The sequence below is a fragment of the Phycisphaerae bacterium genome (assembly GCA_024102815.1).
Lineage (GTDB): Bacteria > Planctomycetota > Phycisphaerae > UBA1845 > UBA1845 > JAGFJJ01.
In genome coordinates this window covers 173,015-230,685 of sequence record JAGFJJ010000014.1, presented here as the reverse complement: position 1 = coordinate 230,685, position 57,671 = coordinate 173,015, and the positions used below count along the sequence as shown (strand labels likewise).

39 protein-coding genes and 2 tRNA genes (2 of these 41 running past the window's edge) are annotated in these 57,671 nt (G+C 62.7%); 20 read left to right on the top strand and 21 right to left on the bottom strand.

Annotation, left to right across the window (positions count from 1 at the left end):
* Positions 1 to 975, bottom strand: partial view of a hypothetical protein gene (locus J5J06_05025; GenBank protein MCO6436430.1) — the 5' portion only. The gene continues 597 nt to the left of window position 1, outside the view; the window shows 975 of its 1,572 coding nt (coding positions 1-975); it begins with the start codon at positions 973 to 975; its stop codon lies beyond the left edge, outside the window.
* Positions 976 to 1,206: 231 nt separating this feature from the next.
* On the opposite strand from J5J06_05025, the gene J5J06_05020 reads away from it, so the two are divergent.
* From J5J06_05020 to J5J06_04990, 7 genes are all read left to right on the top strand, one after another.
* The gene (locus J5J06_05020; protein MCO6436429.1) at positions 1,207 to 1,911 is read left to right on the top strand and encodes an ABC transporter ATP-binding protein; all 705 of its coding nucleotides are present in this window, start codon (positions 1,207 to 1,209) and stop codon (positions 1,909 to 1,911) included.
* Positions 1,912 to 1,935: 24 nt separating this feature from the next.
* Positions 1,936 to 3,108, top strand: a complete 1,173-nt coding sequence (locus tag J5J06_05015; GenBank protein MCO6436428.1) for an ABC transporter permease — start codon at positions 1,936 to 1,938, stop codon at positions 3,106 to 3,108.
* A gap of 175 nt (positions 3,109 to 3,283) precedes the next feature.
* Positions 3,284 to 4,465: an ABC transporter permease gene (locus tag J5J06_05010; protein ID MCO6436427.1), complete on the top strand. Its 1,182-nt coding sequence runs from the start codon at positions 3,284 to 3,286 to the stop codon at positions 4,463 to 4,465.
* A 69-nt stretch (positions 4,466 to 4,534) separates the two neighbouring features.
* Entirely contained in the window at positions 4,535 to 5,707 is a 1,173-nt protein-coding gene (locus tag J5J06_05005; protein MCO6436426.1) for an ABC transporter permease, read from the top strand.
* A gap of 9 nt (positions 5,708 to 5,716) precedes the next feature.
* Positions 5,717 to 6,889: an FtsX-like permease family protein gene (locus J5J06_05000; GenBank protein MCO6436425.1), complete on the top strand. Its 1,173-nt coding sequence runs from the start codon at positions 5,717 to 5,719 to the stop codon at positions 6,887 to 6,889.
* Between the two features lie 21 nt (positions 6,890 to 6,910).
* A complete protein-coding gene (locus J5J06_04995) occupies positions 6,911 to 8,131 on the top strand; it encodes an efflux RND transporter periplasmic adaptor subunit (protein ID MCO6436424.1) in 1,221 nt (406 codons plus the stop codon).
* Between the two features lie 246 nt (positions 8,132 to 8,377).
* Positions 8,378 to 10,237, top strand: a complete 1,860-nt coding sequence (locus tag J5J06_04990; protein ID MCO6436423.1) for a glycosyltransferase family 39 protein — start codon at positions 8,378 to 8,380, stop codon at positions 10,235 to 10,237.
* On the opposite strand, the gene J5J06_04985 is transcribed toward J5J06_04990, so the two are convergent.
* Positions 10,234 to 10,914, bottom strand: a complete 681-nt coding sequence (locus tag J5J06_04985) for a phosphatase PAP2 family protein (protein ID MCO6436422.1) — start codon at positions 10,912 to 10,914, stop codon at positions 10,234 to 10,236. The genes J5J06_04990 and J5J06_04985 overlap by 4 nt on opposite strands.
* Before the next feature lie 531 nt (positions 10,915 to 11,445).
* On the opposite strand from J5J06_04985, the gene J5J06_04980 reads away from it, so the two are divergent.
* Positions 11,446 to 16,944: a hypothetical protein gene (locus J5J06_04980; GenBank protein MCO6436421.1), complete on the top strand. Its 5,499-nt coding sequence runs from the start codon at positions 11,446 to 11,448 to the stop codon at positions 16,942 to 16,944.
* Between the two features lie 167 nt (positions 16,945 to 17,111).
* Here J5J06_04980 and otsB read toward each other — a convergent pair whose 3' ends face one another.
* The 3 genes from otsB to J5J06_04965 form a co-directional block, all read right to left on the bottom strand.
* Positions 17,112 to 18,692, bottom strand: coding sequence for a trehalose-phosphatase (gene otsB / locus J5J06_04975; protein ID MCO6436420.1), 1,581 nt, complete (start codon positions 18,690 to 18,692; stop codon positions 17,112 to 17,114).
* A gap of 140 nt (positions 18,693 to 18,832) precedes the next feature.
* On the bottom strand, positions 18,833 to 20,296 hold the full coding sequence (locus J5J06_04970) for a DASS family sodium-coupled anion symporter (GenBank protein MCO6436419.1): 1,464 nt from the start codon (positions 20,294 to 20,296) through the stop codon (positions 18,833 to 18,835).
* A 268-nt stretch (positions 20,297 to 20,564) separates the two neighbouring features.
* On the bottom strand, positions 20,565 to 21,164 hold the full coding sequence (locus J5J06_04965; GenBank protein ID MCO6436418.1) for a CIA30 family protein: 600 nt from the start codon (positions 21,162 to 21,164) through the stop codon (positions 20,565 to 20,567).
* Positions 21,165 to 21,585: 421 nt separating this feature from the next.
* Here J5J06_04965 and cysK point away from each other — a divergent pair, with 421 nt between their 5' ends.
* A complete protein-coding gene (gene cysK, locus J5J06_04960; GenBank protein MCO6436417.1) occupies positions 21,586 to 22,473 on the top strand; it encodes a cysteine synthase A in 888 nt (295 codons plus the stop codon).
* Here the strand turns inward: cysK and J5J06_04955 are convergent.
* Complete coding sequence (locus J5J06_04955; protein ID MCO6436416.1) at positions 22,449 to 23,357, bottom strand: hypothetical protein; 909 nt, start codon at positions 23,355 to 23,357, stop codon at positions 22,449 to 22,451. The genes cysK and J5J06_04955 overlap by 25 nt on opposite strands.
* A gap of 717 nt (positions 23,358 to 24,074) precedes the next feature.
* On the opposite strand from J5J06_04955, the gene J5J06_04950 reads away from it, so the two are divergent.
* Both J5J06_04950 and J5J06_04945 read left to right on the top strand, forming a co-directional pair.
* Complete coding sequence (locus J5J06_04950; protein MCO6436415.1) at positions 24,075 to 26,753, top strand: glucosidase; 2,679 nt, start codon at positions 24,075 to 24,077, stop codon at positions 26,751 to 26,753.
* Between the two features lie 67 nt (positions 26,754 to 26,820).
* The gene (locus J5J06_04945; protein MCO6436414.1) at positions 26,821 to 27,693 is read left to right on the top strand and encodes an SDR family oxidoreductase; all 873 of its coding nucleotides are present in this window, start codon (positions 26,821 to 26,823) and stop codon (positions 27,691 to 27,693) included.
* Between the two features lie 226 nt (positions 27,694 to 27,919).
* Here J5J06_04945 and J5J06_04940 read toward each other — a convergent pair.
* Positions 27,920 to 27,995: transfer RNA gene (locus J5J06_04940), tRNA-Pro, on the bottom strand.
* Positions 27,996 to 28,455: 460 nt separating this feature from the next.
* Here J5J06_04940 and J5J06_04935 point away from each other — a divergent pair.
* On the top strand, positions 28,456 to 30,198 hold the full coding sequence (locus tag J5J06_04935) for a response regulator (protein ID MCO6436413.1): 1,743 nt from the start codon (positions 28,456 to 28,458) through the stop codon (positions 30,196 to 30,198).
* Between the two features lie 30 nt (positions 30,199 to 30,228).
* Here J5J06_04935 and nfi read toward each other — a convergent pair whose 3' ends face one another.
* Complete coding sequence (gene nfi / locus J5J06_04930; GenBank protein ID MCO6436412.1) at positions 30,229 to 30,918, bottom strand: deoxyribonuclease V; 690 nt, start codon at positions 30,916 to 30,918, stop codon at positions 30,229 to 30,231.
* 154 nt (positions 30,919 to 31,072) lie between these two features.
* Entirely contained in the window at positions 31,073 to 32,221 is a 1,149-nt protein-coding gene (locus J5J06_04925; protein ID MCO6436411.1) for a trypsin-like peptidase domain-containing protein, read from the bottom strand.
* Positions 32,222 to 32,461: 240 nt separating this feature from the next.
* On the opposite strand from J5J06_04925, the gene J5J06_04920 reads away from it, so the two are divergent.
* Entirely contained in the window at positions 32,462 to 34,402 is a 1,941-nt protein-coding gene (locus J5J06_04920) for a DNA strand exchange inhibitor protein (protein MCO6436410.1), read from the top strand.
* A gap of 161 nt (positions 34,403 to 34,563) precedes the next feature.
* On the opposite strand, the gene J5J06_04915 is transcribed toward J5J06_04920, so the two are convergent.
* Positions 34,564 to 37,566 (bottom strand): hypothetical protein, encoded by a 3,003-nt coding sequence (locus J5J06_04915; GenBank protein MCO6436409.1) that lies wholly within the window; start codon positions 37,564 to 37,566, stop codon positions 34,564 to 34,566.
* A gap of 275 nt (positions 37,567 to 37,841) precedes the next feature.
* Between J5J06_04915 and J5J06_04910 the strand changes: the two genes are divergently transcribed.
* A tRNA-Met gene (locus J5J06_04910) sits at positions 37,842 to 37,915 on the top strand.
* Between the two features lie 64 nt (positions 37,916 to 37,979).
* Here J5J06_04910 and hypB read toward each other — a convergent pair.
* The 5 genes from hypB to J5J06_04885 all read right to left on the bottom strand — a co-directional run bounded on the left by hypB (position 37,980) and on the right by J5J06_04885 (position 41,575).
* The gene (gene hypB / locus J5J06_04905) at positions 37,980 to 38,657 is read right to left on the bottom strand and encodes a hydrogenase nickel incorporation protein HypB (GenBank protein MCO6436408.1); all 678 of its coding nucleotides are present in this window, start codon (positions 38,655 to 38,657) and stop codon (positions 37,980 to 37,982) included.
* Positions 38,650 to 39,003 (bottom strand): hydrogenase maturation nickel metallochaperone HypA, encoded by a 354-nt coding sequence (locus J5J06_04900; GenBank protein ID MCO6436407.1) that lies wholly within the window; start codon positions 39,001 to 39,003, stop codon positions 38,650 to 38,652. Before J5J06_04900 ends, hypB begins: the two co-directional genes overlap by 8 nt.
* A gap of 161 nt (positions 39,004 to 39,164) precedes the next feature.
* Positions 39,165 to 40,184 carry a hydrogenase expression/formation protein HypE gene (gene hypE, locus J5J06_04895; protein MCO6436406.1) on the bottom strand — a complete coding sequence of 340 codons (1,020 nt, stop codon included), beginning with the start codon at positions 40,182 to 40,184 and terminating at the stop codon, positions 39,165 to 39,167.
* Positions 40,185 to 40,226: 42 nt separating this feature from the next.
* A complete protein-coding gene (gene hypD / locus J5J06_04890; protein MCO6436405.1) occupies positions 40,227 to 41,330 on the bottom strand; it encodes a hydrogenase formation protein HypD in 1,104 nt (367 codons plus the stop codon).
* The gene (locus tag J5J06_04885) at positions 41,327 to 41,575 is read right to left on the bottom strand and encodes a HypC/HybG/HupF family hydrogenase formation chaperone (GenBank protein MCO6436404.1); all 249 of its coding nucleotides are present in this window, start codon (positions 41,573 to 41,575) and stop codon (positions 41,327 to 41,329) included. Before J5J06_04885 ends, hypD begins: the two co-directional genes overlap by 4 nt.
* A gap of 291 nt (positions 41,576 to 41,866) precedes the next feature.
* Here J5J06_04885 and J5J06_04880 point away from each other — a divergent pair, with 291 nt between their 5' ends.
* From J5J06_04880 to J5J06_04870, 3 genes are all read left to right on the top strand, one after another.
* Positions 41,867 to 42,322, top strand: coding sequence for a hypothetical protein (locus tag J5J06_04880; protein ID MCO6436403.1), 456 nt, complete (start codon positions 41,867 to 41,869; stop codon positions 42,320 to 42,322).
* Between the two features lie 101 nt (positions 42,323 to 42,423).
* A complete protein-coding gene (locus J5J06_04875; protein MCO6436402.1) occupies positions 42,424 to 43,200 on the top strand; it encodes a hypothetical protein in 777 nt (258 codons plus the stop codon).
* A 2-nt stretch (positions 43,201 to 43,202) separates the two neighbouring features.
* Positions 43,203 to 44,213 (top strand): DUF1028 domain-containing protein, encoded by a 1,011-nt coding sequence (locus tag J5J06_04870; protein ID MCO6436401.1) that lies wholly within the window; start codon positions 43,203 to 43,205, stop codon positions 44,211 to 44,213.
* 170 nt (positions 44,214 to 44,383) lie between these two features.
* On the opposite strand, the gene J5J06_04865 is transcribed toward J5J06_04870, so the two are convergent.
* Together J5J06_04865 and J5J06_04860 are read right to left on the bottom strand one after the other, a co-directional pair.
* On the bottom strand, positions 44,384 to 45,622 hold the full coding sequence (locus tag J5J06_04865) for an arginine deiminase (protein MCO6436400.1): 1,239 nt from the start codon (positions 45,620 to 45,622) through the stop codon (positions 44,384 to 44,386).
* A gap of 95 nt (positions 45,623 to 45,717) precedes the next feature.
* Positions 45,718 to 46,932, bottom strand: coding sequence for a hypothetical protein (locus tag J5J06_04860; protein ID MCO6436399.1), 1,215 nt, complete (start codon positions 46,930 to 46,932; stop codon positions 45,718 to 45,720).
* 560 nt (positions 46,933 to 47,492) lie between these two features.
* Between J5J06_04860 and J5J06_04855 the strand changes: the two genes are divergently transcribed.
* Complete coding sequence (locus J5J06_04855; GenBank protein ID MCO6436398.1) at positions 47,493 to 49,724, top strand: calcium-binding protein; 2,232 nt, start codon at positions 47,493 to 47,495, stop codon at positions 49,722 to 49,724.
* Positions 49,725 to 49,771: 47 nt separating this feature from the next.
* Here J5J06_04855 and J5J06_04850 read toward each other — a convergent pair whose 3' ends face one another.
* The 3 genes from J5J06_04850 to der all read right to left on the bottom strand — a co-directional run bounded on the left by J5J06_04850 (position 49,772) and on the right by der (position 53,605).
* Entirely contained in the window at positions 49,772 to 51,433 is a 1,662-nt protein-coding gene (locus J5J06_04850; protein ID MCO6436397.1) for a hypothetical protein, read from the bottom strand.
* 266 nt (positions 51,434 to 51,699) lie between these two features.
* Positions 51,700 to 52,227, bottom strand: coding sequence for a hypothetical protein (locus J5J06_04845; protein MCO6436396.1), 528 nt, complete (start codon positions 52,225 to 52,227; stop codon positions 51,700 to 51,702).
* Positions 52,217 to 53,605 carry a ribosome biogenesis GTPase Der gene (der, locus tag J5J06_04840; protein MCO6436395.1) on the bottom strand — a complete coding sequence of 463 codons (1,389 nt, stop codon included), beginning with the start codon at positions 53,603 to 53,605 and terminating at the stop codon, positions 52,217 to 52,219. Before der ends, J5J06_04845 begins: the two co-directional genes overlap by 11 nt.
* Positions 53,606 to 53,782: 177 nt before the next feature.
* Between der and J5J06_04835 the strand changes: the two genes are divergently transcribed.
* On the top strand, positions 53,783 to 55,138 hold the full coding sequence (locus J5J06_04835) for a tryptophanase (GenBank protein MCO6436394.1): 1,356 nt from the start codon (positions 53,783 to 53,785) through the stop codon (positions 55,136 to 55,138).
* Between the two features lie 35 nt (positions 55,139 to 55,173).
* Complete coding sequence (gene amrA / locus J5J06_04830) at positions 55,174 to 55,770, top strand: AmmeMemoRadiSam system protein A (GenBank protein MCO6436393.1); 597 nt, start codon at positions 55,174 to 55,176, stop codon at positions 55,768 to 55,770.
* 50 nt (positions 55,771 to 55,820) lie between these two features.
* Here amrA and J5J06_04825 read toward each other — a convergent pair whose 3' ends face one another.
* Positions 55,821 to 57,671, bottom strand: partial view of a protein kinase gene (locus tag J5J06_04825; protein ID MCO6436392.1) — the 3' portion only. 876 nt of this gene lie beyond the right edge of the window; only the last 1,851 of its 2,727 coding nucleotides appear in the window; its start codon lies off the right edge, out of view — the gene reads right to left on this strand; its stop codon occupies positions 55,821 to 55,823.

Below are 57,671 nucleotides of genomic sequence, written 5' to 3'. Positions count from 1 at the left end.
CACGGCTTCTCCGGGCAGGCCCGACCGCGGTGTCTGCGGCGGCGGGGCGAGGAATCGCAGAAAATCGACCCAGCGGTCGAGCATCTCGAGGCCCTCGTCATCCGGTCGATCCTCGGGGTCGGGGGCAGGGTCGCAGCCGGCCAAGTTGGAAGCTTGGCCGTTGGGAGGCGACTCGGCAGGGAAGTAGCGATTGGTGATCCCGACCTCGTTCAGGGCGGCGTGGGCGGAGAAGGACGTGAGCGTCGCGAACTGGCATTTCCATCCGAAACGACCGACCCGCGCAGCGCTGTCGGGACCGTCCTCGTAGGGGCGCGAACGGTTCACGCGCCCGCTTACGTCTGACGATGAATCCTTAGATTGCGCTTCGATCGCTGCGTCGGGAATGGCTTCCACCAGACCGCCGCCGAGGATGGGCGTGGTCAGATGTCGCGCGACGACGTTTGCTTCTTCGGGCACGCGCTCAACGCAGTCGGCGTCTTCGTGCTCGGCTTGAAGTATCGGGCCGCCGAGCTCGAGGAGCGGGTCGAAGGCGTCGCCTTCGGCGCGGCCGAACAGCGTGACGGTGAGCGTTCCCGAGCCGCCGACGGGATTGCTGTGGCAGGCGCCGCACCCGAAGAGGTTGTAGGTCGGTCCGAGCCCTTCCTCCGGCCGGAAGGAGCGATTGAAGAGGGCACGGCCCTTGCTGAAGCGCGCGCGCTGGTCAGGGGAAATTCCGCTCAGCGGTTCACCCAGCCGAGGCTGTACATCGGGTAACGCGCGTCCGGATGGGGAGGGCGGCTCACTTCGTGAACCAGGTGCGCCGTTGATCGGTGCGTCGTCCGGGCGCGCCGTGACCTCCGCCGCGGGGGTCTTCCGGTCGGACCGGCTGCAACCGAGGGGGATCGGCGCTAACCAGGTTGTCGCCAGGATGATAAGCCACGCACGTCGCACTGAGTCCCTGAACTCGAACACGCTGCCGATGCTACCCTGAAGCACGCGATGGCGCGCTGGGTCGTCCTCCGATCGCCGTTGTAAGATTCTACATCCGCCGGACTGTAATATCAGGCTTGCGGTTCTATAAATAAACGAAATCGCCAGACTGCGTGTCGTGGCGGTTCCTTTCCGGGGGGTGTCCGAACCGGAATCATCTTCGCCGATTGCGAATTCGGCGTCTCGAACGTACGCTGTCCGGCTTTACCCTGCGTCCTTCCTGAACGGAGCATCGGCATGAATGCGGCCGACATCGAGCTGCGAAAGGTGTCCAAGGTCTACTACAAGGACCGAATCGAGGTTCCGGTTCTGGACGGGCTGGATCTGGATATCGCGGCGGGGGAGTTCGTCGCCCTGATGGGTCCCAGCGGATCGGGGAAATCGACGTTGCTGCACCTCGTGGGCGGTCTGGATTCACCGAATTCGGGCACGGTCCGGGTCGGCGACGACCATCTGGAGCGCATGAGCGAACGGCAGCGCACGGCGTGGCGCAGTCGGCACGTGGGATTTATCTTTCAGATGTACCACCTGGTGCCGGTGCTGACGGCGGCGCAGAACATTGAACTGCCGCTGCTGCTGTTTCGCATGTCCGGCAGCGAGCGCCGCAATCGGGTCAAGACGGCACTGGATGTGGTCGGCCTGAGCGATCGCATGGATCACCGCCCGAATCAGCTCTCGGGCGGGCAGGAACAGCGCGTGGCCATCGCCCGAGCGATTGTAACCGACCCCGATCTGATCATTGCGGACGAGCCGACGGGCGATCTCGATGCGCAGACCTCCGAGGAGATTCTCAACCTGCTGAAGCTGCTCAACGAGGAATTCGGCAAGACGGTGTTCATGGTCACGCACGATCCGCGGGCGGCGGGGTACGCGCGGAGGCAACTCCTGCTGGACAAGGGGCAACTGATTCCCGGAGATGCGATGGCCGCCTCGGTCCATTGATCGCGGAATCGATCGGAATCGGTCATGACCAAGACCTACGTGCTCATGCAGAATCTCCGGCGCAATCCGGTGCGCTCGCTGCTAACCGCCGGGGCGTTCGCCCTGCCCATGGCCGTGTTCGTGCTGGCGCTCTCATTCGTGGTCGCCCTGGTACGGATGGGGGTGGAAAACGAAAAGCAACTGCGCCTGGCGGTTCATCACAAGGTCACGTTGACCAACTATCTACCGGAGGGCATGCGGCGCAAGATCGAGGCGCTGGACCCGAACCGGGAGCGGCTGCGGGCGGTGTGCGGCATGCGCTGGTTCGGGGGGCGCGTTCCGGACACGCAGAACACGCTTACCTCGCTGGCGGCCGATGTGGATACGTTTCCCGTTGTCTACAGCGACGTCGGAATGACGGATGCGGAGATCGAAGCGTGGGAGCGGGACCGCCGCGCGGCGATCGTGGGGGCGGGTGTCGCGGAGAAATACGGCTGGAAAATCGGGGATCGCGTCGTGCTGGAAAGCACGGTGCCCCCGTATCTGTCTCTGGAATTCAAGATCATCAAGGCAACGAAACTGGCGGGCCGCGAGAATTTCTTCTACCTGCGACGCGATTACCTGACGGAATCCCTGGAAGACGCGGGAATGAAGGAGGGGAGTCGCTGCAATGTATTCTGGGTCAAGTGCAATTCGGCCCGGGCGTTGCGATCGCTGCAAGCGGATATCGACGCACTCTTTGCCAACAGTCCGGACGAGACCAAGTCGGAGGACGAGAATGCGTTTGTCGCCAATTTCACGCAGGCGGCAGGGGACATTCCCGGGCTGATGCAGGCGATGGCCATCGTGGTGGTTTTCATCATCGCGCTGGTGGCCAGCAACACGATGATGATGAGCTTCCGGGAGCGGACGCGGGAACTGGCCGTTTTCAAGGCCATCGGATTTCAGTCGTCGCGGGTCTTTTTCATCGTGCTGTCGGAAAGCCTGATGCTGGCGATCATCGGGGCGCTGATGGGGATTATTCCGGTGATCGTCGGGCTGGCCCTGTTCCCGATGCGCGAGCTGGGATTCGGGCCGTTCACCTCCGTCGAAGTTTCGCCCACGGCCGTGATCGGGGCGCTGGTCATCGCCGTGGTCGTGGGGCTCTTTTCGGGCCTCTGGCCGGCGTATCAGGCGATGCGGTTGAGGACGGTGGATGCGCTGCGGAAGGTGGCGTAGGGAGCAGGCAACAGGAAGAAGAAAGCCACGGAGCCACGGAGCCACGAAGCGACGAAGGGGAAGAAGAGGGCAATGGGCAGTAGGCAATAGGCAATAGGCAATAGGCAATAGGAAGAAGAGAACCACGGGGCGACGGAGCCACGAAGCGACGAAAGGGAAGAGAGGAAGAAGTAGATTGGCGCTGCCGCTGAATTATCACTGGCGAAGTCTGTTCGTGCGGCGGGCGACGAGCATGCTCACCGTGCTGGTGATCGCAGCGGTTGTCGGCGTGTTTTCCTGGATGCTGGGGTTCGCCGAGGCACTGCGAAGCTCGTTGTCCGTGGCGGCCGATGAGGACAAGATCATCGTGCTCAAGCGCGGCTCGACCGCGGAGAGCAACAGCGCGATTCCGGTCGACGAATTCAACAAGCTTACGCAGGTTTCGGGAATCGCGGCCGGTGAGGGCATCGAGCGGTTGATCAGCCCGGAAATGGTCGTACAGGTGTCGCTTCCGCGGCTTCGTGACGGCGGCGAGACCAGCGCCAACGTCTGTGTTCGGGGAGTCACGGCCGAAGCGCTGAAAGTTCATGATAACGTCAGGCTGCTCGGACCGTTCTTTTCGGAGGGCGCACAGGAGGTCATCGTGGGCAGGGCGGCTGCGGAGCAGTTTGCCGGGCTGGATGTGGGGGAGGAAATCAGCCTGGGTTACGGGAACAACCGCGTGTACAAGGTTGTCGGGCACTTCTCGGCGGACGGCGGTCCTTTGGAGAGCGAGATCTGGGGATATCTTCCGTCGCTGCTGAACGCCTACAACCGGACGATGTATTCGAGCGCGAGCTTGTGCGTGGCGGAGGGGACCGATCCGCGAACCGTCTTGGAGCAGATCGAAGGACCGGCCATTCAACTCACGGCGCGAACGGAGAAGGACTACTGGCAGGAGCAATCGCAGCTTATTCGGGTTTACCTGCTGCTGGCCAACGTGCTCGTGGCCATCATGAGCCTGGCGGCGATGCTCTCCATCGCCAACACGATGTTCTCGATGGTTGCAGGGCGCACCGCGGAAATCGCCATGTTGCGGACGATCGGTTTCCGGCGGAATCAGATTCTCACGGGATTCATGGTTGAGGCAACGCTCCTTTCGCTGTTGGGTGGGGCGATGGGCTGCCTGGGCGCGGCCGCGTGGCTTCAATTCGTGGGGAACACCAAGGATATGTTCGGGGCGCAGACGTTCACGATCCTGGCGTTCGAGATCCATCTGACGCCCATGATCATCCTGCTGGCGTTACTGTGCGTGAGCCTCGTGGGGGCCCTGGGGGCGCTGCTGCCGGCGCTGCGTGCGGCACGGCTGGACGTGGTGACGGCGCTGCGCGAGGGGTAGGACGGGCAATAGGCATGTCGACGGATGTTCTTCGGGTGAACGAGTCCGGTCGACAGTGCGGGTAGGCGCATGCTTCGCTGGGTATACCTTCTTCGCAATCTGACGCGCAATCCCCTGCGATCCCTGTTGACCTGCCTCGCGGTGGCGATGCCGATCATCATCTACGTTCTTTCCATGGCCGTGATCGACGGCATCGACCGGTTTCTCGACAATTCCGTGAAGCAACTCCGCCTGGTGGTGATTCACAAGGCTTCGTATGTCAATCCGCTTCCGGCCGGGTACCGGCGCAAGATCGAGTCGCTTGATCCGGATGGAACGCGCATACTTTCCGTCTGCGGGATCAACTTCCTCGGCGGTCGCGTGGGGGACGACCCCAGTCCACTCTCGACGCTGGCGGCCGATGACGACACGTTCGCTCAGACGTTTCCGGAATACGAGCTGACCCCGGACGAGCTTGCGGCCTGGGAGAGGGATCGCCAGGCGATCCTGATCGGCTCGGCCGTGGCGGAGCAGTACGACTGGAAGGTCGGTGATCGCATCACGATCACACCAACGCTTCCGCCGTTCGTCCCCATGGAGTTTCACATCATCGCGACCACCGCCCGGGCCAATGATCCGGTCACCAACTTTACGCGCATGGACTACTACCGTGCGAAGCTCGAGGAGGAGTACAACATCGAAAATGCGGAGACGAGCTTCTTTTTCGTGAAGTGCGCCACGCCGGCGGACCTGGAGCATTTTCGGTTGGCGATCGATGAGCTTTTCGCCAACTCACCGGATCCGACGAAGACGCAGGATGAGAAGTCGTTCATGAACGAGTTTATCACCCAGCAGTTCGATCTGCGTACGAACCTTTCGATCCTCGCGGCGGTGACCGTGTTCGTGGCGATCATGGCGGCGGCCAATACCATGAGCATGAACTTTCGGGACCGCACGACGGAACTGGCGACGCTCAAGGCCATGGGCTTCAGCGGGCGGCTCGTCTTCGGACTGGTTCAGACCGAGAGCCTTGCGTTGTGCGCGCTGGGCGGGCTGATGGGCGTACTGATCCCCTACGTGGCTTTCACGCATACGCCGCTGAGCAGCTACAAGGTGCCCATCATTCAGAAGCTGACCATCGAACCGGTTGTGTGCGCAAACGGACTGCTGATTTCGCTGGGAATCGGGCTGCTCGCCGCGGTGTGGCCGTCGATCCTGGCCCTGCGATTGAACGTGATCCAGGCCTTTCGCAATCTGGAGTGACTGATCCGCATGGCCCTGCCGCTGAGCTACAACTGGCGGAATCTGCTGGTGAGGAAGCTGAGCACGACGCTGACGTTCGTGGTCGTCGCGGTGATCGTGTTCGTGCTGGCGGTCCTTCTTTCCTTTGCGGCGGGCATTCAGGCATCGTTGGCGATCACGGGTTCGAATCGCAACGTGCTCGTCCTTGCCAAGGGTGCGACTTCGGAGAGCACGAGCATCATTCTCCCGGCCGAGGCGGCGCGGCTGCCCCAGACGCCCGGCGTCGCCCGAGCGGGCGACGGAAGGCTTATGCTCAGCGAAGAGATCAACGTCCAGACGCTGGTCCCCAGACGCGATCCCGGCGATCCGCCGGCCGCGGTGGCGGTGCGCGGCGTAGATGCGATTGCTTTCGACGTGCATTCCGCCGTGACAATTGTGGAGGGTCGTTCGTTTGAGTCGGGGGCTCTGGAGGTCATCGTGGGCGTGGCTGCAGAACGCCGCTTCGCTGATTTGAACATCGGCGACGATGTTACCCTGGGTCGGAATTCCAACCGGCAATTTCGGATCGTGGGCTTGTTCACGGCCGGGGGGTCGGCGCTGGAGAGCGAGATCTGGGCTCCGCGGACCATCGTGGCCGACGTCTATGACCGCCGGATCATCTCGAGTGCGCTCATGCGCATCGCGCCGGAGTCGTCGGTGGAGGCGGCGATCGAGTACGTCCGCGGGCCGACCGTCGAACTCGCGGCCAAGACGGAGACGGATTACTACGAGGATCTGACCAAAAAGACGCAGGAGATTGTCACGTTGACCGTCGCCCTGGTAACGCTGATGGCCGTGGGTGCGGTCTTCGCCGTCGCCAACACGATGTATGCTGCGGTGGATCGCCGCCGGCGGGAGATCGCCATGTTGCGGACACTGGGGTTCGATCGCTGGTCGGTGGTCATTTCGTTCCTGCTGGAATCGGTGATGATCTGTGTGCCGGCGGCGGCGGCGGGCCTGCTGGGGAGCCTGGCCTTCTCCGGGAGGCGGCAGGACTTCCTTTCCGAGTACACCTGGACCGTCCTGGCGTATGAACTGAAGGTGACGCCGGAAATTGTGGCCTCGGCATTGATCCTGGCCGTTATCGTCGCGGTTGCCGGGGCGGCGGCTCCGGCGCTGAGGGCGTCGCGGACGAATGTCCTCGAGGCCCTGCGAAAAGCCTGATCCGCGACTACAATAGAAGTAATGAGCACGCCGGCAGACGTACGCAATCGCCTCGAGACGCTGCGCATTCCGCGCGAGCAGCGGCCGGAATCGACCAGGACGGCTTCGCGCGGGCGGGGAAAGCTCTGGCTGGGCCTGTTCCTGGCCGTGGCGATCGTGGCGGCTGCAGGATTTGGTTATGCCAACCGCGAAAAGCTGGTGAAGCTGACGGCATCCGCACCCGCGGAAGAGTCACTTCGTTTTCTTACCGTTTCGGCGGCGGCGGATGATGCTCCGCCGCCCGTCCTCACCGCCACGGGGAAGATCGTATCGGACCACCTCGTGCAGGTCGCTACCAAAGTCTCGGGGCAGATCACCGCGCTGTACTTCGAGCAGGGCGACCACATGAAGCAGGGGCAGCTTCTGGCGAAGGTGGAGGAGGATCTTTACCGGGCCAATCGTGACGAGGCCTCGGCGTTCCTGGCGAGAGCGAAGGCGGAACTGGCCTATGAGGAGGTCAATTTCGCGCGCGTCCAGCGATTGGCCGAGACGAACGACACGAACCCGATCGAACAGGCCGAGGCGCGGAAAGGGATCGACGCGGCGCGGGCGTCGGTGGGCGCGGCGGAGGCGGCACTGGCAGCGGCCCAGAAATCGCTCGACGATTGCCGGGTCCTGGCGCCGATCGACGGTGTCATTCTCGAGCGGGCGGTCGAGGTGGGTGATTTCGTGGCAGCGGAGGGCGGTCGCGGGGCCAATGCCAACGCCCAGTTCGCCGTCATCGCCGATATGGACAAGCTGCGCGTCGAGGTGGACGTCAGCGAGCTGGACATCGCCCGTCTTCGAGCCGACATGCCCTGCACGGTCATTCCTGATGCCTACAAGGACCGCAAGTACGACGGATTCATCATGTGGATCGACCCGGGCGCGAACTACTCCAAGGCCACTGTGCAGGTCAAGGTGCGGATTCTGAATCCCGATGCCTACCTGCGGGTGGAGGGTTCGGCGCAGGTGATTTTCCTGAGCGAGCGTCCCTCGGCGACGGCGGAGCGGGTGAAGCCGAGCATCTGGATTCCCAAGTCGGCCTGCAAGGTCCATAACGACGGGGCGAGCGGAACGGTTTTCGTGGAAGGGGAGAAGCAGCTTATCTCGACGGCCGTGACCCTGGGGCGAAGCGCGGGTTCGCAGATCGAAGTGCTGTCCGGGTTGGAGCCCGGCCAGCGTATCGTGGCGGACGACGTGGAGAAGCTGGCGGGTCCATGAGCCGTCGGCGCGGTGTGCACACGGCTATTCGGCTTCTACGAGTCCAATCTGGTGACCGCCACCTGACGGGCGAGCGTTCTTGAGATTTGACGGCTTCGTGGATTCTGCGCTAAGGGGCTCCGTCGGCGCCCATGGGAGAACGTGACGGCGCTCACGCCGTGTGGATTGGGATGTTGACCGGCCGCCGATTCTGACAGTGCCGTGGGACGAGACCCCCGAAGACTTCCGCGAGCATTTCGACCGCCGGTGCGCTGGTACGCGAGCACGGGTGGCGGAGTCGTGCTCTTCCTGTTGTGTCTGCTTTTCGATGCGCCCGGCGTTTTCCAGTTGCCGCCGATCGATCGCGATGAGTCGCGTTTCGCTCAGGCGTCGCGCGGGATCGCCGAAGCGGGGGACTGGGAGGGCGTCCTTGTTCCGGTATTCGACGATCGTCCAAGGCTGAACAAGCCGCCACTGATCTACTGGTTTCAGGCGATTTCGCATCGGGCGATGGAATCGGTGATGCCGTCCGGTTCCGTGGAATCGAATCCACGGAAGGCGCCATGGTGTGACGAGACGCGCAAGGAAACGCTGCCCAAGGCGGGGATCGCGGGTTTTCGATTGCCCTCGGTGGTATCGGCGGCGCTGGCGGCGCTGATCACGTGGCGTATCGGTGTCTCCATGTTCGGGCCGCCGGTGGGGTGGCTGGCGGGCCTGCTGCTGGGAAGCTGCCTGCTGGTGTGCGTCGACGCCCGGCAGGCGCGGGCGGATCAGCTTCTCCTGATGTTCACGGTGCTCGCGCAGTTTCTCCTGTGGCGCATCTGGCAGCGTTCGCGGGGCCCGGCCCATTTCCGCCGTTCGCTCGATGTCGTCGCTTTCTGGTGCGTGGTGGGCTTGGGCATCATGACAAAGGGACCGGTTACGCCCGCCGTATCGGGGCTGACGGTCTTCTCCCTGTGCCTGCTGGGGCGCGACTGGCAGTTGCTCCGCACGCTCCGCCCGCTCCTGGGATTAGGCATCCTCGCTGCGATCGTTCTTCCGTGGCCAATCGCCGTTTCGAGTGTCGTCGGCTGGGAGCGTATGAGCCATGTCATCATGGACGAAGTTCTGGGCCGGAGCATCTCATCGAAGGAGGGGCACTCGGCACCACCGGGCTACCACCTGCTGCTGCTGCCCGTGCTCTTCTGGCCGGGATCACTGGCCCTTCTGCCGGGACTGATGCGCGGCTTTGCCCGGGGTCTTCGATGGGCTCCGGCGGCAAAAGGCGAGTCGAGCGATCGTGGAAATTCCGTGCTTTCGCGTTTCGCCGCACGATTTCCCCATGTCCATCACGAGGCGGAGGCCTTTTGTATTGCCTGGATCGTGCCCACCTGGGTTCTTTTCGAACTGGTGGCGACGAAGCTGCCCCATTACGTCCTGCCGACGTATCCGGCCATCGCCTTGCTGTGCGCCCGGGCGTTATTCGATTGTCGCGGGCGCTGGCGGGAGATCCGCTCAAGCTGGGGTGGAAGAACAGCGCTCTGGGGCTGGTTCGTCCTGACGGTCGTGCTGACGCTGGGTATCCCCACGTTTCTTGGTTTTTGGGCCTGGCCGACAACCGGGCTTGCGGCCCGTTCATGGACGATCCTTGCGCCGGCCGCCGGACTGGTGTTGATGGTGCTGCTGTTCCACAGGCTTCGTGAAGGTCGCGTGCGTCGCGCCGCGGCCCCAGCGCTTGCTTCGTGTCTGTTGCTTTCGGCAACGACATTTGCGGTTCTTCTGCCTCGGATGCCATTTGTCTGGCTCAGCTCCCAGGCGGTGCGGGCGTACTGCGCGCACGATGGCGGGACGGGTCGACCCTTCGGAGCTGTCGGATACGCCGAGGACAGTCTGGTCTTTCTGACGCATGGGTTCGTGGATCGCCTTTCCTGGGGAGCGGTGCCGAAGTGGTGCGAAGAGCATCGCGGCGGTCTGCTTTTGATTTCCGAGCTTCCTGCGGGCTTCGTTCAGCGGCCCGATGATTGCCTTTCGGAATTCACCCCGATCTGGCAGGCCGAGGGCGTCCAATATGCGAAAGGTCGATGGGTCGGGATTGAGCTCTTGGGCCGAACACCTCCGGCGGAATCGAGTCCGAACAACCCTGATTAGGCATTCTTGCCGGGGGCTTCCGAGGCCTGGGCGTTGGCGCGGCTTGCTGTCTCTGAAGCGTTCTCCTGGGGATCCGTGAACAGAACGGGGAAACCGTCCGGCTCCACTCGAAGGGCGACGTGCATGGTGATCAGCGCCAGCGCGATGCCGGCGACGATATCGCTCGGGAAGTGCCGCTCGAAGGCTGCCCGCGAGAGGCACACCATGGCAGCGAGGGGGGCCAGAAGCCATACGGATCCCGGCAGGTAACGTTGAATAATCAGCGTCATCAGCGTTGCGGCGAAGGCATGTCCGGAAGGAAAGGAATCGAACTCGAGCGATGGGCTGGAGAGCGGGGCGAAGGCCAACGGACCCAGGTCCAGACCCGGCCGGGCTCGCCCGATCAGGAACTTCAATCCGTGGAGGACGACGGCCGACCCCGCCAACGTCAAGACGTAGCAGCGCAGCATGCGGATTCGCCGTGTATCCAGCAGAAGCAGGGCGGCGACCGCGACATAGAGCCACCAGTCAAAGAAGGAATTCACAGCCCAGATCAAGTGACGGATGCCGTGGAAGCGGTGTATCTGCGCATGCAACCAGTCCGTCAGCGACTGGTCGACCGCGAACAATGCTGCAGCGAGCAGAAGCAGGCCGAGAATGAGCGGCCAGCGGAAAGCGTTGTGAGTATTCTCGTTCATTACCAGTTGAACGATCCTCGCATTTCGAGAGTTCCCCCGGGGCTGGTGCATTTTGCCGCAGGTCCGACCGGGCGGCATCGTGCGAGATTCTGCACGAGGATAAGGATTGAGCAAGTAGGCCGGCTCGAACACGTCGGATTCCGCAGGGATACTCGCGATCAACGCTGCGCGAGTCGTCATGCAGTCGAATAGGTTCGTGCTTCCCGACAAACGAGGGTTGCGAGCCGCATAAATTGCTACTGAGCGCGCAAATCGTCACTGTAATTCACTTAAAAAACTATATACAAGAAATGAAGGACTTGTAGAATGGGCTCATTGGGCACGCGGAGCCGGTCGACCGGCTCCGCGGCAGGGACAAGTCTGAGACGTCTCGGCAATGAGTGTCATGCTACTGGCACCATCAATCCGCCGAGTCCGGCACCCGGTTTCACTGAGCCGTGCAGAGCGGTGCGCCTCCCCGGCCCCGCGACGGCGGCAGGGTGGTGATTCCGACGGCCATTTCTCGGGAAGCAAGTCTGTGGAGGTGCAGCGATGAGCAAGGGTGAGGGCAGGTTTCTGTGCATCGTGACAGCGGCAGCACTGCTGGCTGCGGCCGCAGCGGCTGGGGGTGAACCCTATTTCTATCTTGGCGGCGAGGACTGGGCTGACGCCATGTCCTCGGGGCAGGTCGTTCCGATGGATTCCGTGTCCTGGGACGACTACATGGCGCAGTGGCAGGCGTTCGGTCAGGGAGATCCGTACCCGGATAACGTGTTCTACCCGCCGTTACTGTACGTCTGGCCGGGTGGAACGAATCCGGATTATCCACCCTATCCCGGGCTGGTGATGATGTGGTCATCCCCCGGGCTGAATTGCTGCCACTGCTGGAACGACAATCCTCCCGATTCGACGTGCGACCAAGGCGATTTCGGTTTGGCCGAATGCATGATGATGGGCGTGGGGTGGGACCATTGCGAGTGGCACCCGAACGCCTACTGCAACGGCATTACCTGCATTGACGGGGCGCCGATCGACTCCCTCTCCAGCGCCTGGCGCTATGACTACGGCACGGGTCCGCTGGCCCAGGGACCGGTCGATCTGTCCAACGCCATCGTGACCGTGTCGGTGACCGCGCCGCAGTTCGACATGATGGGCAACCAAATCAACGCGGTATCGTTCGGCGTACAGGATGTGAACGGATTGATCCGGTCGTGGCAGTGGAGCGTGGGAGCGGCGCCCGCGCCGATTCAATGGTGGGTTCCCACGACGATCACGATCGATCTCACCCAAGTGGGCGTGACCGCGGCGACGCCCACGGCATCGGGCTACGCTTCGGCGGCCGGATTCAATATTCAGCAATCGCAGTTCTTCGTGGTGGATGAGAATGCCGCCTGGGTCGGTGGGCCCACGCCCATTCCGCCGCCGGGAGGTCCGCCGGGCGCGGCCTGGAATTACTGGCACAATCTCAGCGTGGCCCCGAAGCCGTCAAGCGGGACGTCGGGTCAACACGGACCGGTCAGTTTCTCGGTTAACGGAATGAATACGGGCGTCCCGGCGTTCGACGGACCGCCGGTGCCCGGAACCCCATATTTCAATCCACCCTGGGGACCGGCGCCGCCGCCGGGGACGGGGCCGTACGGGACGGTTCGCCTTCCGCCGACGCCTCAACCGCCGGGAATCGCGACGGTGCGAATCGGCGACGTGAACGACTATTTCCTGGCACCGCAATCGCCGGAAGCGGAGATCTTCCAGTCGGAGCCGGACCGTATTCCTGCGGCCGGTCCTTCGGGCACGAACAATCAGATTCTCCGCGCCGATGCCATGGGATTGGTGCATGGCCTGTCGAACATCAACGCCTACTCGTTCGGCGAGGATTGGTTCAACGGTGACGAGCAGCCGATTCCGGGCGGGTTCAGCGAGGTATACGCTGAACTGTGGGAAGGACGTTCGGGAGCGCCCGGATTCCTGGAGCCCGTGGTTGCATCGGGTGGGTTACCCATCACGTTCTATTTCAGTGTCGATCCCTTTGCGGTCGGGCTGCAGGCGACCGCCCTCCGGAACGAGGCTACGTTGGCGGGGTTCCTGACGCTGCCCGCCGGTCCGGCGGGGTCGGCCGATCCGACGATAGGGCCCCAGGCATGGAGCAGCGACGGGGAAGCCGCGGGAGACGTGTTCTTTGCGTCGCCGTTTACGGCGCCGGCCGTGAACTTCCTCGATCATGATGATGCACTGATGGCGCTCCTGGCCCCGCGGCCGCTGCCGCCTCCACCGGAGTTCGAGGACGATCTCGACGCCATGGAACACGTGGGGACGAATACGTTGATCGGAGGGATTCCGGCGCAATCCGGGAATACGCACGATCGCGTGAGGGAGCTCCTACCACCGGATCTGGCCGATCCGAACACGACGAATCATGAGCCGATCAACGGGAATCCCATCATCTTCTCCGTCGATCGCGGAACGACCGGCGCGCTCGGGAGCGCCGTTGCGGCCCAGGTGAACAGCCCGGTCGAAGGGGCCTCGGGCGACCTGTTCGTGGCCGTAACCATGCCTCCGGGCACACCGTTCGCGGGCATGAAGACGAACATGCTCCTGATCGACGAGGGGCTGCTTGGACTGATGCCGCACGACGATCTCGACGCGGTGATCGTCCGGCTGCTGATTCCCGTGGAGGACCTCGAGTTTCGCATCACGGACGCGGCGATCAACTTCGATCCGGAGTCACCGACCGGCAGCAGCATGGGCTACGGCTTTACACTTCCATTGCTCGGTCCAGGAGACGCGATCGTCGGCTTCTCCGTGGATGCCGGATCGATCGGTCTTCTGTTTACGGCGGTGGACTTCGAGTGCCGCGTGGATGGACTGGGACTGGCAGGCGCCGGATTCCAGGGCAGCGGCGTGATGGAGCAGGCCGGCGATATCTTCTACACGGACATGTTCCCGCCGCCGGGGCAAATGCAGGTAGACCAAGGAACGGGGCTGCTGCTGGGCCAGAACTATCTTTGGTTCGAGGAGCGGATGCTGGGATTGGATCGAGGCAACTGGTCGTTCATTCCACCGGGTCCCTCGGGCAATCTGGCCGATGTGCCTGACGAGCTGAATGCGCTGGATTCGGAAGCAGAGGAAGAACCGGTTTGTGAGCCCGACCCCACCGGACAGGCCTGCATGCCCGTTCCGTGCCCGAATCCGCAGGACGTCTGCGTTCCCGTCCTGATGAATGAAACGGCGCCCGGTGTGTTCGTGGTCATCCAGTGCGAGTGCCGTGACCCCAATCTCTGTCACATCGAGCCTGACCCGACGGGAGGCCCTCCAGCTTGCGTAGGTAGCTGCCCGCTTCCGGAAATCTGCACGCAGGTGGTCAACGGTACGCAATTGTCCTGCCAATGTGTCGGGGCAACCGGGGCGTGCTGCCTGCCGGATGGCACTTGCATCGACACGACTTCCGTCGATTGCGCCAACCAAAACGGTACCTACATGGGCGATGGGACGACCTGCGGCCCGCAGGGGTCCTGCTGCTATGACTCCGACGGCGACGGCGTCGCGGAGACTTGCACCACAACGTACCTGATCTGCTGCGAGCAGATGCTCGGTGGGACTTTCACGACGGGCGGTGATTGCGCGCCGGACGGTGCATGCTGTTACGTGGATCCGACCGGTCTGCCCGGTCTGGATTGCGCTTTGATGGCCGAGGACTGCTGCTTGGCCATGACCGGCGCTTCATTCCACGTCGGTGAAACATGTGATCCGATCGGGGCGTGCTGCTGGGACAGCAACGGTGATTCGCTGCCGGAGGTTTGCGACGCACTGCCGGAAAGCTGTTGCTCCGACCTCGGCGGAGTATTCCACGCCGCGGATACCTGTACCGCACCGCAGGCATGCTGCCTGTCGGGCGGTGCGTGCGTCATGCTTGATCCCGTCTGCTGCGCGGAGATCGGCGGGACACCGCAGGGCCTGGGTTCGACTTGTGCAAATGCCGTTTGCCAGGCTTGCTGCCTGCCGGACGCCCGGTGCGTCGAGACGGGTCATAACGACTGCGTTGCCCGGGGTGGCGACCCGCAGGGCCCGGGAACGCCCAACTGCCAAGGGGTGATCTGCAGTGCCATCAAGTGGTCTCAGCCGCCGACGTTCAACCCGACCTCGCCAACTCCGGAATGCTTCTGGGGATGGGACGAAGTCTCGCTGTTCGGATTCGGACCGGTTGTTGCGGACGACTGGCTGTGTCTCGACGGTCGGCCCGTGACGGACATCCACTGGTGGGGCTCGTACAGTGGATGGTCGGATATCATGCCGCCTCCGCAAGCTCCGATGATGTTTCACATCGCCATCTGGACAGACGTTTCGGTCCATGACCCGGGCAATCAGTTCCCTTACAGCCATCCGGGCATGGTGATCCAAGAGTGGTATGTCGATCGTCAGCTGCTCAACGAGCAGCCGGTGGCGTGCGATTTCCACCCCGATTTCATGCAAGGTCCGGACGGATGCTACCGCTACGACTTCGAGATTCCCGAGGCGGATTGGTTTGTCCAGGAGAACGCCTGCACGGTGTACTGGCTGAGTATTGCGGCCATGTACGACACGCCGCCGATGGATTTCCCCTGGGGTTGGAAGACACGGCAACCGCGGTGGAACGACGACGCGGTCCGAATCTTCGACCCAACGGTGCCCGGTCCCGGCGCAACGTTTGTATTCGGCGAGCCGATTACGGATCTGCAAGGGCGGTCGTGGGATACGTCCTTTGTTCTGACATCCAACCGGTCGTCCGGGAACAAGTGGGAACAGCCACCGAACCCGGCATGGCCGGGATACCATGCCCACGAAGCCCCGCCGGCACCGCCGAATACCCTGGCGGATGACTGGCGATGCGAGGGCGGGGTGGTTACCGATCTGCACTGGTGGGGCAACTACGAGCTCAATGCGCTGGGGCAAGAGCTTCGTGGCGGCGGAATTCGAGCGTTCGCCCTGACGATCTTCTCGGACATTCCGGCCCACCTGAATCCGCCATTCAACTTCAGTATGCCCGGCATACCGCTGTGGACGGCCGAAGTGCAGGTAGCGGAGGTGCCGACATGCCTGATCAATCCGGAAGGCGCGCCGATCTACCTCTACGAGTACGACCTGCCGGCGGCTGAACCATTCCTGCAGGAGCAGGGTAGCGTCTACTGGTTGAGCGTGATCGCCTTGGCCAACGACCCGGCTGATCCCGCAATCTGGAGATGGCAAGAGGCGGCGAGAGGGCTGCCGTACCGCTATGACTCGGCCGTAAGCATGACGACCGTCGCGCCGGGGTGGTCGCCGCTGAACGGGGACCTCGCGCTTCGGGTCACGTCGACGGCGGGCGGGCCGCTTCTGCCTCCGCTGCCCGCGACGGGTTATCCGCACGCGACGTTGAAGAACAGGTACATCTCATTCCGTCCTGACCCCGGCAATACCGGCACTATGCACGGCTACCGTGTGACCCACGTGCCTACAGGAACCGCCTGGTTCATCACGCCGCCTGCGACATCCCCGCCATCGGTCGTGGGGAAGGGGCTGACGAGGCTTTGCTCGAACGGGACGCCGCCGCTGTATGATTTCGGCATTGAGCCCGTGATTCACGTGACGGGTTGCCTGATCGCGCCGGCGGAGAGCTACGAAGTTCGAGCGACGACGGACGGCGTGAATTTCACGTCCGCGATCACCGTGTCGACGGTGCCCATTCCGCTCAACGGACGTTGGTGGTGCGACGCGGTGGGTTCGTACTCGGCGGCCGGCGACGGGACGACAACGCCCCCGACGCCGCCGATGTCATGGACGCCCCCGAACACGGTCATGAACGGCTTTGACATCAGCGCCGCGTTCCAGGCCGCATCGTCCAATCCGGCAGCGCCGCATGCGAGCTGGGTGGATGTCAACCCGGAGGTCTGCGATTTCGTGGTGATCGGCCCTGATGTGCTGCGATTCGTGAATGCGTTCTCGACCGGCTCGGGCAAGGAGTTCTATCCGTATAACGTGCCGAACCCGCCGGGTCCGCAGGGTCAGGGTGCGTGCCCGGTTCCGACGCCGTGGCCGTAACGCGGGTCCGGTCAAGACAGGTCGGGAAAGCGGCAGGATGGGGAAAGAAGTCGTCGAAGCGCGGGGCGGACGGTCGGATCCGTCCCGCGCATCGGCCCGGGAGGGAAAAGGGGACTGCTGGATCTGTGGGGCGGATGGTCGGGATCGCCCCGCACTTCCAATTTCTCTCAACCGTGCGAGGAATCGGATTCCCGGAACTTCCGGAGCAGCGTTTCCAGAAACGCAGCGACTTCGTCACAGTTGCGCAGGTAGAAGAGCGCAAGGGTGTCTTCGTCGGGCGATCCGACCCGTATTCCGACACCCCTGCCCTGGCGACGAAGCGCGCGGAAAGCATCTTCATCGGTGACGTCGTCGCCAATGTAGAAAACGACGTTGGCGCGATCCGAGACATTCATGGCCTTGATCAGCCAGAGAATCGCATGGCCTTTGTCCCATTCGACGTCGGGCTGGAGCTCGAAGATTTTTTTGCCGGAACGCTTTCGAAGGTGCTGCGCACGGCTGACAATCTGGTCGACTGAAGTCTCGATCTGACGGATGTCATTCTCGCTGGATACCTCGCGGAAGTGGACGGCAATGGCGAACTTCTTGCGTTCGACACGCGCGCCGTCTATGGCTGAAACAACTTCCCTGAGGTTTCTCTCCGCCTCGTCAAGTGCCGGCAGGGCGGACACGGCCTCTTCCTGTTGCATTTGGAGCCCGTTGGGGCCGCGGATGTCAAAGCCGTGGCTGCCTGCATAGCAGAGCTGGGGAAGCCGGACCAGAGACTGCACGTCCTGGCGGTCGCGCCCGCTGACGATCGCGACATTGGCGTGCTGCGCCCATTGGACCAGGATCGAGCGCATGTTCTCGCCGAGCGTGGCGTCTTCGGGGCGGCGGACGATCGGCGTGAGCGTGCCGTCGTAATCAAGGAACATGGCCGGTTTTCGTTGCCCGATGCACTCGACAATCCATGTGGCGTGGTCAGAGGCCGACGAGGGCCGCAGAAGACAATTCTCGCCCGGAGGGCAAAAGGGCGTCATTCGAATCTCGCGAAGGTCGCTGACGATGCAGTGCGCACCCGCGCTTCGCAGATCTTCCTCCGCGCCCTTTTCCCTGGCAACGCCGACCACCATGCCGAAATTGCCCGACCGGCCGGCTTGAACGCCCGATATGGCGTCCTCGAGAACGATGGTGTCGGCAGGATCGGCGTCGAGTTCCCTGGCGGCCTCGACGAGCATGTCCGGCGCAGGCTTGCCGCGAAGGTTCCGTCGTTTCAGGTCTTCGCCATCGACGCGCGCATCAAACTTGTCGATCAAGTTCGCCGCTTCCAGAACCAGGCGGCAATTACGGCTGGATGAAAACACGGCAACCTTGACGCCGTTGGCTTTCCAGTAGTCGATCTGTTCGACGGCGTCCTCGAACACGTCAACACCCGTCTCCTTGATCACTTCCTGGAAGATGTGATTCTTGCGGTTGCCCAGTCCGCAGATCGAATTCGTGCCGGTTGAATCTTGCGGGTTGCCCCAAGGCAGCTCGATGCCCCTCGCCTCGAGGAAGCTTTGCACGCCGTCATAACGGGGCTTGCCGTCGACGTAACGGCGGTAGTCGCTATCCATGTCAAAAGGAGGCTGCCGCGACTCGCCGTCCCCGCGTTTCGCGAGAAACTCGTCGAACATTCGTTTCCAGGCACGGGCGTGGACGCTGGCCGTGCGCGTAATTACGCCGTCCATGTCCAGGATTGCGGCTTTCCAGGGACGTCGGAAATCCATCGTTGCCTCGCCAGGTTTACGGGACAAGCTTCGCGGTTCGGATACAGTCTTTTAGTGCGCGACAGGGACGAGGACAAGGTCCTGCGCTAAACGAATGATGGTCGCTGAGGCCCGGACGAGTGCTGGGCGACGTAAGATGTCTATTTCGTCAGGACGCAGACGATTGCGACAAGGATCGCACATCCCACGAGGTTCATGAGAAAGCCGGATCGCACCATCTGGATGACGCGAAAGTAACCGGTTCCGAAAACCAGCGCATTGGGCGGCGTGGCGACCGGCAGCATGAAGGCCAACGACGAGGCCATGGCTGCCGCGAGGCAGAGCAGCGTTGGATCGAGCTCGAGTCGCGGCGCCAGGACGATGAGAATGGGGCACATCATGGTTGCCACGGCCGTGTTGCTCGTGATCTCGGTTAGAAAGTCGATCATCAGAATGATGGCGACGAGGCTCGTGAGGGGCCCGGCCCAACCCATGGAGTCGACGAGGGCGCCGGCCAGCCATTTGGTCAGGCCCGTCGCGAACATGGCGTTGGAGAGCGCGATTCCGCCTCCGAAGAGCAGCAGCGTTCCCCAATCAACATATCTGCTGTCCGGCCATTCGAGCACGGATCGCCACGTATTCGTCTCAATCGGGATGATGAAGAGCAACATGGCGCAGGCCAGACCGATTTCGTAAACGCCGATATGTTCGAGAACGCCGGGGACTTTGCCGCCGAACAGACTCGGCCACGCCGGCTGGCTGGTCCACAAGAGGACGACCAGGAGGAAAACGAGTCCGACGGCCAATTCCTCCCGGGACCAGGGTCCGAGCGAATTCTTCTGCTCGCGAAGTTCGTCACGGGCGGCCTGGGAGATCTCCGCTTGGGGGCGGAAAAGGATCAAGAGGACCAGCCATGCGGCAACCAATCCAATAGCAGCCACAGGCATGCCGATCTTCATCCACTGAAGGAAATCGACAGTCGCGATCTTCCGGGCGCTCAAGATACCCACGGCGATTCCGTTCGGCGGGGAGCCGATGAGCGTGCCGATGCCTCCGATGGATGCGGACCAGGCGATGCCGAGCATCAGTGCGCACCCCAATTTTGATTGACCGGGTCGCTCTCCGAGCGTGTGCAGGATTCCGATGCCGATGGGCAGCATCATGGCGGCCGTTGCCGTGTTGGAGATCCACATGGACAGAAACGCCGTCGTGGCCATCACGGTCAGGAGCAACGACGCCGGGTTGCGCGCGGCATGCTTCATGCCAAGGAAGTTCAAGGTAATCCGCCGGTCCACGCCCGACTTTCGCATTCCCGCGGCCAGAAGGAACCCCGAAAGAAACAGGAAGATGACGGGATTGGCGTAGCCCGCGAATGCCACCCTGCTCGTGAAGACGTGGGGCCGACCGTTCTCGATGCCAACGACACCCATGGTGGGGAGGAGTAACCCTGGAAGCAGGGCCGTTACGGGGATCGGCACGGCCTCAGTCACCCACCAGGTGATCATCAGCAGGCAAAGCGCCAATGTTGAACGTGCACCGTGTACGACGTGGAGCACGTTCTCGTGATCGGGAGGAAGCTGCAGGGATTCGGCTGCTTGAGCCTGGAGCCCGGCAAGGTTTGGCATTGAAAGAGCGAGCGCAAAGAGGACAGGCCCGAGGAGGAGTCCAACTCGTTGAATGTTCGACCGCCACGGGAGGGCAGCGGCAGGCTCCAGGCGGACCATGGGCGGCTGCGTAGACAAGCTCAATCAGCCGGTGGAGTGAGATCGACGCCGGTGGCACCGATCGACCTTCAAGGCGTTTAACAATCGCCGACACGGCGTTTAGAGCACGAACAAAGCCACAGGTCAAGGCCGGGCGGACCGCCGAGCCCGTTTCCTCCGCCCGTGCAATTCAATCGCCTTGTCGGGATGCAGCCTTGATCCAGTCGATTTCAAGAAGGAACGGTCCGGCTTGTTTGTCGGATATGATGAATCCGACGGCGCGAATATCCGCCGTGTTCATGGGTGGTGCGCCGGGAATTCGCCGGCCGAACGAGCGGGCCTGAAAGGAATGGAAGGGCACGCGAATTTCGCGCCATTCCCCGGCATCGGCTTTGAGGTTGAAGTAGTAGGCGCCTGCCGCGATGGGATAATCAGTTGAGACGCTCAGGGCGTAGCGCTTTCCGTCGCTACGGATACGCAGGACGAATTCGTCATAGGACGAGAGATCGAGCGAGCTCGTGCCCGTGCGAATCGACGCGAATCCGCCGTTGTTCGCCAGAGAGACTTCCCCGTTGAATTGCAGCGTGCCGGATTCCGTGACGCGGCAGGTGCTGGTGGACACCCCGCCCATGACGGTGTCATTGACCGGCACCCATTTCCGGGCCGCGTCCGGAACATCAAACGCAAACAATAAGCGCTCACTCATCGTCACCTGCCCTTGGGCCGGGCCCCGATGATCAACGGCTCCCGGCGTGACTACAAGCAACCAGACTGCCAATGCGGTGCTCATCGTCATCCGCTCCATCCCGTACGTCCGAATGGCCCATCCGATTTGTGGGGTTGGATACCGGTGAGATTATTGTGGCTTCCGGGTCGCTTGACCACCGAGATTTCCGTCAAGCTGTACAAACTTTTTCCGTGGCGGGTTCCCGGGGGGGGCGGACCCAGAAGGCAGCGAACGGAAATCGCCCGTGCGGGCCCCGATAGCGGCTCTTCTGGGACCGTCGCCCCTGCGTGACTTCCGATTAATTCAGGGCATAAAGTTGATACTCCCAAAAGGGGGGCGGCCCAAGAAGCCTTGTAATGGGTCGCCTCGGTTTCGAAAATGTTGGACTACGTGACCGTCATTCGGGCCTCGCGACCCGGAGATTGGACTTCGCGGATACTTGCCCGGACCAGTCGCGCGGTGCGGAGGAGGGGAGGGGGAATCGATGCTTACCGAAAACGTACTCGACCTGATTGGCAACACGCCGATCATCAAGCTCCACGGAGAGCCGATCTTCGCCAAGGCCGAGTTCCTCAACCCCGGGGGGAGTATCAAGGACCGCATCGCCGTCAGCATGCTGGAGGGAGCTTTGCGTGACGGTCGCCTCAACGGGGAGTCCATCATCGTAGAACCGACGTCCGGCAACACCGGCATCGGCGTGGCTCTTGTCGGACGAATGAAAGGGTACACCGTCAGGATCGTCATGCCCGAGGGAATGAGTGTCGAACGCAAAAAGCTCATCAAAGCGACGGGTGCCGAGTTGATCCTGACACCGGACAAGGATGGGATTCCCGGCTCCGTCCAATTGGTGCGTGAAATGGCCGCCGGCGATCCGCGGATCTTCGTGCCGCAGCAGTTCGAGAACCCCGACAATCCCCGCGTGCATTATGAACAGACGGCGCCGGAGCTTTGGCGTCAGCTTCAGGGCCAGGTGGACTGCTTCGTCGCCGGCGTGGGGAGCGGTGGTACGCTGCAAGGCGTCGGGAAATTCCTCAAGGAGCACAACCCGAAGATCAGGCTGGTCGCGGTCGAGCCCAAGAATGTCTCGGCGCTGCTCGGTCACGAACCGGGATTGCACCAGATTCAGGGGATCGGTGACGGTTTCGTTCCGGCTATCCTCGATGTATCGATGATCGATGACGTCATCGAGGTTACCGACGAAGACGCCATCAAGACGACCAGGGAACTCGGTCAACAGCACGGGCTATTGGTGGGGATCTCGTCGGGTGCCAACGTGTGGGCCGCACGTCAGTTGACCGCGACCATCAGCGGCAACATCGCAACCGTCTTGCCCGATCGAGCCGAACGTTACTTCAGTACGGCACTCCTGTAACGCACGCAGGGCGGAGGTTCGTGCAGCCCTAGAACCTGGGCTCGGGCGGGAACAGCGCATCGCGCAGCGCCATGAGTTCTTCGCACGTATCGATGTCCGGCGAGACCGGTGTGAGAATGATCGGATTCAGGCCGGGATCGCGCCGCTGCGGCGGATTGCTGGGCGTATCCAGAATCGCGAGCGATGCGCCGATCACGAGCTGCTCCGAGTCGTCGACGACATTGCCCCACAGACTGCCGTCGGAGTAGAGCGTCAACTCGTTCGCGAAGATCTCGCCGGGCAATGTAGATTTCCCCACGAATCAATCCGAACAATATGACGACAACCGTTACGCCCGGCTTCCCGTCGTTGTCGTCGTCGCTGATGAGGGGATCGTCGCGGTCCATCGAGAGCGGCACGCTCGGATCGCCGTCGATGCCGTTGAGTGTCGGCGTCGCGGGGCGCCAGATCTTCCATGCGCCATTCTCCCGGTACACGTCGACGATTGCACCAGGCGGCTGAATGGCCTGCGTGGCAGCATCGGAGAAAATCGTGTCGAAGGGCTGATTGGCGATATATTCGGCGTGGCAGAAGCTGTCGTAGGCGACAAGCTCTCCGTCTTCGATGACCAGGTCCGTGAATCCGTACGAAACAACAAAACTGGATAGCGGACCGTTGGCGGTCTCACCCTCGTAGGCGACGATGTCGTAGTGGGCGTAGTGTCCTGCCATGGTGGCCATCGCCTCCGCCTTGTTTGCAGGGGCTTGCCAGTCGGGATCGTTCGTGGGCGTTTCGTACAGGGGACTGGGCGGCCAAGGCAGGGTGCCCGAGCATCCCACGAGCAGTAGAGAGCCTGCGAGCATTGCAGGGAGTGTCCAACCGCGAAGTTCCTTCGTCAGGGTCATCTGTAATTCCCGTGGTGGAGAGCGCCATCCCGATGCCCGGGATTATAGCTCATCAGCGCGCCCGGGGGGAATGGCGGAGGCATGTCCGGGGACGGCCGAGGAAAGCCCTGCAACGCTGCTGGGCGAGTCCGCCGGGCGCCGCTGGGCGGGAGACGACAGCCCTCACCCGCTGAGCGAATCCAGCAGAATCGAAAGTATACGGTTGCGCACGGCTATCAGTCCGGGCGCCGCTCGAAGCAGAATCCCGATGAAGAGGTCGAGTTTCCCGGGAGGGAGCCGATTGCCTTTGCTTTGTCGTTGACCGAGCCGGATGCGGTGATCGATGAAGTTTGCCGGAAGATAAGAATCAGTCAGCCGACGCTCTGACAGTGGGAGACGAAGCACACCAAGACGGCGCGGTCGAGCGGCCATACCGCGCCAACCGTGCTTTGGTCGGCGATGTCGGGACGCATGTTCAAACGAGGTCCGCGATTCGGTATCAAACATGAAACTGCCGCTGTCCGATTCCGAAACACAGAATTCTCGACGGCCGGCACAGACCCGGCCGGCATCGTCTCCGGACGTCCTCCTTTCGCAGCATAACTGCCAAATGGACGGCCCGAACAGACGGCCATCGGCTTGACTTTCGCCTTTCAGGAGTGGACGGTGCGCGGCATCAGGCGTCCATGTCATAACATTACGTACCGGCGGTGACCGGTTTTTCAAAGGACTGACCCTATGGCGAAGGGCCGTGCGGCCGAACCAACGCAGAAGCGGGATACAGCCGAGCTTGATCGCCTGCGAGGGAGCGATGCAGAGGCGTGGCGGCGCTGGGGTCCGTACCTGAGCGAACGCCAATGGGGAACTGTACGAGAGGATTACAGCGCGAATGGCACGGTGTGGGATTACTTCCCGCACGACCACGCGCGGAGCCGCGCGTATCGCTGGGGTGAGGATGGCCTGGCCGGTTTCAGCGACGCGCAGCAGTATCTTTGCATCGGGCTTGCGCTCTGGAACGGGCACGATCCCATTCTGAAGGAGCGGTTGTTTGGGTTGACGAATCGGGAAGGAAACCACGGCGAAGATGTCAAGGAACAGTATTATTACCTTGACGCCACGCCGACCCATTCGTATCTGCGCATGCTTTATAAGTATCCGCACCGTGCTTTCCCCTATGCCGATCTGGTCGGCGAGAACCACAGACGAGGGAGGAGCGGTCCCGAGTACGAGCTGGTTGACACGGGCATCTTCTCTGAAGATCGGTACTTTGACGTCTTCGTCGAGTACGCCATGGCCGCACCGGACGAGCTGCTCATGCGCGTGAGCGTGCACAATCGTGGTCCCGATGATGCACACGTTGAGGTGCTTCCGCAGCTCTGGTTTCGCAACACGTGGTCCTGGAACGGCGAGGCCGATCCGCCAAGATTGCAGGCGTCGGGCAGTCAGGCAGTAGAACTGAATCACCCAGTCCTGGGGCAATACCACGCCAATTTCGACCAAGCCGACGAACTCCTATTCTGCGAGAACGATACAAACCCGCGCTTGTTTGGACTCAATGGCGACGGGCACTGGAAGGATGCGTTTCATGAGTATGTCGTCAAAGGGCGCGCCGACGCGGTGAATCCCCGGCGCGAAGGCACCAAGGTGGCAGGGCGGTTCCGTGTTCGCGTGCCGGCCGGGGAATCGCGGGAGGTTCGCGTAAGGCTCATCGCCGGGGATGAACCTGCCGGCTTCGCGGATTTCGACCGCATACTTGCTGTGCGCAAACGTGAGGCCGACGCGTTTTACGAGGGACTTCAGGCGGGCATCGCGGACGAAGACGCCAGGCGCGTTCAGCGTCAGGCTTTCGCAGGAATGATCTGGAGCAAGCAGACATTCCGATACGACGTGACGGAATGGCTGAATGGTGATTCGAAGCAGCCGGCTCCTCCGCTTCAGCGCCGCGAGGGTCGCAACGCGGACTGGCGGCACCTGAACAACGCCGAAGTTATCTCCATGCCGGACAAGTGGGAGTATCCCTGGTATGCAGCCTGGGACCTCGCGTTCCACTGTATTCCCCTGGCCATGATGGATGCGGCATTCGCAAAGCAGCAGCTCGACCTGCTGACCCGCGAATGGTACATGCACCCTAACGGACAACTGCCGGCCTACGAATGGGCCTTCGACGACGTGAACCCGCCGGTGCACGCTTGGGCGACGTGGCGCGTTTTCCAGATCGATCGAAAGCAGCACCGTACTTCCGGTGAACCGGCGTACGCGGGAGACCTCGCATTTCTTGAGCGTGTATTTCACAAACTGCTTCTTAACTTCACCTGGTGGGTGAATCGCAAGGATGTGACCGGACGGAACGTGTTTCAGGGCGGTTTCCTCGGATTGGACAACATCGGCGTGTTCGACCGAAGCCGTCCGCTCCCCACGGGAGGCTATCTCAACCAGTCCGATGGTACGGCCTGGATGGCCATGTACAGCTTGAACCTGCTGCGCATGTCCCTGGAGCTGGCGCGTCACAATCGCGTATACGAGGATATCGCCACCAAGTTCTTCGAGCATTTCCTGTATATTGCCGATGCGATGCTCGGCATCTGCAACGGCGGCCGCGGCCTCTGGGATTCCGAAGACGAATTCTATTACGATGAGTTGGACCTGCCCGACGGTCAGCGGTTCCCGGTGAAAATCCGCTCGATGGTCGGGCTGATCCCGCTCTTTGCCGTCGAGACGATCGAGCCGGAGATGCTCGAACAGCTACCGGAGTTCGCCAGGCGACTCGAATGGGTGTTGGAGCACCGACCGGAGCTGGCGAGCCTGGTGTCGCGCTGGCAGGAGCCCGGCCGCGGCGAACGACGGCTGCTTTCGCTGTTGCGGGGCAGCCGCATGAAGCGCCTCCTGAGACGCATGTTGGATGAGAGTGAGTTTCTCTCCGACTACGGCGTGCGGGCCCTCAGCAAGCATCACCTGGAGCATCCTTACACCTTCTGGTCGAACGGCAATCCGCTGGAGGTTCGCTATCAACCGGCCGAGTCGGATTCCGGCCTGTTCGGCGGGAACTCGAACTGGCGCGGACCGATCTGGTTTCCGGTCAACTACCTCATCATCGAATCGTTGCAGAAATTCCACCATTACTACGGCAACGACTTCAAGGTTGAATGTCCCACGGGCTCCGGAAAGTTCGGCACTTTGTTGGATGTCGCGGATGAGCTCAGCCGACGGCTGACGCGCATCTTCCTTCGCGATGAACACGGTCGCCGCGCGGTCTTCGGCGAGCAAGGCAAGTTGCAAGATGATCCGCATTTCCGCGATCACGTTTTGTTCTACGAATATTTCCATGGAGACAACGGCCGTGGCGTGGGAGCGTCGCATCAGACCGGTTGGACGGGCCTGGTCGCGAAGCTGCTGCAACCACGGGCTGCCGATGTGTAATGACACTCAGCGTCGGGAAAAAAAGGAAGGTTGCCTGATGAGTAGCAAAGCTGGCATGAGCAGCGCGATGATACGCGATCTGAAGACGAGCGAGTTGCCGGTTATCGAGATGCCGCGTTGCGAGGTGCGTCCTCTGCTGCGCGGCCAGACAGCGATTGTCACCGGGGCCAGTTCCGGGATCGGGCGCGGGATCGCGAAGGCGTTGTGCGCCGCCGGTGCAAACGTGGTGATCAACTACATAGGGAGCAAGGATGCTGCCGAGGAAGCTGTCCATGAAGCGACGCATTGCGGCTGCGATCACCGAGGTAACGCCATCGCCCGCCTGGCGGACGTTTCGGACGAGGCGGCTGTCGAAGCGATGTTCGATCACACCCTGAAGGAATTCGGACGCGTCGACATTCTCATCAACAATGCCGGACTTCAGCAGGACGCCGCGTTCGAGGAGATGACCCTCGCCCAATGGCGGAAGGTGATCGATGTCAACCTCACGGGACAGTTCCTGTGCGCGCGGCGCGCGGTAAAGGAATTCAAGCGGCGCGGGATAACACGGGACGTGTCGTGCTCCGCCGGCAAGATCATCTGCATCAGCAGCGTCCACGAAATGATTCCCTGGGCGGGACACGTTAACTACGCCGCCAGCAAAGGCGGCGTGATGCTGATGATGAAGAGCATTGCGCAGGAAGTCGCTCCCTGGCGGATTCGCGTCAATAGCATCTGTCCGGGCGCAATCCGCACGCCCATCAATCGATCGGCATGGGAAACGCCCGAAGCCTACGACGAACTCATGAAGCTGATTCCCTACAAGCGAATTGGAGAGCCGGAGGACATCGCGCGTTTCGCCGTGTGGCTCGCGTCGGACGAAGCCGACTACATCACCGGGGCCAGCCTGTTCGTGGATGGCGGGATGACGCTTTACCCAGGCTTCGAGGCGGGCGGGTAACGAAATCCCCTGGACGGGAAACCCCAATTGGGGTCTGAAATCTGGATCCGCAACATCCCATTCGTCACCCGAGGTCATACGGCGGGCCGGACGTACGCGATGGAGCGAATTTCAGTGCGGGCCAACACGCTTTTGGTCGCGTGAGGGTTACGAAGAGCCCTGAAGGCCCTCCCATGCTACGTGCGGGTGAATTCGTAAGGTGATTTCAGGAAGGCTCTTACGTTATTCGGGGCGACAGGATTCGAACCTGCGACCTCTTGACCCCCAGTCAAGCGCGCTAAACCGGACTGCGCCACGCCCCGCTTTCGATCATGACGACCTCATCCTAACCCCAAAGGCGGGCCCTCGCAATCCTATTCGTGAGTGAGCTGGCCCGGTTCGCGAGGGCGGCCGTGGGTCCGGGGGCCCTGGTCATCCATCGGATCGATCGTTGTGACCGACTTCAGATGCGTCCAACCGCCGGCCCACGCACGCAGCCCTTGGGATGACGCCGCGGCCCCGGCAGCGGTTGTTACTTTCCGGACTTCGGGAAATCCCTCACCCAGCGTCTTCCTCGCCGGCGTGTCCTCATGGGTTCGCATTGTTGCAAGGAAACTCGTTTCTCCGAACTTCGCCCGACCAATCCAAGCTGACCTTGAACACGTACATTCGAAATTGGATTCGTTGCTTTCCGGACCGCGTGAGGTCTTGGCGCCATTTAGTGAAACATCGCGTTCGTCGATAAAGCCCATGGAAGCATTCTGACTTTGGGCTTGATCATCAATGCGCCCAGACCAGCCGTTGACCATTCTCCTGGCCGAAGACGACGGAACGACCCGCCGGATCATCACCCAGTACCTGACGCATAGCCATTACGAGGTTCACTCGGCGAAAAACGGGTTGGACGCCCTGAAGATCATTCGGGAAGTCGGGCCGCCGCTGGTGCTCACCGACTGGATGATGCCCGAGATGGACGGCATCGAATTCTGCCGCAGGATTCGATCCGAAGAGGGCGTCGGCTTCACCTACGTGATATTCCTCACGGCCCTAAACGATCGTGCGAAACTCGTCGAGGCCTTCGAGGCCGGCGCCGACGATTACATCAGCAAGCCCATCGACGAGAGGGAACTCCTGGCGCGGATCGAGGCCGCGGAGCGGATCATCCGTCTCGAATGGGATTTCCAGCGGCAATGTGGTCAGCTCCACAAGTACAACGCCCAGATCGCCGTGTTGAACTCACAACTGGTTCGTACCAATCGCCAACTGAGCGACGCGCGGGAGCAGGCTCGCGCGGGGCAGGAAGCGGCTGAGTTCGCGAACCGAATGAAAACCGAGTTCCTCGCCAGTATCAGTCACGGGATCCGCACGCCGATGATGTCGATTCTCGGGTATGGCGAGGCCTTGCTGGGCGACGAGCTCAGTCCGTCCGAGCGAAGGCGCGCCCTGACGGCGGTTCGACGCAATGGCGAGCATCTCATGCAGATTGTGGATGATCTGCTTGACATTGCCCTGATCGAAGCCGGCAAGCTGCGACTCCAGCTAACCTCCGCCCGATTGAAGGACACCGTCGAAGAGATCGTTACGTTACTTACTCCCCGGGCATCGGCGGGGCGACTGCAACTTGACGTGCAGTATTCCGACGGCCTGCCCGAGACTTTCCTGACGGACGTGACCCGCCTCCGGCAGATTCTTCTCAACCTGATTCAGAACGCCATCAAGTTCACGATGACCGGGGGTGTTACGGTTCGCGTGGGCACAGAGCCGGCTGGGGATTCTCGAATACTTGTTCTCGAAGTCATCGACACCGGAATCGGAATTCCGCAAGATCAGCTTGCCCAGATATGCGAGGCCTTGGCCCGGACGGATGCCCCGTTTGTTCGACGCCGCGGCGGAGTCGGGTTGGGCCTCCGGATCAGTAAGCGCCTGGTGGAGCTTCTCGGGGGCGAGATCGCCGTCCAAAGCAAGAAGGGTGTCGGTACGACATTTCGAGTCTCACTGCCGTTGCAGGAGTCGCCACGAGCGGAAGCGCCGGCGCCTTCGACTGCAAGCAACGCGGCACGGTCCAAGCCGCGGTTCGTCAATCAAGATGACCGTCCCTGTCGCGTTCTGGTGGTGGACGACAGCCCCGATAACGCCGCGCTGGTTACACACTTGCTTCGTCGAGCCGGGGCGGATGTCGCGGTTGCGGAGAACGGCCGCGAATCGGTGACCGAAGCCCTCACGGCTGTCCAATGCGGACGGCCTTACGACGTCGTCCTGATGGACATGCAGATGCCGGTGATGGACGGCTACGAAGCCACCCGCGAACTTCGTCGCCGCGGATACGCCGGGCCGATCGTCGCGCTTACTGCCCATGCCATGGCGGAAGACCGTCAACACTGTCTCGAGGCCGGATGCGACGAATACCTGGCGAAGCCCGTCAGCCGCGGCGATCTGCTTGCTGCTGTGCAGGGGATGCTGTCGCGCCGTGCCGGGCGTTTCTCGCATCCCGACGTCGCTCCGCAGTTTGATCCTTCAATTCCGTGAGGCTGCGGCCTCCGGTCGTACGCTTTCCGTTCATACCCTCATGGCGATGGCCTTGCGGTGCAGACCGACGAGTCTGTCCGCCAGCCGGGTCGGTTCGGGCAATCGCATTCCCAGTCCGCATGACTGCACCACGTCCAGGGCGCAGCGCAAGTCGATGCGGTGCCCCACGCTGACGAACAGCGGTCGAACGCCGGTCCGGGTGCGCAGGACGGCACCGATCGTCTTTCCGTTTTCTTTCAACTCAGTCCAGGACCCGCGCTCCGGGCCCGGCTCCGCGAAGGTGCCGGCAAGTCGACTCTTGGCACATCCCACCGTGGGGTGATCGAGGACGACGCCGAGATGGCTCGCCAGACCGAAGCGCCGAGGATGGGCGAGACCCTGACCGTCGGCGATGAATACGTCCGGAGTCAAGCGCAGGCGTCGAATGACGACGAGCAATGCCGGTACTTCGCGGAACGAAAGCAGGCCGGGAACGTACGGAAAACTCACGGGCCGGGTGGCGACGTGACGCTCGATCACGCAGCGCTCCTGAAGATCCCATAGAACGACGCCGGCGACGCAGCTGCGACCATCCGTCGAAAACGCGAGGTCCGTTCCGGCCACGAACCGCCACGAGCGCAAACGTGACGCGCAATCGACACGCGAAGCAAATCGCCTTTGAATCTTCACGGCCTGGCGCGGCGTCACCGACCAGCGATGGGGCGAGCGGGCGATTTTCACACCCGAGGGATGTAACGGCTGGCGGAGAATCCCGCAACAGCCCGTCGCCGGCAGAGGGGGGCCGACGGACCTCGCCGCGATGTGCCGCGGGCGCTCAGGTTTCCGAACTGCCTGGGGAGCAGTATCGCACCACGGCTGTACCTGAATCGGAGTGCTAGCGCTTCGTCGCGCTGGCCAGCAGTGCGTTGCGGTCGCCCAGCGTGACCTGGACGGTCCGCTTCACATTGCGACGCAGGTAGGTGACCCGCACTTCGGTGCCGACGGGCGAGAAGCTGACCATGCGCACGAGGTGGTCGGCATTTTCCACCGGATCGCCGTCCACCTCCGTGACCACATCGCCAATCCGCAAGCCGGCCGCGTCAGCGGGGCCATCGGGCACGACGCCGGTGATTTCGGCGCCGGCGTACACGTGCTCGGGTGAGACGTCCGGGGAGATGACCTTGGCTTCCGTGGAACGGATTTCCACGCCAAGGTAACCGTACCGCATTTTTTCGCCGTTTTTCAGCGTGTGCAGAACATGGCGAATGTCGTCGTCGATCGGGATGGCGAAGCCTACGCCCTCGCTGACGCCGGAGCTGGTTTCAATCGCCACGATGACCCCGATCATTTCACCGTCAATGTTGAACAACGGGCCGCCGCTGTTGCCGGGGTTAATGGCCGAGCAGGATTCGATGAGGTTGCCATAGTACCGCGATTGCGAATCGCCCACGAGGCGGCGGGTCATGTCCCGGCCCAGTTGGCTGACGGTTCCGAACGACACGGACATCCGCCCATTTTCGTTGGCCAGTCCGAACGGATTTCCAACGGCGAAGGTCCACTGCCCGATCTTCACCTCGTCGAGGTCCCCGAGGCGCACCGGCGTCAGCCCTTCCGCGTCGATCTTCAAAACCGCCAGATCGCTTCGGGAATCGCCCTGCACGACACGACCTTCATATTGCAGTCCATTGTCGAGTATGACCGAAATGGTGTTGGATTCGTCGAGCACGTGCTGGTTCGTCCCGATGTAACCATCGGCGGAGAGCACGAATCCGCTCCCCTGGCTCACGGGAATCCGTACGCGCCGGCCGTTCACTTCGTCCGGATCCGGCACGAAGTAGGTCCGAATCGCCACCACGCTGGGGCGTACGTCCTTGGCGAGCTCGACAAATGAATCTTCAAGAACCTTGAGATCGGCGAGCTGATAGCGGGCGGGCAAACCCGGAGGATCCCCGGATGCCGGGACCGCCGTCCCAAAGCCCGCCCCGACCATGACCAACGCAACGATGAAGGCCCGTCGCATAAGGGTCCATGAACTATTCCGCATGTCCTCGGCTCCTCTTTCGCCCTCGCCCAGAAACTGCGTGCCCGAGTCGATCCATTATAGGCATCTTTCCGTGGAGTCCATGTATAAAGCTGCGTCGAATGCGGACGTAGGCCCCGACCCCCGGCACGCCCGATTACTGATGACTTGAAGTGTCAGGCGTCAGGTTGGTTCAATCGCATCATTCGCCGGCGATGACATTCCGGCATGCTTGGTATAATCAGGTGACCGGAGCGGGACGGAATGCGTCTCGTCGCCGCATCCGGCCGGCGGGGAGCGGTGAACGAAGATACGCTGGCCAAACTCGAATTCGCCCGCGTCCGCGAGTTGCTCGCGGAGCACTGCGGCACGTCGTTGGGCAAGCGCCTGGCCCGCTCGCTGACGCCCACGACCAACGACGCGCTCATCCAGGAGTGGTTCACACAAGTACGTGAACTGCGCGACCTGCTGCCGGACATCGGTTTCCCCCCCATGGGTGGCGTCCACGACGTCCGGGCGGAAGTTCGCGCCTCGGCATTTCCCACTCCGCTGGAAGCCGACGCCCTTGCCCGCATCGCCGAGACGCTGGCGGCAACGGCGCCCCTGAGTCGCTGGTTCGAATCGATCCGTGATCGAGCCGAAACGCTCGGCAAACTCGGCGAGCGAATCCACGACTTGAGCCCCATCGCCGAGGCCATCGGTGATGCCATTGACGGGCGCGGCCAGGTGCGAGACTACGCCAGCCCTCGACTCGCCTCGATCCGCGCCACGATTCACGACATCCGCGAGCGCATCAAGCATGTATTCGATCGCATTCTCCGGCAGTCCAGCATCACCCGCATGCTGCAATATTCCGGGGCGACGTTCCACGACGACCGCATGGTGTTGCCACTCAAGGCGGAGCATCGCGGGCGCGTCCGCGGAATCGTGCACCGCAGCTCCGACTCCGGCTCAACGCTCTTCGTGGAGCCCGAGGAGTCCGTCGAGCTGAACAATTCCATCATTCGCCTGCGCGACGAAGAGAGTAAGGAAATCACCCGTATCCTGCGTCTGCTCACCCAGCGCGTTCAGCTCAATGCCGAGGCCATTCTCACGACCCTGCGCACCTTGGCGGTACTCGACCTCCTGGCGGGCAAGTGCCGCTACGCTCGGAAATACCAGTGTGTCTGCCCCCGAATCGACGAGGCCGGTGTGCTCGACCTGCACGAGGCCCGGCACCCGCTGCTGCTCGACCTGTTCGAGCACGAGGCGTCATCCGGAGCTCCCGCGCGGGACGTTGTTCCTCTCGACCTTCGACTGGGCGACGACTTCGACGTGCTGGTCATTACGGGTCCCAACACCGGCGGCAAGACCGTCGCCCTCAAGACGGTCGGACTGATTGCCGCGATGGCCCAGTGCGGCATTCCCATTCCGTCGGGAGAAGGCTCCCGCCTGCCCGTCTACCGTGACGTTCACATCGACGTGGGCGACGAGCAGAGCTTGCAGCAGTCCCTGAGCACCTTCAGCTCGCATCTCTCGAATATCCTCAAAATCCTCGGCCGCAGCGACGAGCGGACGCTCGTGCTCATCGACGAACTCGGCGCGGGAACCGACCCCGATGAAGGTGCCGCGATGGGCCGTGCCATCCTTGACGAGCTTCTCAAGCTCAATGCCAAGACGATTGTCACCACGCATCTCTCGACACTTAAAGCCGTGGCGTTTACCACACCCCGCGTGGACAACGCCGCGGTCGAGTTCGATACGGAAACACTTCGACCCACGTATCGGCTCCGCATCGGCGAGCCGGGTAACAGCAACGCGCTCATTATTGCCCGGCGGCTGGGGATGCCCGGCCGCTTGATCCACGACGCGCGACGCTACCTGGACCATTCGACGCGGGCGCTCAACAAGGCCATCGCCGGAACGCTGGAATCAAAGCGCGAAGCGGAACGGGCGCGCAAAGCGGCACGCGAGGCGGAGCTCGACGCGCAGCGGCAACGGGAGGAGTTCGAGCGTCGGTCGAGGGAAATGCACGCGTCGCGCGAAGCCTTCGAGGGATGGACGCGCTGGCTCCGGGAGCTCGAACCGGGCGATGAGGTGTTCCTGCGATCCTTGAAGCGCGAGGGCAAACTTGTCCGCGTGCAGCTCCACCGTCAGACGGCGCTGGTCTCGGCCGGTGCGCTGGAGTTTGAAGTCAATCTGGATGAGCTGGATCGGCCGCAATAGGTGTAACCGGCCGCGGTAAACGCCATGGCGATTGATGGGGTTCGCCGCGCGGACGATTTGAACGAGCGCCGTCTCAACGAAGGCCGCAATCCAGAACTTGCATCGAATTGGTGTCCCTGGGCTTCGGCCTGCGCCGGAGTGACCGGCTGTCCGCCAGCCCACTACTGCGGTCCGGTGAGGTACTCCTCCACCGTTTCAAAGTCGACAAGATCGATCGCGCCGTCGCTTCCCTCATCAAAAATCCGGGCGCACTCGCCGGCAGCCGGAGCAAATCCCACCCAGTCCGATTCGCCGGTGTAGCAGTTCTGGAAACCGGCGACATCCGCCAGATCACGGTCGCCGTCGCCGTCCGCATCCCCGATCAGGCACCCGTCGCGGCAGGGCTGGGGAACACACTGTGGAATTCCCTGGGCCGCCAAACAGTCGTCAACCGGTATGTCGTTGAGGCAAACGTCTCCAAGGTTCGGAAAACAGCATCGTTGGCGGTCGGGGCACAAGCACGTGTCTGCCGGCGTTGTCGCCGGACACAGGTCGTAGCAATCCCACACGCCGTCCCCGTCGGTGTCCGGATTATTGTCACACGGGTCGATGATCCCGTTGTTGTCGCAGTCCGGCTGGCACTCGTCCGGAACCCAGTTCAGGTCGCAATCGTCACTCGTACCCACCGCCACGTCGCAGGCGTCGCGAATGGTGTTGCCGTTGCAGTCGAGGAAGGGTTCGCAATCGTCGGGAATGGCATTGCCGTCGCAGTCGGGATCGCATTCGTCCGGGACGGAGTTTCCATTGCAATCATTCCCGGAGAGCTCGCACTCGTCGGGAATCTCCGTCCCGTTGCAATCCTGGCTGCTGCCCAGGGCAAGGTCGCATTCGTCGAGTCGCAGGTTCAGGTTGCAGTCGCGGCCGATCAGCTCGCAAATGTCCGGAACGCCGTTCACGTCACAGTCGATGGAAGGGTCATTCGCGATGTCAATATCGTCGGGAATGCCGTTTTCATTGCAGTCCTGTTGGCACTCATCGGGGATGCCGTCCGGTGGGTTGTCCGTGCTGGTTCCAAGGGCGATGTCGCAGATATCGGGGACTCTGTTGTTGTTGCAGTCCGCATGCGTTCCGTCGCGCAAATCGCATACGTCGTTGACCCCGTTGCCGTCGCAATCGGTTTCGCAGTCATCCGGAACGAAATTCCCGTCGCAGTCATCCGCGCCGCCGCACGGCGCCGAACATCCGGGGTTGGCACAGCTTACTTCGCAGCGATCCTCGATCGTGTTGGTGTTACAGTCCACGAAATAGGACAGCGGTCCCAGTGTCTCGGCCGAGAGCTCCATCGGTGTGCCCGAGAGAAACAGTCCGATGGTCGCCGTCGCCGGCGCGGGGGGGGCGTTGCATTCGAACGTGAACGAATTCACGTTGCCCCAACGCAGGGCGTTGGCGTTGATGTTGGCCGCGGCCGTATCCGTGAACCACTCGACTTCGCTGCTGCCGACGTTGCTGGTCCAGTCCGTCGTGTCATACGGCTCGCCGCTGTGAAACACGGCGTCGTGGAAGGTCATGTTGCTCACCACGGCGTAGTCAGGCAGGGGTACGGCAAAACGCCGCGCCGCCCGGTCGGAGTTGAGATTCTGCAAGGCGTAAATGTAGCGCCATTGCCCGGGCGCGATCAGTACCGACTTGGCCGCGAGAATGAACAGGCCTTCGTTCGGAACCTCCACGTCTGTCTCGACCACGGTCGGATCGACGTCCTGCCAGGCGCGGACCGCCGGCTGCTGTCGTTGCGTCTGCCCGGTGGGGGAGACGAAGTATTTCCCGGCATTTTCAAGGACGAGTACTTCCCGGTAGGAAGCGTTGTTGAATTGATTTCCGGCCGCGGCGTCATCCGCCGCAATGTAATGTCCTTGCACGAAATACCGCGCCCCGGGATTGAGGCTGGGATTGAGGTCGGCCGCATGCACCTGGATACGCCGATCGACCAGCGACTGCGGCGGCTGGGTCTGCCAACCCGACCAGGGATACGTGAATTGCCCTGTGAAAGCGCTCACGCCCGACCGCGGGCTCATATTGCTTTGCACGCCGTTCATGTTGGCGCTGTACGGATCGGAGCAGCCGATGCCCAGTTGTGTTCCGTCGGTGGGATCATTGCACGGCCCGCAAAGGCTCCACGACACCGCGTAGAACCCGTGCTTTACCCAGCTCATCCCGATTTCCTCGAACTCGTTGTCGCGCAGGCGGTACATGTTCTGCACAATGACAGGGTGCTGGTTCGTTTGTGCGATCCAGTTCGCCCGCTCGTCACCGAGATTGCAGGCGTGCGTCCCGACGGCGTACGCGTGGATGTCGCCGACGTTGCCGTAGTATTGCACGGTCTGAAGGTCGGCCACGATGATGTCCGGTCCGACGCTACCCGCCAGAGGGCGACCTTCCGTGTCGGTGCCACCGCATGAGCCGCCCAGTGTGAACGCCGGCGCTTCATTGACCCGTTCGACATCGAGAATCAGGCGCATCGACCCAGCCGGACATCCGGCGTACGCCGGTTCGCCAAGCCGTGCCGCCCAGTCATCCGCAATGCGCATGCGTCCGGAGATGGTCAGAATCTTGTTGGCTTCGTTGAGCTGAGTGGTAACGCCATTCAGCTCGAATGCGCGAAGGTCGAATTTGCTTTCGTCCAGGGTACTCATCACCGTGAGCCGCCCCTGCCGGTCGATCCCCAATCCCAGGTTGCCGAGGACCTCCCGTCGACCGTCGCGCAAGAGCAACAACCCGCCATGGGAGAGCGTCTGCCCGACGATGGGTTGCAGATCGTCGCCGTGACGGGTCAGCCGCCAAGCGCCTTCCGACAAAACGGGGAACGTAAATGTCCCCTTTTCCGAGTCGCTGGCGATCGCGCCGTTGGCCGCGAAACGAAGCGCGGGCTCAGATTGGCCGACGTTATCGAAATCCAACTGAAGCGTTCCGCCGGTTACCCGGACGGTGATGGATTCCTGAGATACGGAGGGGCTCTTGGCGGTGCGAGGGGCGGAGGACCGCTCCTCGGCCGCGCTGACCGGCGCGGGCGTCGATGACGCCGATGAGAGATCGGCGGGCGGCTGGGACTGAACCGAAACTCGCAACAGGATGGCCAGGAGGGGGACCAAGGCCAGCCCGGCCCCGCCCAGGATGATTCGGCGCAACATGGATTTTCCCCCCGAGGCGGACGCCTGCTCGTTTGGCCTCGCCCGCCGTGTGCTTCCCCCCGAATGGATGGACCGGTCGCGCCGCACAATAGGCTATCGGCACCGGCGGAGCATGCGGCAAGGCCTGCGTCCGGACACCCCTGATTGTATTGCTCGGATAGGTCCGGGAAAACCTCGATCCGGACCGATGGTTGCATATCGCTTGCAGGGCCTATAATAGGACCCCCAAGCGCCGCAACGGGACATGTCCGTCCGCCGTTACGGCGTTGGAATTCGGCGGCGTAGCTCAGATGGTTAGAGCGTGGGATTCATAACCCCAAGGTCCCCGGTTCGACCCCGGGCGCCGCTAAATATATTCCCAGAAGAGACTTACGCGGTTCGCGGGTCCTTTGGGCCGCGCGAGCCGTTCCAGTTCACCTTGGCTGCCGCAGCGACCCAACTCGCAGTGGATCAGCCAGCCCCACCAGCCAATCTGCAAACGAGCCTGCCGACGCCGGATCTTTACGCGTCACGCGGTCAATCGTCGCACCTTCGTTGAGAATCTTGATTTCTCGCGTCGCTCGTTCCAGGTCAAAGTCCGTTGCGCCGAGCAGGTCGGTCTTGGAGATCACCACGCGGTCGGCCACCTGGAACAGGTGAGGATACTTCGCCGGCTTGTCGTCACCTTCCGTTACGCTCAACACGGAAACGCGGGCTTGCTCCCCGAGATCGAAGTTGGCGGGGCAAACGGGGTTCCCCACATTCTCGATGAGCACCACATCCAGCTCGCCGAGCGGCAGCCGTCTCAATCCTTGCTCGACGAGTGTGGCGGTCAGATGACACCCGCCCTCCGTCAGGATCTGCACGACGGGCACGCCGCAGGCCGCGATGCGCTCCGCGTCGCGTGTTGTCGCGATGTCTCCTTCGATGACGCCGGCGCGAACCTGCCGACGAAGCAACGGCAGAACACACTCCAGCAGCGCCGTCTTCCCGCAGCCGTCACCGCCCATGATGTTCACGGCGACAGTGCCGTGCTCGGCGAGCAGCGCCCGGTTGTTCTCCGCGGCCCGATCATTGAGCGCGAACACGCTCTTGCGCACAACCTCAATCATCCGGCACCTCGAGTTCGATCGCACACAGCTCCAGCTCGTCTCCGCCGCTCAGCGCCACGTCGCTGCTTCCGCAGGCAGGGCACTCAAACGCCCAGGTATCCAGGCGGCGCGTTTCGCCGCAACTCCGGCAGGACAGATTCATCCCCACGGTTTCCACCTCCAGTGCGGCATCCGAGGCCGGCGTCCCTTCCCGCGCGATCTCGAAGGCGTCCCGGAGCATGTCCGGTATCACCTGTCGGGCCACCCCAACGCGGCAGCGCAGTTTCACGATTCGTGTCGACCCGCGGGACTCCGCCTCACCTCGGGCGGCCTCGAGCAGCGCTACGGCAATGGACAGTTCATGCATGATGCTGCGCCCAATTATCCCGACGGTAGGGCATGCGGTACGCGTGTCGCATGACATACGGCTCGCATACCTTCACCATTTAGACGCGAGTCGCCAAGCACCACCCTCGCTTGCACGGCAGGCTCTGCGCTCCTCGGACGATTCCTCGAAGCCCGACCCACTCAGCAGATGCGCGGCAACTCTTCGCCGTACGGTCGTTGTACCACGCGCCGTCCCCCGCCCGCCGTAATCAGCTCGACCAGTGCCGGCTGCGTGTCTGCGAGCCTTCCTATGCGCGCCGCGTCCTTCCCATGAGCGTGCCCGCGCAGCAATTTAAGGCAGCGTTCCGCATCCTCTGCGGCAACCACGATCACGACTTTCCCTTCGTTCGCCACGGATAGCAGGTCGAAACCCAGCATTTCCGCGGCCGCCAGCGTCGCCGGTCTGCGCGGCAGCAAGTGTTCCTCGATCTCCACACTCAGCCCAGACTGCTCCGTAATATCTACGAGTACCCCCGCAAGCCCGCCCCGTGTGGCATCGCGCATGAAGCGGATTTTCACGCCGGCGTCGAGCAGCACGGCGATCATCCCATTCAGCGGCGCCGCATCGGAAACGACGGGCGTTTCAAACTCCAGATCGTTGCGCGCCGACATCACCGCGATGCCGTGGTCGCCGATCGTGCCGTTGACCAGGATGGCATCACCTGCCGCGATTCGCTTCGGGTCCGTGTTTGCACCTGAATGTATCGATCCCACGCCGGCGGTATTGAGATAGAGTCCGTCCCCCCGGCCGCGCTCGATGACCTTCGTATCGCCCGTGACCACCGAAACACCAGCTTCATCCGCCGCCGCGGCCACCGACGCCAGCACGCGGTCGAAGACACTCAGTTCCAGTCCTTCCTCGACGATAATCCCGAGACTCAGTGCCACGGGTGTGGCGCCCATGACCGCAAGATCGTTACACGTGCCGCAGACGGCGAGCCGGCCGATGTCCCCGCCGGGAAAGAACAGCGGCTGGACGACGTATGAATCCGTCGTGAACACGACAGGTCCTCCGGACCAGTCGAGCACGGCGCTGTCCAGCAGGGTATTGAGGCGCGGGTTGCCCAGCGCGGCCACGATGTGCTCGCGGATGAGCCGTCCCATCATCTCCCCACCGCCACCATGCGCTCGGACAATTCGCTCCGTATCCGTCGATGTCATTCTCGCGACACTCACAGTCTTCTTTTTCCTATTTCCTATTTCCTATTGCCTATTGCCTTTCCTTCCCTTCGTCGCTCCGTGGCGTTCGTATTTGTACCACGCGCTGCACGTGCCTTCGCTGCTGACCATGCATGGCCCGAAGGGCGTCAGCGGTGTGCAATCGGCTCCGAACAACGCACACTGATCCGGCGTAGTCCGTCCCGTGATGACCTCGCCGCATCGACAAGCGGGGTGATCTTCATCCTCCCCCGGCACGATTTCGAATCGGGTTAGCGCATCGAATCGTGCGTACTTCGGCCGCAGGGCCAATCCGCTGTCGGGAATGCTTCCCAGCGCCCGCCAGACGGTATCCACCGGCTCGAAGACTTCATCGAGCAGCGTGCAGGCCACGCGGTTACCCTCGTCCGTTACGACTGCCGAATAGACGTTTTCCAGCCGCGCTTCGCCGTCGGCCGCCTGTCGCGCGAGCGCAATCAATCCCGCAAGAATATTCGCCGGCTCGAACCCCGCCACGACACAGGGCATGTTGAACCGCTTGACGACGGGCCGATACGCCTGCGCCCCGATCACCACGCTCACGTGCCCTGGGCAGAGGAACCCGTCCAGACGCACGTCTTCGCTCGCCAGCAGCGCAACCATCGCGGGTACGACCAGCTTGTGCGCCGGCAGAATCGAGAAATTGGTGACACCATCGCGGCACGCATCCAACACGGCCACCGCCGTTGCCGGAGCGGTCGTCTCGAACCCCACCGCGATGAACACCACCTCGCGATCCGGATTGCGCCGCGCGAGCTCCAGCGCCGAGCGCGTCGATTGCACCACGCGGACATCCGCCCCGAGCCCGCGCTGCTTTTCCAGGCTGCCCGAGCGTCCCGGCACGCGAATCATGTCGCCGTACGTTGCAATGACGACGCCCTCTTGCCGGCTCAACTCGATCGCCGCGTCGATGTGCCGCTGGGCGGTGACGCACACCGGACACCCCGGCCCGCTGACCAGCCCCACCGACGCCGGGAGCATCGCCCGCAGTCCGTGACGAAAGATCGATACCGTGTGCGTGCCGCAGACCTCCATGAACACCACGCGGTGGCGCAATCGGTCCGCTTCGCAATTCAGCGTCGCCGCGAGCTGCTCCACTTGCCTGTTCACGCGGATTCTCCCGCGTCTTCCGCCGCCTCATTCGCCAGCGCCGCCTCGCGCAAGTAATCCCATGTCTCCCGCGCGGCCGACTCCTCCATCGTGGAGATCGCAAAACCCGCATGGACCAGGACCCACGTTCCTGGAATCGCCTCCGGCGTCAGCGCCGTACAGACCCGCACCCGATTGCCCTGCAAATCGACCACGGCGCGGTCGTCCTCGATCTCCAGAATTTGGGCAGGAACGGCCAGGCACATGGCGCGGACTCCGGCGGAGGGGTCATCTGGGCAAACGATACCGCCCGAAGAACAGCAATTCGCGTACCACGTCGCACGGCGCCCGCCCCTTTCCGGTTGGATGTTTGCGCCGGTAGTGCGACAGACCCTTCGCCGCGCCACACGCCTACTCAACCTCTCCATGTGCCGGTAACATGCGCGCCCGTGCGGAATCCCGCTGGAGATGAGACGGAAAACGCATTGCAGATCGGTGCGCGGCTTGATTGAACTTCCCGATCGCCGCGCCGCCCGATTTTGAAAGGCAGGCTCGAATTGACTTCCGACCGTCCGCCGCCCGACGTGCTCTCCCTGATCGTTTGCGACCAGATCATCACCGATCGCCTGACCGGCAAGCACTCGCTCATCGGCATGTTCAGCAACATCCACGCCTGGCGGTTCCCGGCCGCGCACCCGGCGCTGTGCGTCTTTGCCACCTTGACCGAAGGCTACGGCAAGACCGAGTTGACCATCCGCATCGTGGACAGCAACGAGAGCCGTCCCGCGATCGTCGAGGGCCGCGGCGCCGTGGACTTCCGCGACCCCCGGGCCATCGCCAACCTCGTGCTCCAGTTCCACGGCTTGACCTTCCCAGAGCCGGGCGAATACCGCGTGCAGCTTTTTTCCCAGGCGGCGTTGCTCCGAGAAGCTCGTCTGAATCTGGTGAAAGTGCCTCCGCCGCAGATGCGCCAGGGCGGCCAGCAGCCGCCGACCCCCGCCCCGGAGGCGTAGGTGTAGGGTGCGCCTCCTGACGCACCGAACTTGGGCTTGTAGGGCACTGCGGTTCGCATGCCTTTATCATTGGCCACGATGTAGCGTCCACCGTGCGGACCGTGGAAGGCGACCACCGCGCGGGTGCATCTTCTGAGCCGCAGGCTTCAGCCTGCGCGACCGTGCAGGAGCGAGATCGACTCGGCGCAATCAAGGATGGACTAATGCCCGCAACATCATTCCTTCGCAAAGGGATGCGAATAATCGTAGCCACATTTCTGACTATCCCGACAACCGTTATTCTATTGCAGATTATTGAGTCAGTTTATGATGAGGAATCAAGATTCTCGTACACATTGTGGACCGGATCGACCGGCCTTTCTGTCGAAACCTATCTCAGACCGAGTTCCTGCTGGATCACGTTGGAGAAAACCCAGGATACGGAATACCAGAAGATCGACAAACTTCCGTCCAGATTCTGGGGCTACGAAGGATTTGGCTTTGCATTGTCCCACGATGAAACGTATGAGTACCTGAGTATCTCGGGCGTCTATCGAGTTACAGAGTACGGCGTACGAGTTCCTGTTTTCCTCCTCGTGCTCGTCTTGGGTCTCTACCCCTACCTCGTCCTCGTTCATCGCCCCCTCCGCCGCGCCCGTCGTCGCCGCTACGGCCTGTGCGAACACTGTAACCACGACCTCCACGGCAGCACCCTCCCCGTCTGTCCAGAGTGCGGCGAGCGCGTGCCCGAATCCGGCGTTCGCATCCTGAACACCCTTCTCGAAGAACAACGCAAAACAAATGACCTGCTCGGCCGCTTGGCGGCACAGACACCCGCAGCAAAGCGTAACCAATCCGTAACCGACCAAACTTCCTCAACTTCCGGAGATCATCCATGACAATGCGAGACGTTCTTACTATTGGCACGATCGCATTTCTGCTCACTTGTTCCATTGAAATCGCCGCCGACGATCACCCCAACCTTAGTCCCATTCGTCCCGTCTCCACCTACTCCATCGTCGCCCGCGACATGGAGACCGGCGAACTCGGCGTGGCCGTGCAGTCGCACTGGTTCTCCGTCGGCAGCGTGGTTCCCTGGGCCGAGGCCGGCGTCGGCGCCGTCGCCACGCAATCGCTCGTCGACCCCGCCTACGGGCCGCTCGGCTTGGACCTGATGCGCCTGGGTCGAACCGCACCCGACGCGCTCAAATCCGTCCTCGCCGGTGACGCCGGACGCGAGGTTCGGCAAGTGGCCATGATCGACGCGCGGGGCAATGTCGCGGCGCACACCGGTTCGAAGTGCATCGCCGCGGCGGGCCACGTCGTCGACGAGAAATTCCAGTTTTCCGTGCAGGCCAACCTCATGGCCAGGGATACCGTCTGGCCCGCGATGGCCGCCGCCTTCCGCAGCGCCAAGGGTGATCTCGCCGAGCGCATGCTCGCCGCCCTCGACGCCGCGGAGAAGGAGGGGGGCGACATCCGCGGCAGGCAGTCGGCCGCGCTGCTCGTCGTCGCCGCCCAGTCCACCGGCAAGCCGTGGATCGATCGCCAATTCGACATCCGCGTCGAGGATCACCCGCAACCGCTCGTCGAACTCCGCCGGCTCGTGGGCATTCAGCGGGCGTATCATCACATGAACGCGGGCGACCTGGCCGTCGAGCACAACGACTTTGAACTCGCCCAGCGTGAATACGCCGCGGCCGAGAAGCTCGCTCCGCAGATCGTGGAGATTCCCTTCTGGAAAGCCGTCTCATTGGCCAGCGCCGACCGCGTGGACGAGGCTCTGCCCATTTTCCGCGAGGTCTTTCAGCGCGAACCCGTCTGGGCCGATCTGGTTCCGCGACTGGTCGAAGCGGGCCTTTTGCCCAATAAACCCGACTTGATCAACAGGATTCTCGCACAGAAAAAGTAAACATCGTTAAACGGTGGACTGGCAGGGCAAGCGCTTCGTACGTCGTCATTCCGGCGAAAGCCGGAATCCAGACGTGGCCGGGCTGCTCCCGCCGCCTGGGTGACTTGCCGATGCACCGCATTCATCATGGCGGGCGCACATCACTGTCGTTGACCGTGCCGTGTCTCTTCCTATTGCCTGTTGCCCGTTGCCTGTCGCCTTCTTAGCGGCATGGTCATGCACCTCGGGCCGCCGAGGCCGCGGACCAACTCCGAACTTGCAATCGGGAGGCAACGCACGCCGGCTTTTTCCAGAGCCTGCGCCGTGCGCTCGTTGCGGTCGTAGGTAATGACCGTCCGCGGCGCGATGGCCAATACGTTGGCCCCGTCGGTGCGCTGTTCGCGAGCGGCGAAATGCTTGTCGCCCCCGGCCGTGTCTACGACGGTGACGTTGCCGTCGAACTCATCGCCGAGGATGTCAGTCAGTGAGCGCTCTTCGGGGATTCGGCGGACCCCGAACGTGCCCGGATCGTCGCTTGGTTCGTAGCGGTGGATGTAAGAAATCTGCCCGACGACCTCTGAAAACCACACCGTCAGACCGCGATCGACAATGGTGAACACCGTGTCGAGGTGCATGAAAGCCCGCTCGGTGGGGATGGGGATCTCGTACACGCGCTTGATCTTTCCGTGTCGGAAGCAATTGCCCGCGAGGATTTCGATGGTCTCGCTGCGGGTGCGCTCGCTGTCGCCGATCAGCACGGCATCCGACGACAGGATAATGACATCGCCACCCTCGATGGTGTACGGCCGATCCTCCATCGGTTCGTCCGTTCCGCCGTAGGTGATGGTGTTGCCGCGGAATTCGTCGTGGTTCTCCAGAACGGCGCGGACGAGTTGCGTCTCGCGGACCCGCGCCGCGTAGTGCATTTTCGAACAGATGGCGGCGTCGCGGACGACGACCGCCGGGTCGCGGCTGAAGTAGGCGTTGGGAATCGGCGGGAGGAGAAAATCGTCGGGCGATTGCCGCGCCCCGATCCGCCGGCCCGTCGCGGCGCGATATTCCTCCGACGTCAGCCCCGCAAACATGATCTGTGTGAGCGCGTCGACATCCCAGTACTTCAAAGCCGCCAGATCGTCGGCGATCGCGGGGACGCCTTCCGAACGGCAGACGTCCTCGACCAGCGTCGCGCGCTGCTCCTCGCCGGCCAGCAATTCCGCAAGAAGGTTCTCCAGATAGACAACTTCGATGCCCTGGTCGCGCATGAGCTGGACGAAGGCGTCGTGTTCCTCCTGCAACCGTCGCAGGTAGGGGATGTCCTCGAAGAGGAATCGCTTCATGTTGTCGTGGCTGAGGCGGTCGATTTCCGCACCCGGCCGATGGACGAGAACCGCCTCCAGCGGATCGTATTCGTTGTCGATTTGCAGGCGCACGGGAACCTCGATTCGGCGGATGATGCGAGTGTGCCCAGAGCGGGCGCAAATTCCCGGCTCGGGCGACCGCGATCGTAGCGCCGCCGGCAAACGTGTCAAGCTGGGGCATTGCGATCCTCCGTGCGTTTCCTGGAGCGGCGTCTCCCCCGGCGGGAGGCGGGAGGGATGACGGGGAGATTCCCCGCATCAGGATCATGCCGCGTGGTGCGCGACCGGCGCCGTCGGGACCGGCCTCGCCGCTGATCGAGCGTCGATTCTTCTTCGTAGATTTCGGCGGTGGCGGCACGCCTGGGAGAGGGCGTCGGCGTGCTTTCGGTGCATTTCAGTGCCCGGCGAAGTACGTCCTCGCGGCGGCCGCGGACCATTTTCAGGAGGCACTCCTCCAAAAGCAGAGGGATCTCGCCGCCGGTATGGGAAAGGATGGCGTGGACGAACGAAGCCCGCTCGTGCTCCTTCAGGCGGTCGTAGATTGCGCCCGATTCCCTGGCGAAGCGCCGTCCAAGCAGTGCTTCCACGTCTTCGTCAATCGTGGTGCGGACGCCATCGGGGCTGCTGCGGGCCGTGCTCCACAGGGCGAGAAAGGCAGGATCGTTGCCAAGCACGCTCTCGGCCGCCAGCAGGATCTGCCGCTCGCACTGCGCCACGCGACCGTAGGAGGAATCCGTCATACGGGCGATCTCTCGCAGGGGGCAGCGCGATTCTTCGTCGGGAATCAAGAGTCGTTCCTCGACGATGGCGTCCAGAAGGGCGGCGCGGCCGGGCCGGGAGGAGGCGGCGCCGATGAGCCGGTCCGCCGACTGTCTCACGGCTCGCGCGTAGCATTCGTAGATACGGTCCCCGAGTGTTTCGGCTTCGGCTAATGGTTCATGCCTGTCGGGCCGGGCGGCAAGCTGATCGCGCAACGCCGCGGTCAATGGGCCGACTCGAACGTGCGTGTCGTCGCGATCAAGAGGAGACTGCGGTTCAAGGGATTCTCCCGAAGCGTCCGGAAATCCGCAGATGGGTTCACTGCCGTTCATGGCTTGCCGCCTGAGACAGATAGCGGCCCGATGGACCGCCTGATGAATCCGGGCGAGGGCGTAGGGAGCAAAGCCCACGCCGCAAGCCGGGTCGTACTGCCGGGCGGCACGAATCAGCCCGAACGAACCTTCCTGAAAAAGGTCTTCCAGATCGTTTCGCCGTCGCTTGGGGATGGCGGCCGCGATGCGACGCAGGTGCAGGCCGACGAGTCCGAGGTTCTCCCGAACGAGGGCGGCCTGCGACACGGTCAACGGAGCGGACGATTCCCGCCTGCGGTTCGCTGCGGACATGGATCGCTCCGCACATCGGGGCGTTGTGCGGCGTCGCCACCCGACGCCACATAACCTAACATATACCGAACTCTTCCTCGGGTCAAGTCGGGGAATTGTCGTTTGCACCGGGTTTTCTACTACCTCCGGCCGTCGGGGAGGTTACGTGCGGGTTTTTTTCCGTTGCCGGCTTCGCCCTCTGGTCGCCTGCGGTCTTTGAGGGACATGGATTCCGATTCCTTCCTTCCTGATTCTCGGACTTTCGGAGTCTGTATTCCGGGCTTCATTGGCGGTGTTCCCGCTAGCTTTGTGGCGCCCCGGATCGGTAGAATGAGGGTAGCCGGGACCGGCATCGGGCACGGGGATTCTCCGGATTTCGATGAGCAGAGGGCAATTCTGATCGGGGACTGAGATTCTGGTTCGCGTTTCGGGGGAGCGTGCGCGCTGTCCATCGCCGCACGGATCGGGCGGATCATCGGGGCTTGCATGAGCCCGGATCGCCGCGTCCCTACCATCCGCCAAGAACCGCAAGAATCGAAGGCCGGTGTGCGCCTGTCGGCGCGAAATGGAGAGAGAAAAACGTGAGGCCAGTGCTTCAGTTTCCATTCGTGATTTGTGTCTGGCTGTTGATGGCCGCAGGCGGCGGAGGAACTGCATTTGCGGACTCACCGGACGGCGACGGAGATGGCATTCCGGACATCGAGGACGTTTGTCCGCATACGATCTTCGGCGTTTCCGTGGATGCCAACGGTTGTCCGCCGGCGGCGCCCGGAGACTTTGATCGCGACGGCGACGTCGACGCGAACGACTGGGCCCTCATGGAACCCTGCGTGTCCGGTCCGGGAGTCATATCCGATCCTTCGCCGACCTGTGGCGATGCTGATTTTGATCTTGATGCGGATGTGGACCTGAGCGACGTAGTGGCGTTTGGGGAATGTTTCAGCGGCGCGGGTGTGCCGTCCGACCCCGACTGCGTGGCAACAGTCGTTGAAGTCTCCGACGGTTGCCTGCGCATCGTGGGAACGGATGCGGGCGCGTCCCTTGTGGTTGGATTGGATCCTGTCGATTCGACGCTGCTGACCGTGAATGTTGACGGGACCGGGCCGTCGGAATTCGCGGTCGCACTGAGCGAAATCGCCTGCATTCAGATTTGGGCTCGCAGGGGAAACGACGTGATTCTCATGGATGAATCGAACGGCGCGTTTACCAATGCGGTGTCGGTCATGATCGATGCGGGGGACGGTGACGACGAGGTGCATGGAGGAATCGGACCGGAATTGATCATCGGCGGTGGGGGCGATGATTTCGTCGACGGGGGACCGGGCGCGGATGTAGCGATGCTCGGCGCGGGGGACGACACCTTCCGTTGGGAGCCGGGCGACGGCAGTGACGTCGTCGAAGGGCAGGGCGACAGCGATACGCTCGATTTCAACGGCAGTGGGGCGAGCGAGAATGTCTTGCTCTCAGCCAACGGCTCGCGAGTAAGGTTATTCCGCGACGTAGCCAACGTCACCATGGACTGCAATCAGATTGAACAAGTTAAGTTCCATGCGCTCGGCGGTGCCGACATCATAACCGTCCAGAACCTGGCGGGAACGGGTGTCAACGTGGTCCATCTCGACCTTGCCGGAACCATCAACGGCAGCTCGGGAGACGGCGCGGCCGACATTATTACCGTGGTCGGCACGACCGGCGCGGATGCCATCCATGTCATCGGTAACGGCGGCGTCGCGGAGTTGTCGGGCTTGGCCGCGCTGGTTCGTGTTGCCAACGGCGAGGTAGGCAATGACGTGCTCGCCTATTCCGGTGCAGGGGGGGACTCCATGCAATTCGACGGTTCGAGCGGCGACGATTCGTTCGACGTTTTTGCGCCTGGCCTTGTGGGAGCACTGCGCGTGACGATGTCGACCTTCACGACTCCCGTGGAGATGATTGCTGTTACGGGAGTGACGTTGAACGGTATGGAAGGTGCGGACATGTTTTTCAGTTCCGGCAATATTGCCGGGACGGGCATTCCATTGGTCTATGACGGCGGGGATGGAGACGACGAGATCAACGGCGGTAACGGTGCGGACCTGTTGATCGGGGGCGACGGCAATGATCTCATCGACGGGAACCAGGGCGCTGACCTGGCGCTGATGGGCGCGGACGACGACACTTTTCAGTGGGATCCGGGCGATGGAAATGACGTCGTCGAGGGGCAGGAAGGGAACAATACGCTGGACTTCCGGGCCAGCAACGCCTCTGAGATCATAGATCTCTCCGCCAACGGCGGGCGCCTTCGCCTCACCCGCAACGTGGGAAATATCGTCATGGACTGCAACGACATTCAGCAGGTGGTCCTGCGCATGCTCGGCGGATCGGACACGGTTACGGTGAACGATCTCGCCGGCACGGACGTGCTCGGGGTAGCCGTCGACCTGGCGGCATCTCTCGGCGGTGTCACGCCCGACGGCGCGGCTGACACGGTGATTGTCAACGCCACGGGCGGAAACGATACCGTTGTTATCACCGGTTCGTCGGGGATTGCGAGCGCGACCGGCCTGGCGAGCAGCCTGACCGTCGCCCATGCGGACCCGTCCCTCGATCGGCTCATCCTCAACCTGCTGGCGGGCGATGACGTGTGCGACGCGTCAGGCCTCGTATCCGGAGTGATCCAACTCACGATCGACGGCGGGGACAACGACGACGTGCTCACCGGTAGCGCCGGGAATGACACGATCCTGGGCGGCAACGGTGACGATGTGCTCATCGGCGGGCCGGGTACCGACGTGCTCGACGGCGGGCCGGGAAGCAACATCATCATTCAGTGACGGGTTGTTTCGCCAAGTCGAATCCGTCCGATTGCCTTGCCCTTTCTCTATGAAAGCGCCCTAGCCGGGCGCTCTGTTCTCCCGAAGTACACTTTGGCGGTGATGAGCAGGACGAGGGCGAGGACGGCCAGGCCCCATTCGGAAGCGGCGGGGATGAACGCGGCCGCGCAGGGGTCGGGGACGTCGTCGCAGGATTGGCCGAGATGCCAGGTGCAGAAGGGACAATCGCAGTCGGCGCCGGCGGTCTCGGTGCAGGTGCCCTCGGTGGCGTTGCAGCAGGCTCCGGTCGGGGGCTCGCAAGTGATTTCGCTGCAGTGGGCGCCGAGGGTGAACGTGCGGGTGGAACCGCACGCGGCGGCGCTCGTCTCCGTGCAGACGCCGGACATCTCATCGCAGCAGGCTCCGAGCGTCGGGGTCGGGCAAGCGGGCATGCTCGGAGATTCGCAGGCGATCTCAGCGAAGAACGTGCCGTCGCAGTCCTGCTCGGCCGCGACGTTGGCGCAGTCGCCGAAGGCGTCGCAGCAGGCGTTGCAGAGGGCGTCGGGGATGGGCGTGTGCACTGGCGTTCCGCGGCCATCGTCGCGATGAGACCCCAACGGCGTGATCGAGCACGTGTCCTCTGTGCAGAGGTTGCCGTCGTCAGCACTGGCAACCTGTCCGGTATAGGGGTCGCAGCATTCGGCGGTGGTGTCGAAGTTGACGGTGCTGGTGCAAACCCCGCAAAAGGTGGGAGTCGTGGTACACCGGTCGATGGTACATGCATCGCCGTCGTCGCAACTCGCGCTGTTTAAGCAGCACTCGCATGCATCCGCGAATCCGTCACCGTGGGAGTCCGAGCAATCATACCCAGCGCGGAAAGATTGGGGGGGAACGCAAGTGGCGGCGGTGGCGTTTTCTGTGCAGGAGTTGTTTGAAAAGTCGCAGCAAGCTCCCGTCGGAATCCTGATGACCCCCGGCGTGACATTGGCGAAAGAGCCGGTGGCGGGGCCGAGAGGGATGTCGAAAACGTCTTGATCGGCCATGTAGGTATTCAGCGGGTCCCGAACGAAATCGATCGCGTAGATTCCCGCGGCCGCGATGGGAACGCGAATGATGGCGATGCCCATGACTTCGTTCGTTCCGGTAAAGGGCACGCCGCCCATTTGCGACACTACGATGAATTCGTAATTGGGTATCAAGTAGGCGACGGCGTAGAGCGTGTCTTCCTCCGGAGCCAGGATGTATCGCGGGTTTACGACGCAGTCGCCGTCGCCCAGAGGATCGCCGTCGCACACGGGTTGGCCGCTGGGCGGCGTTCCCGGCGAGGGGCAGCCGTAACGCATGCTGACCTCGCAATACTCGTCGGGCACGAACGCACCCTCGGTTTGCGTGCCCGACCCGGTGCCGGCGATGCCCTGGTTCTTCCAGGCGAGGGGCGCGCCGACGCCGGAGCTGAATCCGGTGGTGGCGTCGATCGTGCAACCGGCCGTGCCGAGGAGCAGGCCGGGCTCGCCGCCCCAATGGCCGCGAATCTCGAACATCACGTCGACCCCGCCGCCGGGGATGGTGATCTCGTTGCCGGCGATGACCGTGCCCGAAGGATTTCCTCCGACCACGCCGATGGGCACGAGGCTGAAGCCGCCGGCACGCTGGGCGACGGCGTTTGGGGTCGTGGCGAGAAGAAGGACCAGCGCGGAGAATCCGAGCAACGTGCGATTTGACCGGGACATGTCTGCTCCCTCCCGATTTATGGGGTCGGTAAGACAAGTTCGAGATGCACGCAATGGGCATCATACCATGGCCGGGGATTCGGCCGAAGCTAATTCCGCGCATGATTGAAACTTGGGAGGGGGAAGGGACCTTCCGGTGGGCGAATCGGGGCCGAAAGGCCGATCAGGCAAGCATGCCGACACAGCTTGATAGACCGGCCGGGCTTCACTTGTCGCAGGGCGACTGCAGCAAGATAAATTGAAAGCCATCTGCCCGAGGGATTTCCCTACTTTCCCAGTCGATTGAGCAGTGCCTTGAGAAAGCCCTTGGCCAATGGTGGAGGTACGGAGCCGTATTCAGGCGGCATTTCGTCGAGGGTGAGACCTTCCACATATTCGCGGGCGCGTTTGCCGGCTTTGGTGAGTCGGCGGACGGCGGCTTCGGCCTCTTCCAGGTTGGACTCGTGCATGGCCAGGACGAACTTCTCGACTTCGTCGCCGAGATCGATGACCTCGCCCGGTTTCTGCGTGGGGCGCGTGCGGGAGGGCGGCTCGCCGGCGCCGACGTTCTGCCCCTCGGCGGCCTTGTCGAGCAGCGCGGCGTAGCGGGCGGATTCGCGGCGGAGTTCCTCTTCGCGACGTTCTTCTTCCTCATCGAAGGGCGCGAGGCCGATCTCTTCTTCCTCGTCCACGGCCGGCGGCAAGGGAATGTAGACGCTGGTGGCGCAGTAGGGACACTTGCCGTGCTTGCCTCCGGCGTTTTCGGGAGCGCGAATCTGCTTTCCGCACTGGGGACAGGTGAGGTCAATACTCATCGTGATCGTCTCCCACTTCGGCGGTTTCATGCGCCGGCTTTGTCCGGTGCCCCGGTGCTTCCCCGCGCGAGGTCCTTGCGCGGAAGAGGAGGCGGATAGGCACCTCTCCAAAAGGTACCTGTTCCCGGAATCGGTTCAAGAGGAAGCGTTCGTAGTCCTGCGTGACCCGCGAGGGATCGTTGACGAAGAGAACGATGGTCGGAGGCCGTGTGGCCACCTGCGTGGCGTAGTAGAAGCGTGGGGGCTTGCGGCCGCGCTTGGACTTCGGCGTGTTTGCGGAGAGCGCCTCGCTCAACATCTGGTTCAGGCGGCCGGTGCTGACACGGTCGTCGGCCTGCTTGAGGAGTTCGGTTGCCAGATCGAGCGTGGACTGAATGTTTCTGCCGTGCAACGCGGACGTGAAGGACACGGGGGCGTGATCGAGCTCGGGCATGACCTCGGCGAGGTAGTCGCCGTAATCACCTGTCTGGGCCTTGCCCCGGGCCAGATCCCACTTGTTGACCACGAGAATGCACGGTTTGTACTGTTCGGAGATGAGCTGCGACAGCCGCTTGTCGACCCGGCCGACGGGTTCCGTGGAATCGATCAGAAAGAGGATGACATCAGCCCGGCCGATGGCCTGGACGGCGCGGTCGTACGCGTAGTACTCGATGTCGTCGAGCTTGCTCTTCTTACGCACGCCGGCCGTGTCGATGGCGACGATGGTCCGGCCGTCGCGTTCGAATCGTACGTCCACGCTGTCGCGGGTGGTGCCGGGCTTCTCGCTGACGATGACCCGCGGCTCGCCGGCGAGCGCATTGAGGAAGCTGCTCTTGCCGGCGTTGCGCTTTCCGACAAGGGCGACCTTCATGACCGGATCGGGTGGGGTCTGCTGGGCGTGCTCGCGAACGCGGGCAAGGACGCGCTCGGCCAGTTCTCGTCGTCCGAGACCGTTCATGGCGCTGACGGGAATGGGCTCGCCGAGTCCGAGGCGGATGAACTCGCCGGTCAGGGCCTCCATGTGGGGTTCATCGACCTTGTTGGCCACGAGCATGACCCGGTCGGTGCGGTCGCGGAGCAGGGCGGCGGTCTCGCGGTCGAGGGGGTTGAGTCCCTCGCGGGCGTCAACGACCAGCAGAATCAGGTCGGCCTGTTGAATGGCGTATTGAATCTGGCGCTCGACGTGTTCTTCCAGATCGTCGCGATCGACGATACCGTGTCCGCCGGTGTCCACGAGTTCGAAGAACAGTCCATCGTACTCGCAAAGCGTGGATACCCGGTCGCGGGTCACGCCGGGGGTAGCCTCGACGATGCTGATGCGCTCTCGGGCGAGGGCGTTGAAGAGGCTGCTCTTGCCGACGTTGGGTCGGCCGACGATGGCGACGATGGGCAGGGGCATGATGATTCCGTGAAATTCCGCCGGGCTGCGAATTCCGCTGGCGCCGCGGCTGTCCTATTCTAGGCGGACGGGGGGGCGATCACCAGAAACCCTTCCAGGGGCAGAGGGTGGCACGGGGCTTGCCGGTCGTGGTGAGAACCTGGGTTTGGAGGTACAGCCCGTGGCAGAGGATTTCGCATGAAGACCATCATCGAGCCGTTTCGGATCAAGGTTGTCGAGCCCATCCGCATGACCACGACGGAGCACCGCGAGGAGGTGCTCCAGTCCGCGGGCATGAACGTGTTCATGATCCGGGCCGAGGACGTACTCATCGATCTGCTCACCGACAGCGGAACGGGCGCGATGAGCAGCGAGCAATGGGCGGGCATCATGCGCGGTGACGAATCGTACGCCGGTGCGACCAGCTTCTACCGTTTTTACGATCGGCTCAGCTCCGTGACGGGTTTTGAGCACATCCTGCCGACGCACCAGGGCCGGGCCAGCGAGCGGATCCTGTTCGAGGTGGTCGGCGGTCCCGGAAAGGTCGTCCCAAACAACAGCCACTTCGACACGACCCGGGCCAACATCGAGCACTCCGGCGCCGAGGCCGTGGATCTCGTCATTGACGAAGGGCACGACCCCAAGGCACGCCATCCGTTCAAGGGCAACATGGACCTCGGAAAATTGGAGCGCCTGTTCGGCGAGATCGGCCCGGAGCGCATCCCCCTGGTCATGCTGACGGTGACGAACAACAGCGGCGGCGGTCAGCCGGTGAGCCTGGAGAACATCCGTGCCGTCCGGGCGGTATGTAATCGGTTCAGGAAGCCGCTGTTTCTGGATGCCTGCCGCTTCGCAGAAAACGCCTACCTGATCAAGCAGCGCGAGCCGGGGCAGGGCGATCGCCCCGTGGGGGACATCGCCCGGGAGATGTTCGACCATTCCGACGGAGCGACCATCAGCGCCAAGAAGGACGGCCTGGTGAACATCGGCGGCGTGCTGCTCTTCCGCGACGAGGAGATGGCCCGCGCGGCGCGGAATCTTCTGATTCTCACGGAGGGCTTTCCGACCTACGGCGGACTGGCCGGGCGCGATCTGGAAGCCATGGCCCAGGGCTTTGAAGAGGTGTTGCACGAAGATTATCTGCAATACCGCCTGCGCAGCGTGGAATACCTGGGAGAGAAGCTGTTGGCGGGCGGCGTACAGATCGTCGAGCCGCCGGGCGGACATGCCATCTACATCGATGCCAAGGCCTTCTGCCCGCACATCCCGCCGAACCGCTTTCCCGCGCAGGCCGTGGTTTGCGCCCTGTACCGTCACGCCGGAATCCGGGCCGTGGAGATCGGCAGCCTGATGTTCGGTGGGCATGGGCACGCACCCGATATGGAACTGGTCCGTCTGGCCGTGCCGCGGCGCGTGTACACGCAGAGCCACATCGACTACGTGATCGAGGCGATCTTGGAAGTATTCGAGAAACGCGGTACACTACGCCCTCTGGAAATCGTCGAAGAACCGCCTCAACTTCGTCACTTCACGGCACGTCTGCGCGAGTTGTAGGCGGTTTCCGCTGTTCCGTACAAGGTTACCATGCCGTGAGTACTCTCTTCCGCGTGGAGTCGGCTCAGGATCGTCGGGCGTTATTGCAGATTGCCCGCGCCACGGTCGAAGTGGAGTTGGGGCTTCGCGCCGCGACAAACATTCCGCAGTGTCAGATCGCCGGCACCTATGGGGGTGCCTTCGTGACACTCTGGGTGGGGCGTCGCCTTCGGGGATGCATAGGCAGCTTTGCACAAACCGACGATATTGTCGAGTCCGTTCGCGAAGTTACCCGGTCATCGCTCTCTGATCCGCGTTTTGTCTTTCACCCCATCACATCAGTCGATCTTCCCAAGCTGAATATCGAGATTTCCGTCCTCTCCGACCTGGCGCCAACAGGCGATCCGCTTTCACTGGTGGTGGGGGAGCATGGTATCGTGGTTCGTCGCGGGAGCCGCTCAGGCTGCTTCCTGCCCAAGGTGGCGACGGATCACGGCTGGTCGGCGGAGGAGTTTCTCAGCCAGTGCTGTGCGTCCAAGGCGGGGCTCTCGGCCGACGCGTGGCGCGATCCGGCAACGCAGGTTCTGCTGTTTACGGCAGATGTGTTCTCGGAAGAGTTGCCGGGTGGTTCGGCGAAAGCTCCGCGCGTGTAACCTTCGTCACCCGACACGTGCGGAATCAAGCACGCCGGGGCCGGTCTCGTTCACGCCGCCAGCAGATCACGCTTAAACCATGGGTGACCGGCCGTCGCGGTTGAAAATGCGTAGCCGGCAACCGCCAGAACGATCAAGAAGGCGACCAGCGGACCCGTTGCGTACCAGGCGGACAGATCGAGATATTGGGCGATTTGCATGAGGTTGCCAAAGAAATACATACCGGCTGCGGCGAGGAGCCCGTATCGAATCAGGGCAATGCCGATGAGCACCGCATGAATTGCCTCCATCGCCACATTTATGCGAAAAGTCCATCCGTCGCCTGTGGACCAATCATGCAGCACGAGTGGCGTAATCCAGATAACGACCCCGACAAATACGGCTGCCCATCGATTTCTGGTCAGGACGCGGAGTCCAAAGAGGACAAAAAGTGTGGCCAGCGCCTCGGCAAGAAAAAATGGATATACGAACTGGGAAAGCAGGTCTCGTGCCGCCATTTGTGTTGGCGGCGTCCACCAAGACGCGGGCGTTGGCGGCGGGCCACCCGCGAGGCGTATAAGCCCCGGCTGGACGAGCCGATGCGTCACCATGACCAGCCCTTCCAACACACCGGCGACCAGAATCGCTCTCCCTACCAGCGGATCGCGCCAGCGTCCGGCGAATAGGCGCCCCCACGCAATGAGCATCTGCGGCCAATGCCGCCGCACGTATGGCTCGAGGGCGATGTACAACAGCCACACAACAGCGGCAAGAAACAACGCAATCGCTATCACTTCGATAATCCGACCTATTTCTTCAAAGCCGGCCACGTGCGCTGTGCGGAGCATGTTTGCCAGAAAAGCAAAGATCAGCATTACCGTGAACACCCGGTTTGCCCCAGTGCGATCGCCTCTGCGGAGCCTGAGATTGTGCCGGGCAAGGAGAAGACTGCCCAAAAGGATCGAGCCAAGTACGGCCAAGAAGAACCAATTGGCAGCGTTGCCACGCGGCGATTGCATCGAATCTGATGGCATCTGCCATGGGTGCGTGGAGGATGGATCAATCACGAGGAACCAAACCGGTTTGCCACGGTACGAACCGGTTTCGATTCGTACTTGGGAATCCGGTTGATCGGGATAGGTGCCAGTCCATGCGAAACGCTGGTCGCAGTAACGGGTAGGTGTCCACTGTGGGAAAGTGGGAGAAAGAAGTTGCCCGTCGAAACCCGCTTCTTCAAAGAGTGTCGACCAGTCGAGATCTACAGGGGCGACCGGATTCTGCTCCTCCTCCACTTGTGGTGGGTTGATCACGAGCCTCAATAACCGGCCTGTGTGATCCACCCAGACGGTAGCCATGCCCGAAATGTTAGAAGGCGGATCCTCCACAGTGATCGGTCCGGCCGTGGCCAGAGGAACCAGCGCGATTGGACTCTGCCGATACCAGAATTCGAGGGCGGACGGACGCTGATTCGAAAGGCGGTCCCAGCGATTTGCAGAGGCGTCGTTTTTCTCGATGTACCTGAGATAGGTCGACGCCACCTCAAACCCGACCGCGCTGCTTTCCGCCGGCGCCATGAGCCCGACGCTGGCCAAGATTTCTTTGGCCCGATCGGCGAGGACTTCCGGCGGCTTTTCGGGATGGATCCGTCGGAGCAGCGTGTCACTGCCCATGACGAGGGCGATCAGGGATGCCAAGATGGTCAGCAGGCACGCTCCCGCCATCAGCGGGTGCATCGTACCCTCGCCTCCGGCGTTGGCGACCATTTCCGGAGACGGGGTCTCACCTGCTTCCAGCGCAGCGGCCAGGGGGTCTCCCCCCGGTAGTGCAGCGGCCACGGCCAAAGCGGACGACGGCCGCGCCGTCGGTAGCGGCTCCAGGCATCGCTGAATGACGCGCTCCACGGCAGGGTCGAGGCTGTCTGA

Coding starts and splice junctions, on each gene's coding strand:
- J5J06_04935 (MCO6436413.1), top strand. CDS start 28,456: ATGCGCCCAGACCAGCCGTTGACCATTCTCCTGGCCGAAGACGACGGA.
- J5J06_04900 (MCO6436407.1), bottom strand. CDS start 39,003: ATGCATGAACTGTCCATTGCCGTAGCGCTGCTCGAGGCCGCCCGAGGT.
- J5J06_04920 (MCO6436410.1), top strand. CDS start 32,462: ATGCGTCTCGTCGCCGCATCCGGCCGGCGGGGAGCGGTGAACGAAGAT.
- otsB (MCO6436420.1), bottom strand. CDS start 18,692: ATGGATTTCCGACGTCCCTGGAAAGCCGCAATCCTGGACATGGACGGC.
- J5J06_04970 (MCO6436419.1), bottom strand. CDS start 20,296: ATGCCAAACCTTGCCGGGCTCCAGGCTCAAGCAGCCGAATCCCTGCAG.
- J5J06_04985 (MCO6436422.1), bottom strand. CDS start 10,914: ATGAACGAGAATACTCACAACGCTTTCCGCTGGCCGCTCATTCTCGGC.
- J5J06_04850 (MCO6436397.1), bottom strand. CDS start 51,433: ATGTCCCGGTCAAATCGCACGTTGCTCGGATTCTCCGCGCTGGTCCTT.
- J5J06_04915 (MCO6436409.1), bottom strand. CDS start 37,566: ATGTTGCGCCGAATCATCCTGGGCGGGGCCGGGCTGGCCTTGGTCCCC.
- J5J06_04885 (MCO6436404.1), bottom strand. CDS start 41,575: ATGTGCCTGGCCGTTCCTGCCCAAATTCTGGAGATCGAGGACGACCGC.
- hypE (MCO6436406.1), bottom strand. CDS start 40,184: ATGACATCGACGGATACGGAGCGAATTGTCCGAGCGCATGGTGGCGGT.
- J5J06_04835 (MCO6436394.1), top strand. CDS start 53,783: ATGAAGACCATCATCGAGCCGTTTCGGATCAAGGTTGTCGAGCCCATC.
- J5J06_04980 (MCO6436421.1), top strand. CDS start 11,446: ATGAGCAAGGGTGAGGGCAGGTTTCTGTGCATCGTGACAGCGGCAGCA.
- J5J06_04950 (MCO6436415.1), top strand. CDS start 24,075: ATGGCGAAGGGCCGTGCGGCCGAACCAACGCAGAAGCGGGATACAGCC.
- J5J06_05005 (MCO6436426.1), top strand. CDS start 4,535: ATGCTTCGCTGGGTATACCTTCTTCGCAATCTGACGCGCAATCCCCTG.
- J5J06_04845 (MCO6436396.1), bottom strand. CDS start 52,227: ATGAGTATTGACCTCACCTGTCCCCAGTGCGGAAAGCAGATTCGCGCT.
- J5J06_05020 (MCO6436429.1), top strand. CDS start 1,207: ATGAATGCGGCCGACATCGAGCTGCGAAAGGTGTCCAAGGTCTACTAC.
- J5J06_04870 (MCO6436401.1), top strand. CDS start 43,203: ATGCGAGACGTTCTTACTATTGGCACGATCGCATTTCTGCTCACTTGT.
- J5J06_04965 (MCO6436418.1), bottom strand. CDS start 21,164: ATGAGCACCGCATTGGCAGTCTGGTTGCTTGTAGTCACGCCGGGAGCC.
- cysK (MCO6436417.1), top strand. CDS start 21,586: ATGCTTACCGAAAACGTACTCGACCTGATTGGCAACACGCCGATCATC.
- der (MCO6436395.1), bottom strand. CDS start 53,605: ATGCCCCTGCCCATCGTCGCCATCGTCGGCCGACCCAACGTCGGCAAG.
- J5J06_04860 (MCO6436399.1), bottom strand. CDS start 46,932: ATGTCCGCAGCGAACCGCAGGCGGGAATCGTCCGCTCCGTTGACCGTG.
- J5J06_04925 (MCO6436411.1), bottom strand. CDS start 32,221: ATGCGGAATAGTTCATGGACCCTTATGCGACGGGCCTTCATCGTTGCG.
- J5J06_04955 (MCO6436416.1), bottom strand. CDS start 23,357: ATGACCCTGACGAAGGAACTTCGCGGTTGGACACTCCCTGCAATGCTC.
- J5J06_05000 (MCO6436425.1), top strand. CDS start 5,717: ATGGCCCTGCCGCTGAGCTACAACTGGCGGAATCTGCTGGTGAGGAAG.
- J5J06_05015 (MCO6436428.1), top strand. CDS start 1,936: ATGACCAAGACCTACGTGCTCATGCAGAATCTCCGGCGCAATCCGGTG.
- J5J06_04945 (MCO6436414.1), top strand. CDS start 26,821: ATGATACGCGATCTGAAGACGAGCGAGTTGCCGGTTATCGAGATGCCG.
- hypB (MCO6436408.1), bottom strand. CDS start 38,657: ATGATTGAGGTTGTGCGCAAGAGCGTGTTCGCGCTCAATGATCGGGCC.
- J5J06_04995 (MCO6436424.1), top strand. CDS start 6,911: ATGAGCACGCCGGCAGACGTACGCAATCGCCTCGAGACGCTGCGCATT.